Origin of the sequence: Alicyclobacillus sacchari (assembly GCF_004366795.1) — a bacterium.
In the GTDB taxonomy this organism is placed as follows: Bacteria; Bacillota; Bacilli; order Alicyclobacillales; family Alicyclobacillaceae; genus Alicyclobacillus; species Alicyclobacillus sacchari.
Genome location: NZ_SORF01000002.1, coordinates 257,229 through 314,899 on the forward strand (window position 1 = coordinate 257,229; position 57,671 = coordinate 314,899).

Consider the following 57,671-nt stretch of genomic DNA (forward strand, 5'->3'; position numbering starts at 1 on the left):
CGCTGCCAGACCGGTAGGTGGGACCGCGTCCACACGCGCCTTTCTGAGCCGTTTGCCAACCGCTTCGATGGCCGTCGACAACACGGCGAGCGGGCCGCCGATGGCTTGCCATAGCGGGCAAGTTGCCAAAAGATCGATTCGCCGATGCCAAGGGCCCTCAAGCAGCCGCAATAGCTCTTGTCCGATGCGCTCTTTGGCGACTGGGCGAATTGCATCGCATACCTGCCAGAGGGCAGTTTGGGTCGAAGGGGCGAGATCGAGGTCGTACGTGACCGCAAAGCGCAAAGCGCGCATCAGACGCAGTCCATCTTCGCGAAACCGCCGCTGCGGATCGCCGACGCAAGCCAAGCGGCCGCGCTGCAAGTCTCTGAGCCCGCCAAACGGATCGAGCAATTCGCCGTTCATGGTTAGCGCCATCGCGTTCATGGTAAAGTCACGTCGTGCCAAGTCGGATTCCAAGCATCCTTCGAACACGACGTATTGCGGGCGCCTGCCGTCGAGATACGGACCATCCGAACGAAACGTCGTCACTTCAATCCAGCCATCTTTGGTACCAACCGCCACTGTGCCGTGGCGGATGCCCGTGTCGATGGTGTGGTCAAAGAGGCGTTTGACCTCCTCCGGGCGGGCGCTTGTCGCGACGTCGAGATCGTGTGGGAGGCGCCCCAGCACAATATCGCGCACCGCCCCCCCTACCAGATAGCTGTCGTGTCCGGCAGCGGCGAGCGCCGCGAGAACTGGCTGTACGGCAGGGGGGACAGGCCATCGCGTGTCTGTCATGAACTGCATACCTCGCGGTAGAGATGTTCGTACTCTGCTACTTTGTCTGCGATATGAAAATGTTCGATGGCACGTCTTCGCGCCGCTTCGGCGAATTGTTGATACAGATTTCCATCCGTCAAGAGGTGGACGGCGTTTGCCGCCATCTCGTCCACGTCGCCAACGGCTGATAAAAATCCAGTCTGCCCGTGCAAGACGACTTCCGGGATACCGCCTGCAAACGTGCCAATGACCGGAATTTGACAAGCCATGGCTTCGAGTGCGACGAGGCCGAAGCTCTCCTTCGAGGACGGCAGCAAGAGTAAATCCGCAGCCGCGACGAGTGGAGCAACCTCGTCCTGCCTGCCGAGAAAGTCCACCTTATCTCCCAAGTTTAGCCGTTCGACTTGGCCGCGCGCCTCATTGGACTCCGGCCCTTCCCCGACCAGCACGAGCCGCGCGGGCACCTGTGCCTGCACGCGCGCGAAGACGTCGATCACGTCTTGGATTCGTTTGACGGGGCGAAAGTTTGAAATATGTAAGAGCACACGCTCACCCGGTCGCGCGAGCGATCTTCGGACCGACTGCCCGCACTTGGGTTGGAAGACCTCGGGATCGATAAAATTGTAGACGCAACGAATCGCCTTGGTGGTCTCAAACAGTTCGCGCGTCTGTCCAATCAAACTCTCACTGACGGCGGTCACCGCGTCGCTTCGCTCGATACCGAGCTTGATCACCTGTTTGAGGCTTGTGTCCTGAGCCAAAACAGTTACATCCGTGCCGTGTAGCGTCGTGACCACCTTGACCGGATGGTTGGCCATTTCCTGCGCCAGATGAGCACACACGGCAAACGGGAGCGCATAGTGGGCGTGAAGAACGTCCAATCGATATTCGTCGATCACCCTCGCCATCAATGCGGCCAAGGAGAAATCGTACGGCGGCGTGCGCAAAACAGGATACGTGACCGTATCCATCTGATGTATGTAGACATGCTCCACGAACGTGCCGAGTCGAAACGGTATATCCGTGACGATGAAATGGACCTCGTGTCCACGTTTGGCAAGAGCCTTGCCTAACTCCGTCGCAACCGCACCGGATCCACCCACCGTTGGGTAGCAACTGATTCCGATCCGCACAACGCTCCCCCCTTTTCTTCGACCGCGATGAGGTTCCTCCGTTGGACCTACCAAAGCAGGTGTTCCAGACCATAGAGAACCTGGTTAAGCTCGATCACCTTGCGACACGCGAGGATGACGCCAGGCATAAAGCTTTCGCGACTTAACGAGTCGTGGCGAATCGTCAACGTTTCACCGACGCCCCCGAATATCACTTCCTGGTGCGCAACGAGTCCAGGCAGGCGCACACTATGGATCGGCACGTCGTAGTCGACGCCCATCGCGTCTCGTGTGCGCAACGAAGTCCCAGATGGCATGTCCAGTTTTTGCGCGTGGTGAAGTTCAATGATTTCCGCACGCTCCATCCAGTGTGCGGCCTCTTTTGCAAACCGCATCATCAACAGTGCGCCAATCGCGAAGTTCGGGCAAATCAGCCCGCCAAGTGACGACTTAGATGCCGTTGCTTGCCAACGCACAATATCAGCGTCACTGTAGCCAGTCGCACCGACCACTGGCCGGACGTTCGATGCGATGGCGAGATCGACATGCTGCACAACAGCGCTTGGCGTCGTCAAATCCAGCCAGACGTCTGGTTGTTCCGTATCAATGAGCGTTTGCGGGTCGCTATAAACTTGCCCGAACCTCTCCAATTGCGCTTGTACATCGTCACTCGCGCGATGTACAAGCAAACCGGCGATGGCAAGACCATCCGCTGCTGTTATGGCCTGCACCGCCGTACTACCCATGCGTCCCGTCGCACCGGCGATGGCGACGCGTATTGGATGCCCTGTCACAGCTTCTTTCCTCGCTCTCTGAATGACTGATTGGAGCATGTCTTGCATCAGCCCCAACCGTGGCGAGCAACTGGCTCGCTTCTGGATTGAGCGGATCGAGCACGGCTGCGTGGGCGAGTAAGCGAGTGGCCCAAGCGTGACGTCCCCGCACGATGGCGCGGCGGGCGACGGCAACGAGCCGCGACGCATGCACAGATTGCCAGTGCTCAGCGTAGAATCGGTTGCCTGCGGCAATCTGGGCGGCCTTTCTAGCCCAATGGTCAGCCAAACGCAATCGATCGTTGCGACGTGCCGTGATCGATCCGCGATAATACAGTTCCGGGTTTCCTGGGTTCGCCAAAATGGCGCGTGCGAACGCATCGAGCGCTGCGTCATATAATCCTAGATAAACGTACGCATACGCCGATTGAACAAACCGCTTCTCGTCCATGGAAATCACCTCCGTCCATCGTACGGAGGCATGCCGGACAAGGTGTGTACCACTGCCTAAAACCGCTGGTTAAAGCTGTTTCGGATCCTCAATGCGCGTCCAGCGATCTTTATCGCGCGTTTCAAACTTCTCCATGACCGCCATAAACGCCTTCTCCATGTCGATCTCCAGCCTATTGGCAAGACAGGTAAGGACGAACAACAGATCTCCCAATTCAAGTGCGATATCGCCTTCCGGTTCGTCTTGCTTCTTTGGCTTCTCGCCATAGTGATGGTTGATCTCCCGTGCCAGCTCGCCCAACTCCTCGGCCAACCGAACAACCAGCGTCATCGGCTGAAAGTAACCTTCGCGAAATTGACGGATGTACTCGTCCACGCGGGTCTGTACTTCCTGCAGTTGCATCGTCCCTCCCCCCTTGACTCTTCATTATAACGGACAAGCCTGCCCAAACATAAAAGTGCCTGCTTGTCATAAGCATGTAAGGACGATTTTGGACCAGCCCGGCATGCCGACTGGTTGCCAAGAAGGAGTGAATCGTTTGGTCAAAGAAAAAAAGGGGCGAGTTTTCACGGTCATCCTGGCGACCATGGCTGTCATCTTTACGCTCGCCCTCGTCGTCTATCCGAAAGCAGGCTATGAAGCGGGTATGGAAGGATTGAAAGTCTGTTGGGAGATTATCATCCCGTCGCTACTCCCGTTTTTCATCGTCTCCGAGTTGTTGTTGGGCTTGGGCGTGGTAAGAGGCTTTGGCGTGTTACTCGAACCTCTCATGCGTCCGTTGTTCAGCGTTCCTGGCGTTGGCGCGTTCGCCCTGTCCATGGGATTAGCCGCGGGTTACCCGATGGACGCCGTGATCACCGCCCGCTTCCGTGAGACGAACCAATGCACAAGAATTGAAGGGGAGCGGTTGCTTGCCTTCACGAACACGGCCGATCCGCTGTTTATGTTTGGCGCGGTCGCGGTCGGTATGTTCAAGTCGCCAGCCCTGGGCGGTCTGCTCGCTCTGGCACACTATATTTCATCTTTTCTCGTGGGCGTGGCATTTAAGTTTTGGGGCCGCAAGGATCCCACGCATCTGAAAGAGGTGCAGGAGCGTGGGGAGATCCGCGCCAAAGGCAACATCCTGGTGCGTGCGTTCCACGAAATGTTGGCGGCGCGCGAACAGGATGGTCGTCCTTTTGGCAAACTGCTGGGCAATGCCGTGAGTGAGTCGGTCCAGACCATTCTCATGATCTCCGGGTTTATTGTGTTTTTCGCGGTGCTCATCGAAATCCTTCACATCAGCGGCATCATGGCCGTGATCGGATGGCCGGTCGCTCTGATTTACCACGTATTCCACATCCACGGCGGGCTCGTAGGACCGACCCTGGCTGGAGCGCTCGAACTGGACATCGGCAGTGCCCAAGCCGCAGCCGTCCATGCGCCGCTGTTGCAGCGCCTCGCCCTTGTCAGCGGCATTATCGCCTGGAGTGGCCTGAGCGTACATGCGCAGGTAGCAAGCGTATTAACCAACACCGACATTCGCATGAAACCGTATTTTATCGCGCGTTTTCTACACGCATTTCTTGCCGCGCTCATCACGGTTGTTCTCTATCTGTCTGGCATGGGTCGCGAAGCCGCACGCGCCATGGCCCCTCTGACAGAGCGCACGGCCGTCATGACGGCGGAAGGAACGCACTCGTTTTGGCAAATTGCATCGTCTGGCCTATCTCTGTGGTTGATAGGATTGGTCGTCTTGCTTGCGTGCTCGTTTGTCTTCGCAATGGCAAAGCGCCTGCGCATCATCCGCTTTTACGCACGCATCAAGTAATCTGCCAAGCGCACCAAACAACACGTCCAACGCGTTGCACTGAAACAGCATCCGCATACGAAACCGGCGCTCAGGTGACGAGTCGCCGGTTTTCGCATGGCTATTCAAGCGTAAAAAGCGGAACACTTGGACGTAAAGCCACACGCTCAGGATCCGCGTGCGCCAGCGCACCATCGCGCAGCGAAAGGCGAACCTAGGGAGATTTTCCCCAGGTTCGCCTGCCTGGCCACGGATGCCGTGTATACTTAGTGCAAAAGCGGCGGAAACCAGCGGTGACCGACCAACTGATCGTATAGAATGAAAGCCGCAATGGCGAACGTGTACACGGCGAACACGCGCATTTTGCAACGCGCCACCAACCACGTCGTCCAGCGAACGGAAAAATACCCTGCGACCGCCGCCGCCAGTGCGCCCAAAAGCATTTCCCCCCACGGCAAGTTCAACGCCTGCGCAGGTGCCTCGACAATATCATCCAGCTTGACCAGTGTGCCACCGAGAATCGCCGGGATCGACAACAAGAAGGAAAAACGTGTCGCTGCCATGCGGTCCATTCCGCGCCACAATCCGCCGGCGATGGTCAACCCGGAACGGGATAGTGCTGGCAAAATCGCGATGCCCTGCAGTGTGCCGATCCAAAGGCTGTCGGCCAGTGACATCGACGACTCCGTCTTTGGCCCGGCCTGAATGGAGTCGATCCACCACAAGATGATGCCCGTGACCACGAATTCGAGACCAATCGTCACGCCCGACTCAAACAGGTTGTCAAACCATTCTTCACACAGTGCTCCAATCACGGCAGTTGGCAGCAACGCCACCAGCACCATCCACGTCACGCGAGACCTCGGATGCTTCCACAACCAAATGACCTCTTTGCGCATTGCGTATGCCACTGCCGCCAACGTTCCGATGTGCAGAAGCAGGATGAACAAGGTATCCTGTTCCACTTGCACGTGCATCAGTTTTTCAAACAAGACAATATGGCCGGAACTGCTGATGGGCAAAAATTCCGTGATCCCTTGCACAATTCCCATGATCACTGCTTGAAGTGCGGTCATCCCAACATCCTCCTTGCGCGCCGCCGCAGCGCGAATGTACGGTCTATTCGGTCCAACCCGCCCAGGCTTGGACACGCAGTAGATGTATATTGGCGGCCCGCTTGGAACATGTCCACGAGGTCATGATTCTGCGAGTGTGTCCATATACATGCAGAAGGATTTGGGAGGGATGGACAATGCGATCGCGATGGCTGACCTTGCAGGTTGCATGCGTATACATTGGCACGGTCGTAGGTGCGGGCTTTGCTTCGGGGCGGGAAATCTACCAATTTTTCGCGCAGTACGGCATTGTCGCCTACGCATCCATCGGGCTTGTCACCCTCCTGTTCGCTTGGCTGGGTTATCGTTTGATGGCCTTGGGCGCAAAACTCGGCGCCCAATCATTTCGCGATCTGACCACCTACGTGTTCCCGCCGCGGCTTGCACAGGCGATGGACGGCGTGGTTTTGATGATGTTGTTTGGCACAACCGTGGCCATGCTCGCAGGCACAGGAGAACTGTTTCGCGAACGCCTTGGCCTGCCGTTTTCGTTCGGCGTGGCAGTTGGCATCGTGGTCACGATGTGGACGATGATGTTTGGCATGAATGGGTTGCTGAAAGTCAATAGCTTTATCGTACCGTCGCTGACGGCGTTTGTCCTGTTTGTCACGCTACACACTGCCATGTACGGAGACGGCTTTGCACATGCGTTGCACCCACCGGGAATCGCGAACCAATTCGGGCTGCCGGTATGGGTAAACGCACTGCTGTACGCCGCGTTGAACATCGGTTTGTCCATTGGAGTACTCGTTCCGTTAGGGGGCCAAATCCGCTCCCGCAAAGTGCTCTCGCAAGGAGCCCTGCTTGGGGCACTTGGATTAGGCGGTCTACTTGCCTGTGTCGCCTTCTGCCTGTTCGCCTACATGCCCGGGATTCGTGCATACGCCATTCCGATGGGCTATATTGCCGCGCAGTTTCCGACATGGCTGACAGCCCTGTTCATCGCCGTCCTCTTTGGGGAAATATACTCGACTCTCGTCGGCAACATCTACAGCATGGCGGCCACCATCGCGCGATCGCGCCGTCAAGTATTGCTGGCAAGTCTTGTCACGCTTGTCGTGGCAGGACTGTTGAGCCACTTCGGCTTCCGCGCCATCGTTGCATATGCGTATACCGCATTCGGCTGGATCTCGCTCTGGTTCTTGACCATGCTGATCATTGCGCGTGTGCGATTGCGGTAAATTGCCCCAAACCCGTATAATACCATGGAACTCGGGTGACATTGTCTCGGTGACGAGCGATGTATCAAAGGAGTCCAGAGGATGGTTCAAAAATCGATCCAATGGTTCATGATTGTCCTTGGCGCATTCATTTATTCCCTAGGTCTTAATGGCTTTCTTGTCGCCAACCACCTCGCGGAAGGCGGCTTCGTCGGTGTCTCGTTGCTGCTCTTGTACAAGTTGCATATTCAGGTTGGCGTGTCGTTCTTCATCTTGAACATTCCGTTGCTCATCGTCGCGTGGCGCTTGTTCGGGCATGAATTCGTCCTCAAAACGGCACTCGGGGTCATTGGTGTGTCGGTATTTAGTGAAGCGACGAGGCGTCTCCAAGTGCCGACACACGACCCACTACTCGCCGCGCTCTACGCCGGCGTGATTACAGGAATTGGCCTTGGCCTCATCTTTCGCACGGGCGGAACGACCGGCGGTTCCGACATCATCGCGCGCATCCTTCGCCATTACCGAGGGCTGGGCATGGGCAAAACGCTCTTTGCCATCGACTTTATCGTCATTCTGCTTGTCATGGTGATCATCGGCAAGGAAGTCGCGATGTACTCATTGGTCGCGTTGTTTGTGTCAAGCCGCGTGATCGATTTCGTTATTGAAGGGGCTTCGAGTGGACGGGCGGTCATGATTGTGTCGGACAAACACGAGGAAATTGCCGACGAAATTCACAAACAGTTGGATCGCGGTACAACGTTACTGCAGGCGCGCGGCGGCTACACGGGCACTGCCCGACAGGTCATCTATTGTGTCGTGTCGCGCGAAGAAGTGATGCGCGTACAACGAATTATCTCCATGATCGATCCAACTGCGTTCGTGACCGTGAACCCTGTGCACGAAGTGCTCGGAGAAGGCTTTACATACGACAGCGAACCCTCGTCGATCTCGCGCCGCCGCCGCAAATTGTTTTAACAAGTAGCTGTAGCGTCAGCCGTTCGCAGCAAGTGCCGGATGATCACGAAAAAGGTGTCCAGCTGCCGCCGGACACCTGCATGGCACGGATGTCGTTTTATCACAATACGTTAAAAAGATGTAGCGGCTGTCAGCTCGCCTTGGTCAAAAGCGATGAGGCGCTGGCTTGCGATGAGAAACGCCGCCCGGTCGCCAGAGTCCAGCGCGTCGTCGACTGCGCGCATTAATTCCTCCCGGCGGTGTGCGCGCAAGGCCTGGTCAATGACCCACTCGGCCTGCAAGGACAGCATTTCGCGAATCGCCGGGTCCATGTCGGTGCGCACAGGTTCTTCGAGAACCGACGCAAACTCAGGGCAGGATGAACGGTCTTTGAAGAATAGTCCTACATAGATGTCTTCATCTGGGTGCTGATACAGATCCATAAACGCCTGTTCTACGTCGGTTGTCACCGGCTTATTGCGGCGATAGTAGCGGAAAGGAGCGACATGCACACACGTTGTCGAGACGACGATGACGCGCGAAAAGTGACGGAAGTTATCGACGAAATGAACGCGTTGCAACACGTTTTCACGCGTCATCATATAGCGCAGCAGCATTTCCGCCTCACGACTTTGCAAATCGTAATTGGCCAGAAACCAGCGCAGAAAATGTTTCTTTTCAGCAACGGTCACGATGGTTCCCATAGCCATTCTCCTCCCTGCTTCACGAAGTCTCCGAAGCGTCCAGCGAGCAGCACCAGCAAACTTAAGAATTGTTTGTTCATTCTATTCGGTGGCTTTGCCTTCTTTTCCTGCACTCGTCGCTTTTTCACGAGTTTGCAAAAGTGCCGTGGCCATTTACGAGCCGATCCCGGCCGCATGGATACCTCCTCGTCCCCCCCACTCCGCGAGCATGCGGTCGACGTTGGCAGGTATCGGTGCCATCCCACGCGTGGCCAACAACGCACGCCACGCCTCGAAATCTCGCCCAAGCGACAAGCCTCGTTCGACCGTCCTGTCGAGGATGCGATAAACGCGCAGTGCCCCGCTGCTCTTCAACTCCGCAAATTCGGCAATTTGAGCCTCCATGCGGGCATCTGGCAGCATCACGACGATCTCAAAGTTAGGCTGCACAACCAGAGCCGCTTGCTGGTAAGTTAGCTCGTCTGGCAAATCGGCTTCGTCCTGTGTTAGTAATTCTTGACCGAGTTTCGTGATTTGAAACCATCGCTCCCCCGATTCGTCATCATATCCAAGTCTCGCCACGCCCAGGTGGATTAACATCTTCACGATTCGCTTATCCCACACGTCCTTCGGTTCGTCGTAATAGAAGGCTTTCACCTGCGGTGCACAAACCGCGTACAGGGAGGCGCTTGAAGTCCAGTCGTCCGCCAGCAGCAAGATGGTCGCGATGATATCGTAGAGGCGCGGGATGGGACGCCGATACGTCCGCATATAAAACTGCAACAGCCTTCGCAATTGTGCCTTGCGTCCCAGCGAGAGAAAATCGGACAGGCGAGCGGGATCGACGGTCAACCGTTCATCTTGGCGCTCGACGACCATCCCTTCGTCATAGGCGAAGTCGTACAGCAGCGCGAGGCGATCCGGGTAATCGTACGTGCGGCGCCCATAGCCAAACCGCCATTGTGGCAGCTCGGTGGGCTCCTCGACCTCAAAGAGTTCCATCAACTGTAGCACGTGCCGTTTATACATGGCTCCGCTCGCCGTCAATCGCACGTCGCGCTGTTGCACGTACTGTAACAAGGTGTGCAGATCGTTGAGCGCCGCCATTCCTTCATCCACTTGCACGAGCGGATCGTCCCCACGTACCTGAATCTCACCGCGCCAGTGGCGATGGAAATGTTCCCGCAAAGCGATTTGCATATCCTTGGGGACGATGTAACTGTGCCGACGCGGAGAGTCGTTTTGCAAAAACAACCAGCCTTGCGATAAAGCCCGCTTGAGACAGTGGGATGTATCGTCGCCAGCAAACGCCAGGAGATATTCCATTTCCTCCTTGGCAAACGTGTTGCGTCTATGCAAGGCGATCCGCCTGAGCGAAACGCCCCATTCTTCGTGCCACCTGTCGAATTGTTCGGCCAGACATAGAGGATTTCGCAGCGACTCCAAAATCGACTGCACGAGATCGAGCTTCGAGTACATCGTGCACGATAGCTGCAAGCTCCGGGCAATGGCTTGCAACGTTGAAATGGAAGCATGATTTAGGCACTCACTCAGTCGCATAGGCTCCAGCCTCCCTTGTACAGTTCATCGATCGCGAGAATTTCATAGCTGTATCCTTGTTCAACTAGGTAACTCTGACGGTGAAAAGCGCGTTTGACCTCCACCGTGTCATCGCTCACAAGAGAGTAGAACACCGCCCGCTTGCCGTTCGGACGGAGAATCCGTCCAAGCCGTTGCGCCTCTTCCTGACGAGAACCAAATAAGCCCGATATTTGTACAGCGACCGTCGCCGCTGGCAGGTCGATGGCCACATTCGCCACCCTTGAGACGATCAGGACAGGCATACGACCCGCGCGAAATTCGCCATAAAGGCGCAGGCGTTCGGCAGCGGGGGTGCGTCCATCAATGATGGGGGCGCACAGTCGCTTCGCAAGATCGTGCAGCGGGGACGTGTAATACCCCATCACCAAGGTGCGCTCTCCACGATGCCGCGCACAGATCTGCTCGACGGCTTCCAACTTGCACGCATTTTGTGCCGCAATTCGATGCTTGTCCGCCGCACTGCCTCGTTCATAGTCCTGCCTTTCGCGCCCCGCAAGTGGCACCCGGACTTCGAAGCAACGGACTGGCGCCAGATGTCCTGCCTCGGTCAGATCGCGCGCTTGCATCTGAAACACAACAGGTCCAACGAGTGAGAGCACATCCCCGGCGCGGCCGTCTTCCCGAACGAGCGTCGCACTCAGCCCAAGCTTGCGCGTGCCAGCAAGTTCGGCTGTCAAGCGGAACCATCTGGCTGGCAGCGCGTGCACTTCGTCGTAAATCACCAATCCGAAACTCCGTTGCCGATAGCTGTCCAAGCGACGCATCTGTCCTCGCCGATCGCGCGCGACCAGGCGTGCATACGTGGCGATCGCGACGGGTTTGTTTGGCTCATCGGCGTGCACGTCGAGATCGCGCTCGGAGAGCGTTGTCCACGCAAGCAGGTGTTGCTTCCACTGCGCACATGCGGCTTCATTCGGCGCTAGAATCAACGCTGGCATGCGCAAGGCCGCGAGAATCGCCGTGCCAACCACCGTCTTACCAGCGCCACAGGGCATTGCGATCACGCCGTTTGCCGGGCCGCTGCAAAATGCCTCAACGGCCCGCTGCTGGTATGCACGCAGTTGTTTGTCCTGGCGCAAAGCGATCGCGACATCGCCCGGAGATGCCGTCATCGCAGCGGTGAGTGCAGGCGCTGCGACCGATCCCGCCGCCATTTCCGCGATAATGGTGCGTTGCACCTGAATCGGTACGGGGGCCTGGGCAATCTGGCGCAGGTACCGCAGTACTTCGACGGCGGATCGGCCGCTGCGAGCCAGTTCTCGCAACCGCAAAGGAGAAAGTTGGTAGACGGTTACATCGTCGAACACCTGAATGGGTTGGGCAAAATCGTCCATCGCGATGGGCAAAACGTCAACCTCCAATCGGCCTGCAGGATCAGCCGAACGGGAGACGTACAATCGACCATCCGCCTGCGGATAGACAACCATGTCATCCTCCTGGTCATATTTGGACTGTATACAAGCTTAGGATTTTGCAAACAAGAAGATGTATGCATCCGTGGGGACAAAAAAAAGGGGGAATCCGCTTTCACGGATTCCCAAACAGGAGATTCTGCTAGGAGTGGAGAGAAATCAGAACATAACACCCTTCGGCTATAAGAATACACCCGTCTGTAAACGCTGTCAATACCACATTTACAGCGTTTTTTCAGTTAATCGCTAGTTTCTGTTGCAGCCTTGTGGCGAGCCCTCGCGCCCTCCACACCCTCGCGCGATCCGCGCGCTTGATCCAGCAAATCGCGCAACAACTCCTCATCCGCCGCCTGCAGTGCGCGAACAAACCGCTGAATCTCGACCTGTAGGCCCCCTAAGTATTCCAACACAAAATCGCGGTTATCCAAGAGCGTATCGATCCAAAACCCGCTCGGGGAAGCTGCGAGCCGCGTGATATCCCAAAACGCTGGTCCCGCGATCCTGGCAGCCACATCAATCTCCACTCCGGTTGCCGCCTGCATCGCGGACAGAGAAGTCAGATGGATACCGTGGCTGAGATAGGCTAGGTTGCGGTCGTGATCGTCGGCGGAGTGAACATAGGTTGGAACGGCACCCAGTTCTGCCACCATCTGCTCCAATTGCAGCGGTGCTGGATGGGTCTCCAGAAACAGCCACGGGCGCCCCCTGAAAAGATCGGCTTCGGCGGCGCCGGGACCTCCTTTTGCTTTTCCTGCCATCGGATGCGTCGGCACGCAGCGCCTGCCCTTTGCCGCGATCCGCGAAAAGACTTCGACGATGGGCCGCTTGATGCTGCAGACATCCATTGTCCATTCCGCCACTTCGCTGACCGAGTCCGCCAGGCTGCAGGCCGCTCGCGCCGGAATCGCCAAGACGGCAAGCTCATAGTCCTGTTGTACAGCCGTGATATCCGGCCATACGCTGTCGAAGACCCCTACTCGTTGCGCCTCGCGGCGGTATCCATCCTGCCCTTCGACGGCATCTATCAAAATATTTCCGCTGGCACGGCGAAGGGCGAGGGCCATGGATGTTCCAATCAGCCCCGCCCCAATCACCAACACGCGTCTAAATTGATTGTTCACTCAGCTCCGGCTCGCTTCCAGTTGATATTCGCGAACCAAACGGTGCGTATCTCGAACCTGCTTTGCCAAGCGATCAAACTCTTCGAGCGTGATGGTTTGGTTGCCGTCCGACCATGCTTCTTCCGGTTTCTTGTGGACCTCGACGATCACGCCTGCCGCACCAGCAGCCACACCAGCACGGGCCATGGCTGTCACATAGCGCGAATGGCCAATGCCATGGCTCGGATCGACAAGCACAGGCAGATGCGAAAGGTGCTGTACGACAGGAATGGCGTTTAAGTCTAACGTATTGCGGGTGTAGGTTTCAAATGTGCGAATGCCTCGTTCACACAAAATGACGTTCGGATTGCCTTCAGACAAAATGTACTCTGCCGACATCAGCCACTCTTCGATGGTGTTGGAAAAACCACGTTTGAGCAGGACCGGGCGATCCGTCTTGCCGACTGCCTTCAACAATGCGTAATTTTGCATGTTGCGGGCCCCAATTTGCAACACGTCGACGTAGTCGGCGACGAGATCGACCAAGCCCGGCTCCATGACCTCGGATACTACCGCCAACCCTGTCGCCTCGCGCGCGGCGGCCAGATATTTCAGACCTTCCTCGCCAAGCCCTTGAAAAGAATACGGAGACGACCGCGGCTTAAATGCGCCGCCGCGCAACATGTGGGCACCGCTGGCCTTGATTTCTTGCGCAATCTCAATCAGGCCTTCCTTGGACTCGACGGAACAGGGACCGGCAATGATTGTCGGCTCATCCCCCCCCACGACATGGCCCAATATTTCAATTGTCGTGTTATCTGGATGGAACGGCCGGCTGGCCAGTTTGAACGGATAGCTCACTGAGACGACCTTTTCGACACCTGGCAAACCCTCGACGCCCAGTTCCCGCACCTTTTCCTTTTGCCCGATGACACCAATCACCGTCATTTCCGCACCCTCCGAAAGGTGCGCCCCGAGACCCTTACTCTGTAACAGTTGCATGACGCGCTCGATTTCAGACTTCGACGCGCCTTCCTTCATCACGATAATCATGGTTCTCTCTCCCTCGCAATCGCGCGCCTTCAGCACAACTGCATACATAATTGTTTGAAAAGTCTATCATACGTTTCGCGAGATGGACAATGGTTAACCGCACGGATCAGGCACGGCACGCATCCTTCAAGCTCTCCGTGAAGCGAGTCACCATCTCGACGGCATCCCCGTCGCCGCTTGCGGCGTCTCCTATCCGACGAACGTACGCGCTCCCGACGATCACGCCGTCCGCATAACCGGCGATTTCACGCACGTGGTCTGGCGTACTGACGCCAAAGCCGACACAGGCAGGTAAGCTCGTATGGCGCTTGACGGCCTGCACCAACGACTCCACTTGGGTGGAAATGGAGCTGCGTTCGCCGGTAACACCAAGCGACGACACGCAATAGACAAAGCCACGTGCCTGTTGCGCGATCGCCTGAATGCGCTCTTCTCCTGACGTCGGGGCAACGAGGGGTATCCATGCAATCCCCTGATCCGCCGCAACTCTTGCAAGTTCAGGGGCCTCCTCAAGCGGTACGTCCGGCACGATCACGCCATCTCCCCCTGCCTGCGCAAGTTCAGCGAAAAACCGCGTTGCGCCGTACTGCATCAGGGGATTGACGTAGGTAAACGCGATGAGCGGCTTGTTTGTCTCGCTGCGCAGATCCCGCACCAGTCGGAAACAGTCTGGGAGCTGACACCCACGATTCAAACTACGCAGGGCAGCAGCCTGGATGACCGGGCCATCGGCCAACGGATCGGAATACGGAAAACCAATTTCGAGCATGTCTGCACCCGATGCCAAAATAGCCCTGGCAATCGCAAATGACTGATCATAATCGGGATCGCCAGCAACGATAAACGGAATTAACGCCTTGTTTGAGCCAAGGGCTGCAAACGCATCACGAATTCGCTCCATTGGCGAGCCCTCCTTCCATTTGCGCTACCTGCTCGACATCTTTGTCGCCGCGTCCCGAGAGACAAATGACAACAATGTCGTCCTTTTGCATACGTTGCGCCTCACGAACCACGTACGCGATGGCATGCGCGCTCTCAAGCGCCGGGATGATGCCTTCCAACTTGGATAATAGGTAGAACGCCGCCAAGGCTTCTTCGTCGGTCACCGGAACGTAGACAGCCCGCCCACTCTGCGCAAAATGCGCGTGCTCAGGGCCGATACCTGGATAGTCCAGTCCGGCCGAGATCGAGTGCGCAGGGGTCACCTGACCGTACTCGTCCTGGAGAAGCATGGTCTTCGCGCCGTGCAGGACGCCTGGACGCCCTTTGTTGATGCTCGCCGCGTGGTGTTCCGTATGGATGCCATGTCCGGCCGCCTCTGTGCCAATCAGTTGCACTTGTGTGTCCTCGACGAATGGGAAAAACATGCCCATCGCGTTGCTACCGCCACCGACACAGGCGACGACGGTATCGGGCAACCGTCCTTCTTGCTCGAGGATTTGCTCTTTGGTCTCATCGCCGATCACGCGTTGAAAGTCACGGACAATCTGCGGATAAGGGTGTGGCCCCACAACTGAGCCGATGACGTAATGCGTGTCATCGACGTGCGAAACCCAATGCCGAATCGCTTCGTTCGTCGCATCCTTCAGCGTGCGCGTACCGCTCATCGCCGGGACGACTTCTGCACCCAGCATACGCATACGAAATACGTTGAGGGCCTGGCGCCTCATGTCTTCTTCGCCCATGAACACCGTACACTCGAGGCCAAATCGCGCCGCGATGGTCGCGGACGCAACCCCGTGCTGCCCAGCTCCCGTCTCTGCGATGATTCGCCGCTTGCCGGTGCGCAATGCAAGCAACCCTTGGCCGATGGCGTTGTTGATCTTGTGTGCTCCGGTATGGTTCAAATCCTCTCGCTTTAAATAGATCTTCGGACCACCCAGGTATTCGGTCAGCCGCTCGGCAAAGTACAAGGGTGTGGGACGCCCTGCGTACTGTTTTAGGTAATATGCCAATTCCGTTTGAAACGACGCATCGGCGCGCAAACGCAAGTAGTCCTGCTCCAATTGCAATAAAGCCGACATCAGCGTCTCCGGCACATACCGCCCGCCAAACTGCCCATAGCGGCCGTTGGGGTCGGGAAATGCGTAGTTATTTTGCATACTCAATGCTCGCCACCGCCTTTATCAATTGCGCAATCCGCTTCACGTCTTTACGCCCATCCGTCTCGACCCCGGACGACAGATCAATCCCATACGGTCTACAGGAACGAAACAATGCGTGGACATTCTCCGGTGCAATGCCACCTGCCACCCACAATGGAAAGCCGTCAAGAGCCGCACATACATCGGCCAGGATGGTCCAATCAAAGGCGACACCGTTCCCTCCCGTCAAACCGCTCACGCCGTCCCGTGGCGGTTTGGCGTCGAGCAAGATTGCATCGACAACCGGCATATATCGTTCACAAGCTTCCAGTATAGCTGTGCGATCCGGTTGTACCAGTGGTACAGGGACGGACTTCCAAACCTTGCATCCTGCGCTTTTCAAGCTGTTGCACAGTTCAACCGACTCACTTCCGTGTAATTGCGCAACATCAAGATGCGCAGCGCGGACGGCCGCCAAAGCCGAATCGAAATCCGCATCCGAAAACACGCCCACCGTCTGCACCTGGTTCCGAACCTGTTCCACCATGACTGCAGCGGCCTCCGCCGACACGAAACGCCGGGAGGCTGGTACCATCACAAAACCCACGTGTGTAATCACAGGATCGCTCGCAAACGTCACATCATCCCCAGGAAGCAAACCACAGATTTTGACACAGGGTCGTGTACTCATCTGGCGTTCCCCAGGCGGTCATATGACACCTGCAACTCCGACAAGCACGCCGCAACGTCCTCAAGGTTGGCATGCCGCATAAGCAACTCGCCGACAAGAATGCCACGAGCGCCGGCTGCTGCCATGCGACTTGCGTCGGCAAGGCCAAAAACTCCGCTCTCGGCGATGGCGACGACATCTGTCGGCAGTTCCCGCAAAATGGCTTCCGATACACCCAAGTCGACTTCAAACGTGCGCAAATCGCGATTGTTAATGCCAAGTATGCTTGGCTTTGCCGCCAGCGCCGCCTCTACCTCGGCCGGATCGTGAACCTCCAACAACACCTCGAGACCTTGCGCCTGGGCATATGCGGAGAGTTCTGACAGCCTCGCCGGGGGCATTGCCGCCGCAATTAACAAGACGACGTCGGCTCCAGCTCCTACCGCCTCGTCGATCTGCAATTCATCGATGATAAAATCCTTGCGCAGCACGGGAACGGAAATACATTCGCGGACCGCCCGCAAATCGTCGATCGTGCCCTGAAAGTATTCTCGATCCGTCAGCACCGAAATGGCGGCCGCTCCAGCCCGCTCGTACACTCGTGCGCGCGCAATCGGATCGACCTGTGTTTGAATGGTGCCCTTAGACGGGCTTTTTCGTTTGATTTCGGCAATAACACCCAAATTTTCGCGTTCGACGAGCCGCTGCCGCAGGGAACGATACGGTGCCGTTCGCGTGCGCACGAGCGCGCCCGTACTGGCCGCGATCCGCAACTGCGCAATTTCCCGCCGCTTGGTCTCCAAAATTCTGTCCAAGATAGTCGCCATGTTAGTGCACCTCTCCCGCTTGCACAGATTGCGCAAGAGCCTGCGTGCCCGCCACAAACTGATCCAGTTTCGCAAGAGCGTCGCCACCATCGACAAGCCGTGCCGCCAGGTCGACGCCTTCCTTGATACTCGCCGCCTTGCCACCCACGTATAAAGCCGCACCCGCATTCAGCAGCACGACGTCGCGCTTGGGTCCCTTCATCCCCTGCAGTATCTTGCGAATGATGTCAGCGTTCTCGGCGGGAGTCCCCCCCGTAATGGAAGACACTGGGGCACTTTCAAGTCCAACGTCTTCAGGCGTGACGGTGTACACTTCGATCCGCCCGTCCCTGACCTCAGCCACTTGTGTCGGTCCTGCGAGCGACAACTCGTCCAAACCGCCGTGGCCGTGCACGACCAAAGCGTGTTCGGCTCCTAGTTCTAACAGCGCATCCGCTACGGTCGGCACAAGGCTTGGTTTAAATACACCGAGAACCTGGCGTCGAGCGTTTGCAGGGTTGGTCAATGGACCTAAGATATTAAAAATCGTTCGAAACCCAAGTTCCCGACGAACTTGAGCAGCATATTTCATCGCGGGGTGAAAGATTTGAGCAAAGAGGAAGCAGATGTTCGTCTCGGCGAGCAGGCGCTCACAAGCCTCGATAGACAACTCGATCTCGGCACCCAAGGCCTGCAACACGTCGGCGCTGCCACTGCGGCTCGAAGCAGCTCGATTGCCATGTTTGGCGACAGGAACACCTGCTGCCGCGGCAATCAATGCAACTGTGGTCGAAATATTAAACGTGTCACGACCATCACCGCCGGTTCCACACGTATCAATGGCATTGGCAGGGGCCGTGATGTGCAACGCGTGCCGACGCATGGCCCGCGCAAATCCTGCGATTTCGGAAGGTTGTTCACCACGAGCCGCCATGACACTGACCAAGGCAGCAGCTTGCGCCTGTGTCACGCGGCCATGCATCCATTCATTCATGAACGCGTCCGCCGCCGTCACGTCGAGCGTCTGGCCCGCAATGACGGTGCGTAACGCAGTTTGCACTGCATCATTCACTTTCCATATCTCCTCTCAACTCGGACACCGGCAACCTGCGTCACCGACGCCTACTCATCTCAACTCACTCTACTCGACTGCCCAACGGCCAATCGATCTGTTATAGACATGGTAGCGACCGAACCGCCCTCCGTCAACCGGCAAACGCCTGGCACAAGAAGGCTGGTCCCACTTACTTGGTTGCGAGATCGGGACGCAGTTGTACAGCTTCTCCGAGATAGACGTGAATCAGTTCGTCTTGCGCTTTATCCGTGTTCAGATGCACCAAGACGCGAATGCTGCGAGGTAGTGCCCCCGGCACTTCGATCTCGCGGGCACACATCAGCGGAACCCACTGCCACCCTGGCAATTGCCGAACCGCAAGCGCGGGAAATGCCGCATTCAAATCGGAGGTCATCGTCAGGACGACGCTCGCCACATCGTCGACATCGATATCGTTCAGGCGGACGATTTCTTCCATCAGTTCCTTCGTGGCTCGCCAAATCTCTTCGCGGTCATTGTGTTTGACCGTGGTCGCTCCGCGCAAACCCCGTACCTTCATGCATTCTCCCCCTCGAACGCGCGTTCGTAGACGCGGCGCACCTCGTCTTCTTCGATATCTGTCACGACTTCCACGCGGCCAATGGCCTGCGGCAACGCGAACGTCCAACCGCGGCGACCGTGCTTCTTATCCACCTGGATCCGCTTCGCAATCTCTGCAAAGTCCCGTTCTTGTGGGCGGATCGGCAAGCCATGTGCACGCAGTAACTGCACCAGTCGATCCCGCGCTTCCATCGTCAACATGCCCCGCATCACGGCGAGATCCGCTTCCAGCACAAGGCCGATGGCAATCGCTTCGCCATGCCCCAATTCGTAATGGGAACATTGTTCAATGGCGTGGCCAATCGTGTGACCGACATTTAACACTTGACGCAGTCCTGCTTCGTGCTCATCCGCATTGACGACGTTGACCTTCACCTGCATCGCATCCGCCAAAATCGGCTCAAGGAACGTCGGATCTGGACACTCGCGCAGAGGCTGCGCCTCCAGAGCCGCAAACAGGTTGGCATCGCCAATGAGCGCATGTTTAATGACTTCCGCCATGCCGTTTACCCATTGCCGCTCTGGCAGAGACAACAGTGCCCTTGTGTCAAACACGACCGTTTTCGGCGGATAAAACGCGCCAACGAGGTTTTTCCCCTGAGGCAAGTTGACGCCAACCTTACCGCCAAGCGCACTGTCGTGAGCGAGCAAGGTGGTCGGCACTTGGATGAACGGTACGCCTCGCATATACGTCGCCGCGACAAAACCAGCGAGATCGCCAACAACACCGCCGCCAAGCGCCACGATCACGTCACCCCGGCGAAAGCCCATCGTCAAGAGTTCGCCATACACGTAGACAGCCGTATCCAGTGACTTGTGGGCATCACCCGCTGGTATCACGACAAACGAGTAGTCGTACGAACTTTGCTCCAAGACGTGGGCCAATTCCTGCGCGATGGGCTGTTGGCGCACCGTGTCATCTGTAATCACTGCGATCCGGCGCTCATCCAGGCCCGCCTCGGAAAGCGCCCAAGGCAACTGTGACAAGGCACCGGCGCCGACGAGGACGGGATACGTGTGCCGCTCGCTGACAATCGTAAGTGTCCTCATCGCCGGCTCACGCGCGCTTGGTATTGCGCCCAATTGTCTTTCATTTGTTCGAGTGAATCGCCGCCCAATTTCTCGATGAGCGCATCCGCAATCACCCATGCGACGACATTTTCACCGACAACAGACGCCGCGGGCAGCGCGCAATAGTCGGAACGCTCGATGGCGGCCAGTTCTGCCTCTTTCGTCTTCATATTGACGCTGGGCAGCGGCTTATACAACGTGGAGATAGGTTTCATGGCGACGCGCACAACGATGTCTTGACCATTGGTGACCCCGCCCTCAAGACCGCCAGCTCCGTTGGACGACCGCAGATAGCGCTGCCCGTCGTGCAGAATCGGATCGTGAACCTGCGAACCCATCCTGCGTGCCGCCTCGAATCCAAGCCCAATCTCCACACCTTTGATCGCCTGAATGCTCATCAAGGCACCAGCCAATCTGCCGTCAAGCTTCCGATCCGGCATGGCATAACTGCCAAGTCCAATCGGACAACCGCGGACGATGACTTCAAAGATACCCCCAACTGTATCCCCGTTTGCCTTCGCTTCGTCGATCTTTTGGATCATCCGTTGTGAAGCGTCCGGATCCGCACAGCGCACCTCCGAGCTGTCTGCTGCGTTCATGAGCGCCTCAAGGCTGTCCGGCAGCTGTGTGGCTTTCACATCGCACAACTCGACCACGTGCGCGGTAACAAGAATGCCGAATTGTTCCAAGAGCTGCTTCGCCAATGCGCCAGCCGCGACAATCGTTGCGGTATTGCGCGCGCTCGCCCGTTCCAAGACGTTGCGAATATCCTCGTGATCATACTTAATCGCCCCAGCCAAGTCGGCATGGCCTGGCCGCGGACGGTAGATTTCTTTCAAGTCTTCCGGCTTCTCGCCAAACGGTGCCATGCGATCCGTCCAATTTTTAAAATCGCGGTTGGCGACGACCATGGTAATCGGCGTGCCGAGCGTATTGCCAAAGCGGATGCCGCTGGTGACTTCCACCGTGTCTGTCTCAATTTGCTGTCGAAATCCGCGCCCATACCCCATTTGGCGTCGTCGCAATTGTTCGTCAATTTTCTCCTTGGACACGGGTACATTGCTCGGAAAACCATCGACAACAATCGTCAATTCAGGGCCGTGTGATTCTCCGGCCGACAAATAACGTAGCAAAGGCTGCCCCTCCACTTCCAGCGCTCTCCCATACGCGCCTGTCTCTGCGAATTAGAGGTAGTATACCATACATGCCTTGGCACAGGCGGAACTTTCGCATATGCCAAGGCCCAGTTTTACTGGCCAAACGTTTGAACGGCTGCGACGAGCAGCCGCAAGGTCGCTTCCACATCCGCGAGATCGACCAATGCTTCTGCCGCTCCGGCGGTGTGAACCGGATACGAAATGCCGGCTGCAAGGATGCCTTCGCGCGTCAATTGAATCGCGCCTGTATCGCTTCGCCCGCCCGGCCAGACTTCGTATTGCAATGTGAGGCCAAGCGCATCCGCAGCGTCCTCGATCAGCTGTTTTACGGAAAGCGGAGCCACGGTACCCGCGTCCATCACCTTGAAGGCCGGCCCGGCACCAAGCTTTAGCGCGGTCCGCTTGCCACCAGGAACATCGGAGGCAGGGACGCCGTCGACGACAATCGCCAAATCGGGCTCAAGGGCGAACGCAGCTGCTTGTGCCGCACGCGCGCCTGGAGCATTTTGTGCCGTAAAGACGACTGAGACGTACCGACCGAGTTGTGCCAATTCACGAAACGCGTGCAAGGCGATGGCACAACCGACCCGATTGTCCAGAGCCCGGCCGAGTAACCGGCCGTTGCCAATGTCGGCGACACCTGTGCCTAGCACGCCGCCGAGTCCGATAAAGGCGCGGGATTCTGCCTCTTGACGATGTTTTGCGCCAATATCGACAAACAATTGTTCAAACTGTTCCGGGCGCTTTTCACCATCTTCCAAGCAGACGAGGCCGACTGTGCCATTTGTAAACGCCACCTGCCGAAATGCCGCCTCCGAAGCCGTCAATCCCCCCGTCGGAATGACGCGCAAAAACCCGTCATCATCGATATCAATGACCATCACGCCCGGCTCATCCATGTGTGCCGCAATCATCACGTGCGGACCCTCGCCTCGCTTCGTGGCAATGGCGTTGCCAAGTGCATCCATATGGGTTTCATCGGCAATGTCCTGCACAGCGTCAAGCAGCACGGACGTGATCCGCCCTTCGCTGCCAGAAGGAGCTATTTCCGCCGCCAACCGAACGATCCATTCCTTCACAAGGTAAAACTCCCTTCCGCGATCTCTTGAAGTACCGCCCGCAACAACCGCCCTGCGTTTTCCACGTCGTCGAGCGAAACCACCTGCGTCGGCGCGTGGATGTAGCGCACAGGCACCGAGATCGATCCACCGACAATGCCCTTGCCGACGCGATGAATGGCGCCAAAGTCGTTCGACCCGCCCTTCACACGCCGCCACTGCACGGGAATGCCGTGCCGCTTGGCCGTCTCCCACATGAATTCCGCAAACCTGCGGTCCGCAATCGTCTGCGCATCCTGCACCGTCAGCGCCGGACCTTTGCCAAACACGGTCGATTGACCGTGGGACGGCGCGCCGACGACGTCGAAACAGACGGTACCTTCGAGCGCGATCGCGATATCGGGCTGTATCTGGTACGCAGCCGCCCTTGCCCCGCGTAAGCCAATCTCTTCCTGCACAGTGAAGGCTCCATAGAGCGGATACGGAACCTCCGTTTGCATGGCTTCCACCAGCAACGCACAACCGACGCGATCGTCAAACGACTTGCCCTTGGCCGCACGATCGCCAAACTCCGCGTAACGCGTCGCAAACACTGCCGCATCGCCCGGTTTGACAACCGCTTTTGCGTCCGCCGCGTCCTTGGCGCCAATATCGATGTACAGCTTATCCATAGGAATGGGCTTCTGCCGCTCTTCGGGCGCCTGCAGGTGTACAGGCTTTGCACCTATGACCCCCGGAATTCTGTCAGGTCCAATCAACACCGGTTTGGAGACAAGCACGCGCGGGTCGATGCCGCCAAGCGCCCGAAATTTGAGTAAGCCAGATTCTGCGCCACCATCGCAGATTTGCACAATCATCAGGCCAACTTCGTCCATGTGAGCATCGAGCATCACCTTTGGCCCAGGCTTTTTCGCTCCTTTGACGGCGATCAGGTTGCCAAGCACGTCCGTGTTCATCTCGTCGACGCGGCCGTCCAATTCGCCGCGAATCACGTTTCTCACGTCATCCTCAAATCCAGTCGGGCCGAACGCCTCCGACAGCGTTTTTAATAGCATGACAAGTCCTCCACTTGCGCCATGTCCAATTCGGCAATATAGTGTGCCAAAAGACGTGCACACTGTTCGATGTCGGCATATGAGCCTGTCTCGACCGACGTGTGCATGTAGCGAATCGGAATGCCGACCAGAGCCGCGGCAAGGCCCGGGCCGGCGACTTGGAACGCGTTTGCATCCGCTCCAACTGGCGTTTGTGACAGCTCGATTTGGTACGGAATGCGGTGGCGCTCCGCGACGTCCACCAGCCGTTGAAACACCTTCCGATGCAGATTAGGGCCAAACGAAATGGCAGGCCCGGCGTCCAGTGCGAACGACTCGTCCGCGGCCTGTCCCGGAAACGCGCCAAACGTGACATCGATGGCAATGGCGACGTCCGGTTGCACGGCAAAACCAACCGTCTGCGCCCCCCGCAACCCAACCTCTTCCTGAACAGTTGCGACCGCATATACGTCTGCCTGGTGTATCAACTGCTGCAACCGATGTAGCGTTTCAAGTAAAATGGCGATACTTGCACGATTATCAAGCGACTTGCCTGCCAATCGCCGATTGCGCAACAAGTACACGTCCCGCGACAATGTCACGCGATCGCCAATGCGCACCCGTTCGCGAACCGCGCTCTCCGGCATCGCCAAATCGAGATACAAATCGGACAAAGGAGCCGCTTTCCCTCGCTCCTCAGGGGCCGTTAGATGCGGCGGCTTCGAGCCGACGACTGCGAGCAGGTCGCCCCCGCGCGCATGCACCACCACTTCTTGTCCGACCAGCGTCCGCGGATCAAAGCCACCGGTCTGCACCACCCGCAAAAAGCCGCCCGCTTCAATTCGAGCGACAACCAAAGCGATCTCGTCCATGTGTGCGGCAAGCAGTACGCGGGGCCTGCGCCCCTCGCCACAGCCTGCTACCTGGGCCACCACATTGCCCATGACGTCGACCTGGACCGCTTGTGCGTAGCTGCGCAAGTGAGGCACGATGACGTCGCGCACCGCGCCTTCAAAACCGGGCCCCGCATGCGTGGTCATCAGTTGTTCTAGCAATGGCTGATGGTTTTCCATAGGCGTATAACCACCTCTCTAAGCAAAGCGCAAGAACTCACTCCGTATCCAGTGTAACACGGCTGTCATTCGCCGGGTTGGCCGCAGCGGCCCGTGCACACCATTCCTGCAAAGTGCCCGTTCCGCCCGAAAGGGACCACAACGTTTCCATAGCGTCGGGAACGCGTGCAGAGGCTGTCTTTGGCACGCCGTTCTCACCCAATTGCCACGATAGTTGATAGGCATGCAAGGCCTGATGTGGAAAGACGCGCTCGAAGTAGCCCGCCCGGCCAGCAGGATCTGGTATTCGAGCAATGCTGTACGAATAATCGCGATCCCCGACAAGCGGCATGCCGCGCACCGCGATCTGGAGTCGAATCTGATGCGTCCGGCCGGTCTCCAATTCGAATGCAAATAGCACCATATGTCCCGTACGCGCCAGGGGAAGCGCGTGCGTCACAGCACGCTCGCCATCACCTGGCGCAACCACCATGCGCCGCGACGGTTTCTCGGGATTCATTGCGAGATCGTCGACGAGGTGCAGCCAATCGCCACACGTTATTTCATTTGGCACATAAGCCAAGGCTATGTACTTGCGATGGACGAATCCACGGCGGAGGGCTCTGTCCAACTGATGGTGCGCGTGTGCATGTTTTGCGAACAGGATAGCACCGGAGGTGTACTTATCCAAGCGATGGACGGCATGAGGGGTTTGTTCTGCACCAAGCAAATGGTAAGCAACCCCAGCCAAAAGCGAACCTGTGCGTTCGCGCGCCGACGGATGTGTCAAAATGCCAGCCGGCTTATTGACCACCACGACGTCTTCGTCCTCGTAACAAATGTCCAGCGGCATCGGCTCCGGCGCGATGGACGGCGACTCGTTTGGCCTTCGCCAAGAGATCAGATCTCCTCTTCGAACAATCGCCGACAAGCGCACCGGTTCACCGTTCACATAGAATCCATCTTCGCGGATGATGCGTCGCAACAAACGACGCGACATGCCCAAGGTACTCGTGAGGATCGTCGATAGCCGTCTTCCCTCCAGGTCCGCAGGCACCTGATATTGCTCCATGCCAACACCCCATTGCGCCCTTGGGTCTGTCAACCAAGGCGCCGGATCGCGAAATACAAATAGATGATACCAATTGTCAGCAAGCCACCCAACACGGCGATGTACAACATCTTATCGATGGTCTTCATAGCACTCACCTCGGTTTAGGTTCCGCACCCAAGCACCGACATATACAACAGGTCCGTTTGTATGCATGAAGATTGGTCTATAACGAATGTGGACAGACATTTTGTCGTACAGGTGACTGACCACAGAAGGAGGGCTATGGCGTTGGTCGTACCATTTACATTTCGCGTCGTTGGGAAAGAATCTGCGCGCTTGCCCCAACGTTTGTGCGATCACGGCTGTGACTACCTCATTCAAGTGGTTGGTCCAGATGACGACGTCCAGTTTGAAATGTGCCCGCTTTGGGCTGAGCATTTTGCCGGGGAACTGTTGATCGCAATCGAATTGAGCCATTTGTCAAATTAACGTGTCATACTTGTCCAACCCGCCACATACATCTCTCTTTACCAGACGTTCGCCTGTCGAACGGCCGAGTTCACAATGGAGAGGGAGATGTGTGTGATTCGTCGCCGGGGATATCCCAGCTTCATCGTCAGCCTTGCATTCATTCTCGCGTGCACACTGCTGGCTCTATGCGCCAATCCCACGCCTGCTGTCAGCCAACCGTTGTCCGTTCGGGAACCAAATGGACGAGCCTCGCACGCAAAGGTCGAAGCCTCATCGCTCGCGTACCAGACAACACGGCAAGGACGACCCGATCCGTTACCGCAGAAACCGGTACAGCCGATCAATGCCGCAGCCTTCGTGCGAGAAGTTCGTTTCATTCCACATGCAAGTCCGGCTTCGCATGCGCGTGAGACTATTGCTGTCCATTCGGCACCTCCGTATCCAACTGCTGGACAAACGACCGTGTGGCGTGTAAAACCTGGCGACTGTCTCTGGAAAATTGCACTCGCCAAGCACACAACCGTATCTGCCATCGTGCAAGAGAACCGTCTGACGTCGACGGTCTTGCAAATTGGACAAGTCCTGCACATCATCGACGGCTTTGCCAGCCGACGTGCACATGATCCGAAATCGTCCAAGGCGAATTCCTCGCCGACAAAGTCGTGGCATCCCATGACCTATGTCGTTCAACCGGGAGATTCGCTTTGGAAGATCTCGCACGAATTCGGCGTTTCCATTCGAGCCATCATCAACGACAACGCCTTGTTAGGTGACGATATCCAGCCTGGGCAACACCTTGTCATCGGTCCTATGGACGCCGGTTACCACCCTACCGCGGCCAGCCGCGCCTTGATCGCCAGTGCACCAAAATGGCTCATTCCCATCTACCAAGCGGCGGGTCGCAAATATGACATTCCGTGGACTGTCCTTGCCGCCATTCACAAAGAGGAGACAGACTTCGATACCACCGGCAACGACGTATCGTCCGCTGGAGCCCTCGGACCGATGCAGTTTATGCCATCCACCTTCGCGATCTTCGGCGTCCCTGCCCCCGGACACAAAACGCCCAGTATCTACAACGTCGAGGATGCCATCTACTCTGCGGCAAACATGCTCCATCAGGAAGGATTTAGCCAAGATCCATACTACGCGGTGTACGCATACAATCACTCGACGGTATACGTCCACGCCATTTTGCATATGTCGGCAACCTGATGGAAGACCACTTGCTATTCGCCTTGGCTCAGATGACGAAGCGCGTGAGCCAAGGCCTTCTCCATGGCCTGCCCGATCTCGTCGACGTCGCGCACAACGACCGTTGCTCGTCCATATAAATGGCGGATGGCCGAAAGAAACTCTGGTTCCTCAGGATCGGCAATACACAGGTGTACCACGTGAATCCCGCGCGATCTCGCCCATAATATCGCCCGTTTCGTGTCTGTGACCGCGTCGCGATAATCTTCAGCTGCCGGCTGCCCATCACTGACGACAAACAGCCACTTCTGCCGCTCGCGCCGCTTGCACAGCTTGTTTGCAGCCAAGCGAATCGCCACCCCGTCACGATTGTCCAACTGCGGTTCAAGGTCGGCCAAAGCAAGCGCCGCCTCAGATGATTGCGAGCGTGCAAATGGAATGACATCCCATAAAAGTGTAGCTGTCTCCCCTTCGCCAGACACCGAAAGATCGACGCTGTCTTCCCAGAAGGCGCATACGTTGTACGGGATGTGCAGAGCACGCAAGGTGTCCGCCAATAAACAAAGGGCTGGTTTACAAGCGTCGAGGTATGGTTCCATCGAACCAGAGCAATCGACGAGTACCTGTACCACCGCGTCAAAGCGCATTCCCTTCTGTTGCCTGTGCTCAAACAGGCGCGGCAACCGCTCTGTCGCTACCCGTTCCAGGCGCCTGCCGAGCCGACCGTACTGAAATCCCCCAGACGAAGCGTCTTGTTCGCGCCAAAACGAATGATAGAACGCCCTCAATAAACGGCGCTTTGTACCTTGCGTACGATCCCGCCACAACCGCACGACACTCGTCGCCTGTGGTGAAGGTGGACGCCAACCCAGTTCTATGACTCGCGGAGTTTTGGCTGCGCCATCAGAGATAGCCGCCTTCTCGGTCGCCGCTTCGACCGCAACCTCCGAGGCATCCTCGCCACCGTCGCCGACGATCCGCCCTCTTTGTGACGGGCCTTCGTAATGCTCCAGTGTTCCTAGACGCCCGTTCCACCCGCCGCCCACTTCCATCGCACCCTCGGCGTGATCCATGTGCAATCCAGCCGCGCGATTGCTATCCTGACGCTGGGACCAGGATGGCATCATTTGGTTTTTATGGCTGTGCTCATCATTTGGCACAGATGCTGCATTTTGATCGGCGCGATCGCGACCGCTATCGTCCATACGCGCCACTGGTGCCGGCTGTATGGCCGCATCCACACGGTAATCGAACCACTGCCCGTTCAGATCGTTGACTGCACCGAAGCTGTCCAGCTTCTCTTGCACGAGCTGCATGGCCAATGTGGCTGCCGCATCGCTCGTTTCACAGGCCGCAGCCCGTGCGTAGCCATCGCGGGCGAGATCGGTCACAGAATCGTACAACTCGGCAAAACACACATTTCCCAACCGCCCATCCCGCGCCCAGGCCTGTTTCTGTCGAGCGAACAGGTTCTTGTAAAACGCGGTGCGGCATGCAAAATACGGCGCAGTCCCGGGGCGCTGGCGGATAACCCGCGCCGCCAGTCGGACATCCTCGACGACGCACACAAACTGCCAGACAAGCATAGGCACATCTGTCGCGTTTGCCGCAGCCTTTGCGCGAACCATGGCCATCTGATCGGTGAACCACTTGCTTCCGGCAGCTCGCAGGTACAAATCGGCCATCAAGCACTTCATCCGCTCCTCGCCCATCAGGCCTTGATAAGCCGTTGTGATGTACAGAACGCTGTCTTCCGCGCAGAAGAGCGAAACAGGGCCAAACTCGCATTGTACGTGTTCATCGCGACTGAGGACGACGGCGAGATCGGTCAGCCAAACTCGTTCAAGCACATCGTCCAGTTCACTGGTAAAGCGAAAAGCGCTGCGCATGCGTCTTCATCTCCGCTCTAAGCCGAAATAGCCAGCGGCAAGCTCCATCACCAAATCTTGTTCCCGCTTATCGTCGAGTTTTGCCGCAATGGCGCGTCGTACAGCCCGTATCGGCGGGATGTGGGCGGCGAGATCGCAAGCATCGAGAAGGGCGCGAACGGACGCCGCTTCCTCACTGACTTCGCCAGCCTCTGCGGCGGCGACCAAATCGCTCGAGAGATCGGTAAAAAGGCGAATTTGCTCGGCATCTCGCAGGTCAGATTGACGCTCGATCAGCGCGGCCAAGCTCTCACCTTGGATGTAAGGCACGTCGAGCACGACGAAGCGGTTCTTTAACGCCTCGTTCATGGGCGCGGTGCCGACGTATCCCTCGTTGATGGCCGCAATCACGCGAAATTGATGGTGGGCTGTGATCGTTTCGGCCGTGAACGGATTGCTCAGTTGTCTGCGGTAATCGAGAACGCCATTTAATATCGGCAAGGCCTCAGGTCTGGCCATATTGATCTCGTCGATATAGAGCAGATGGCCGCGGCGCATGGCACGCACGACGGGGCCTTCGACATAGCGAATGACGCTTTGCCCATCCTCCAACGCGAGCGTCTTGAAACCGAGAAGCGCTTCGGCATCGAGATCGACCGAACAGTTAATGGACTCCATCGGCAGCCGCAGGCGCGCGGCCAGCGATTCCGCCAGTCGGGTCTTGCCGCTGCCCGTGGGACCACGCAGAAGCAGGTTTTTGCCAAGTGCAACCGCGGTCAGCGCGTCCTCGAGAAGCGCAGGATCTGCACTATAATAGCGATCCTCAGCACCCTCCACGCGATAAGCCTGTTCGAGTCCACGTTCCAAAACCATGTCGATATCGTCAAACGTCCACGAACGCTTCATGGACAATCCCTCCCACTTGACGGGTCAACCTGTATCACTGTCCGTCATCGACCGCCTTGTGTCAAGTTGCACTCGCTCGTGGTACAACACGAGGTTTCATCGTGCGGGCGTCTGTCTGAGCCACGCGGGGTGCAACAGACGTACGATACTGCAGAAATTCGAAGAGGGGGTGTCATCATGTACGGCGTATTTGGCGGATACACGCAATGGGCTGTCGTGTTCCTCATCATCTTCGTACTGTTCTTCCTGTTGGTCCCGGGCTACGGTGCCGCCGCAGCCTACTAAGTGCCAGGGCCGCCGCCCGCTGGGGCGCGCGGCCCGCTTTCATAAGGAGCATAGAAAGGAGGTACAAGCTATGTGCACGCGTGCACAATGTGAGCGTGCCGTCGGCCAATGGGTGCGCTTTCAAACTCCCTGGGGAACGCATCGCGGCGTAGTCGAGCAGGTTACAGGCAATGGTGTACTGGTGCGTGTTCCACGTTCCTACGCGCCCGTCGGCCTGGCTTCAGGATCGGACGAAGACCGGTTAGATGTGACCCTTGCGCAATGGGGCTACGGTTACCCGTATGCTCGTCCGTACGGACGATGGGGCTACCCGGGTTACGGTTACTGGTACGGCGGCTGGTGGTGGTGGTGGCTCGCGTTCGCCTGGATTTTCTGGCTTGCATTCCTTTGGTAGGAGTTCTCGAACACGGCAGGGCGCCAGCGGGCGTCCTGCTGTAATTCCAGCCGCTCCCTAGGTACATATCATGGACATCCACTCCACTTGTACATAAGATGTCGTACAACGTATCCACCACAATCGTTGAGGAGGGGGAAGTTCATGTTTACATTGGCAGGCGCAGATTTGGCACGGTTTTTGCTGGCCACGGTGATTCTGCTCGCCGCCGCTCACCTGCTCGGCTATCTTGCCGAGAAACTGGCGATCCCGCGCGTGATTGGCGAAGTAGCCGGGGGCGTGCTGCTTGGGCCAACATGTATTGGAACGCTGTTCCCTGGTTTCTTTCACTGGTTGTTCCTCGGCTTTTCTTCGGAAGGCAATCTGTTCGGTCTCGTGTATTACATCGGTGAGCTCTTGCTTCTTTACACAGCAGGGCTCAAGTTCCAGGCTCGATTTGCGCGATCGGACGTGAAAACAGGTATTGCGATCATCATTGGCTCGACGGTCATCCCATTTCTCGTTGGTTGGTTCGCCACGCGCCTATTCAATCCGGCACAGTTTCTCGGCCCTGACCACAATCTGCTCGCCTTGAAAATCGTCGTCGCCATCTCTATCGCCGTCACGTCGATTCCGGTCATTTCAAAAATCTTCTCCGATCTCGGAATTATGCACTCCCGATTTGCAAAAATCGTCGTCACAATTGCTGGCGTTCACGACATCATTCTTTGGGTCGCTCTCGCCATCGCGGCCGGTTTGGTGTCCGGGCACGGCACGAGTATTAACGGATGGGTCGTATCAAAGAGTCTCATTGTGACATTCGCTTTCCTAGCCGTCTGTATCGGCGTCATGCCATGGCTGCTGCGGAAAGTGACGTCAAACCGGGCGAACATGCTGTTTCGCGCTTCTTTCCTCGGCTACTTCTTGATTATCTTGTTCGCACTCTCAGATATCGCAGGCTATCTTGGCGTCGATGTTATGTATGGAGCACTCTTGGCAGGAGTGGCAACAAAATTCAGTTTACCGGACCGTTGGTTTGCCCGTCTGGAAGAAGGAGTGCAAGGCATCTCGTTTTCTCTGTTCATTCCACTTTATTTTGCCATTGTGGGTCTACAGCTTAATCTTGTGAAAGACTTTAATCTTGAATTTTTCGTGCTGTACCTGCTGTTTGCAACCGTTGTGCAAAGTGTCGTGGTGTACCTAACGTGTCGCGCCATCCGCAGTGATCGGCTGACCAGCATCAATTTTGCCGCTGCCATGAACGCCCGCGGCGGTCCTGGCATCGTGCTCTCGTCCACTGCATTTTCGCTGGGGATTATCAACCAGACCTTTTACGCAATTTTGGTCATGCTGGCGCTTATCACATCGTGGATGGCTGGAACGTGGTTGCGGATCATCCTAATTCGCGGAAAAAGGCTGATGCCTGGAGACGAACACCTTGTCATCCAAAGGGTGCAACAAGACGTCTGGCTCAGTGAGCACGCGGAAACCCCCTCATCGTCGCAACTCTGACCAGAACAGTCCTCCTTGCCTGGGGCGCTAAGATGGCGCCCCGTGGTATTGAAAGTGCCCCGGCTACACACGTTAAGGCGTGATCGCCAAGACGTCAAAGGGGGCCTCTACCTTGGTTTTTACGATTTGGATCATCACCATCTTCTGTGCCGCTGCAGCCATCATCCTCATTACGCGGGGACGCCGCCGCAGCAAATGACTTCAGGGTTCCTCTTCGATTCGACACAAAATGGTGTCCATCGTTGCATACTGACCTGCTTCGATGACAATCTCGCGGAGTGTTCCGCTGACCTCAGACGGCACTTCCACCGTGACTTTGTCTGTGGTCACTTCGAGTAACGGTTCATCGCGTTCCACGCGATCACCGACAGATTTGAGCCACGTAGTAACCAATGCCTTTGTCACCGAATCGCCAAGTTGCGGCAGTCGAACGTCTATCATGGGATGGGCCTCCTCGTTACAAATGCCGCAGCCGGATAGGCTCGGCAAAAATACGCATTGCCTGTGCTTCAGTAAGCTGGCGATCGTCTACCATATTTTCAAGGACGATCCGCTGGCGTTCGCGCGCGAGTGTCAAGTTTGTGAACGGATCATACGCCGAAGGGGCGTTTGGGAGCCCTGCAAGCATTGTCAGCTCGCCTTCATTGCACTCGCCTGGCGTCCGGCCAAAGTACGTTTCACAGGCATTATACAACCCGTAGGCGCCATGTCCAAAATAAATGACATTGCTGTACAGTGAAAACACTTCGTGTTTCGACATGGTATCGTATAGCCCGATGGCGTAGAGTGCCTGTAAAAGCTTTCGCCGCAGCGTCTTCTGTTTGGTCAGAATCGTATTATCGACAAGCTGCTGTGTAATCGTTGAGCCGCCTTCCACGTAGCCGTCCCGCTCAATGTCAACCAGCAAACTACGGACAATGCCGATTGGGTCAATCCCTGGATCTGTGGCAAACCGCCTGTCTTCCGTGGCGATCACAGCGTCGCGAAAAGCAACGGGAATTTGCTCGTATGTCAGGACATGCACACCGTGTGCTTGCACCCGCAAGGTCGCCGCGGCGCGAACGCGATCGGCCACACGAAAGCCGTAATGAAAGTACAAATTCGCCCCGCCACAACACGCGGCGATGGCCAAAAGAATACGAACCACCCACCGTCTCAAGACCCCACCGCCATGGACGCCCTATGGGCGCCGCAAGTTTTTTCGGATGATGCCGTTCAAGTAGGCGAGGATTCCGTGTCGCGTCAGCAACCCAACAAACCGCTCATCATCGTCCTCCACACAGAGGAACGGGGCATCGATGCTCATTTGGAGAGCCCGCAAAAACGTGTCGTCATGATGAATTCTATGGAAATCTGTCCGCATGACATCGGCAACAGTAAACTGTGACAAAGCTTCAAATTCGATCCGTTCCAGTCCAAGGATCCGATCCAGGATCAGCGTCTTGCTGATAATGCCTACCACACGACCCGCGCTGTCGACCACCGGAATCGCCGAATATCCAGATTTAATCAGAACAAGCAAAGCATGCTCGGCACTGTGTGCAGGATGTACACACGCAACGTCTTCTGCATCGATGATCAAACGTGCAATTTCCTCGTGTTGTAGAGTGAACTCTTGCATAGACGCCATAGATGAACCTAATCTCCCTTCAGCCGCTCGCCCGCAGCCTCATGGTGTTCGGATTGTATTTTATCAGAAATCAGACGCCGCCGATATGGCGACGTCAGGCGCGAACGCTTATACGTCTGGTCCAATCCGACGGCGAGCGATAGCGGGAGGTGGCACTTCAACTTCATCCTGCGGCCGGTGCGCAATCTCCGGGGCAACACCACCATCTTGTTGCAGGCGATCAATACCGTCGAACACTGAATCCAAAAACAATTCGCTGCCATGCGCTTGATTTCCATCTGGCACGGGCGTGCCGTGCGCGCGGTTTGTTTCCGTCATCGCGACGTCTCGCCTCCTCCATTGCGATCCCGCTTGTTAGCGTGACCGGAGACGGCTTCCGTTATACGACGGACGCACCCTGCGCATCTAAAGTTCATACTGCGTGGTTCTTTTTCACGTACATAAACGGCCGAAGGGGTTCCAAGCCACTTAATGATAAACCGAGTAATTGCTCTGTGCTGCCGACAAACAAGACACCGCCTGGCCGTAGAGCAGCTGCAAAGCGACGAACCAAAAGTTGTTTCGTATCCTCCGTAAAATAAATCAGGACATTGCGGCATATGATTAAATCGAGATCGGCTGGATATGGATCGGACAACAGATTGTGTTGACGAAACTGCACCGCCTCTCGAATCTCGTCAGAGACTCGATAATTGCCGTCCTGTTGGTAAAAATAGCGGCTGCGCAAGCGATCGTCGACCTCGCGCAATTGCGCATGACCATATTCGCCACGGCGAGCCTTGTCCAAAACGCGAAGATCGATATCTGTGGCAAGAATGGATGATCGCACGTTCATTTCCGCAAGTAAAATCGCCAACGAGTAAGGCTCTTCGCCTGTCGAACAGGCTGCGCTCCATGCTTGAATCGGCTGTCCCATATCTTGGACAATGGCCCGTAAGTCCTTCCAACGGTCGGGATTTCGAAAAAATTCCGAAACGTTAATCGTCATTCGATCCAGGAGTTCATCAAGCAACTCAGGCTTCTCACGCATCGCTCGTACATAGCTCGGAAAGTCGGAATAGCCGCGCCGATCGCGCAAACTTGTCAACCGTCGTTCCATTTGTGGACGCTTGTAATGCGACAAATCGATCCCTGTTAACTCCCGAAACGAACTCACAAACCATTCGAATTCATCCATGAACGTCTTTCACTCCACATTGATTTGCGCGAGGTGGTTGGAAATGCCTGGGTCGAAGCCGTTTTTGGGCATAGCTCTAAGCGGGGGAACGCTCAAAGCCGCTGCCCATGCCGGGGTCCTTGCTGCACTCGAGCGAATTGGTGTGCAACCGGATGCCATTGCCGGCACGAGTGCTGGGTCCCTCGTCAGTGCTTTGTACGCCCACGGTTACCGCACAGAGGCATTTCATAAACTGCTTCTCGCGTTTCCTGGAATCAAACTGATTGACTACGGTTTTCCAGTTTGGTCGTCCCTCTGGACCATCGCCAAATCGCAGATCGGGCTCAAATCTCCGCTTCCCACCGTCCCTTCCGGGCTCATTCAAGGCAAGAAGTTTACAATGTATATTCAACGTTTACTTTCAGGGCGTCGGTTACAAATCCCTTTATACGTTGTTGCAACCGATTTGCTGTCTGGTCACCCCGTCGTCTTTTCGGCCTCAGACCAGCGTGCCGACACGTTCGCCAAGACGTCCGACTTGGCACGGGCCATCGCAGGAAGTTGCGCCCTCCCGGGCGTATTCTCCCCCGTCCCGCTCGATGGTTACCTGCTCGTCGACGGTGCCATGCGACACTACGTTCCGGTTTCGGTGCTCGAGCGGATCGGTTGCGACAAAATCATCGCAGTCAACCTGTACCGTCTGCCGAGCAGCTATGAGCCAAGGTCATTCATCGACGTACTCGCGCGATCGTTCGACATTCTGCTGCGCGAGTCTATCGACAATGACATGGCACCGAGTTCACGGTTATTCGTGGTGGAACCGGATATGAGCCGCGTTCGTTGGCGTACATTTCGGCAAATGTCGGAATGCGTAAGGCTCGGTGAACAAGCGGTCTATGAACAAGCAGATCAGATTCGAACTTTCCTGAAGGGCAGATAGTCCTCATGCCTCATGAAAAAAGCCCGCGGCAGGCGCGGGCTGAGTCACACCGATTTCGACGATTAGGCGAGCCACACGTCGACCGCTTTGTCGTACGCGACGGTTCCTTCACTGAACCAAAGTCCAATTTCACGAGCTGCGCTTTCCGGCGAATCAGAACCGTGGACAATATTCATACCAATCGTCAGGCCGAAATCGCCACGAATCGTGCCGGGAGCCGACTCGGCGGGGTTCGTCTTCCCCATTAAGGTACGGGCCACTGAAATCGCACTCTCACCTTCTAAAACCATGGCGAAAACGGGAGACGAAGTGATAAACGACACCAACTCTCCAAAGAACGGACGTTCCCGGTGCTCTGCATAGTGCTGTTCAGCGAGCGACTTTGGTACATTCATGAGCTTTGCTGCGACCACCTTCAAGCCTTTTTGCTCAAAGCGACGCAGTACCTCTCCAATCAAGCCGCGTTGAACGCCGTCGGGCTTGACCATGACAAACGTCTTTTCTACTGCCATGCGGACAACTCCTCATCTGCGCTGCGAAAATCGAGTTCGCCGAATGCTTCGGCGGCTATGTAGACGGCGTTATTGTACGGAAATCGAACTCAAAGTTCAAGTGACTCTTAAAAAGTCCGATCCGCCAAGAACAGTGTCAAGGTTGTCAGTTGTTGGCGCACCGATCGTCGCGAGACAGCTTGTAAAATCGACAAAGCCTTAGCAATGTACCAATCTGCCACTCGTCTCGCCTCATCAAGCGCACCCGATCCGACAATCAAGTCAATGGCCTCCGTTGCGTCGGTCACCGACATCCCAGGATGCACCAACTCTTGCAAGCGTCGGGCCAAAACCGGGTTGCGCAAAGCCAAGAGCGCCGGCAACGTAATATTGCCTTGGCGCAAATCGCCACCTACCGGCTTGCCAACCACCTCCGCAGATCCGGTAAAGTCCAGGACGTCATCGATCACTTGAAACGCCATCCCTGTGTAGTAGCCAAAACGCCGCAGAGCGTGCACCTCGTGTTCCCGGCCGCCGCCGACAAGCGCCCCAAGCCCGCAGCTCAGTGCAATCAACAACGCTGTCTTGCGCTGAATGCGTCGTAGATACGTCTTATAACCTTGAGACCAATTGTAGAAATCCTGAATCTGTTCAATTTCGCCCTGGCACATTTTCACAATACCATGAGCCATGGCCTGATGGACCTCTTTGTTATCCACTTCGGCCAGTAATTGAATCGCTCTGGCAAACAAATAGTCTCCCGTATACATGGCCGCAAGATTGCCAAACGCACTGCGCACAGTGGGGCGACCACGCCGTAACGCCGCTTGATCGATCACGTCGTCGTGAACAAGCGTCGCCATATGTGTCATTTCGAGCGCCGCGGCGATTTTGGCCACATCATCCGAAGCGTTGTCGCCAACCATCCCGCAGATGAGCGCAAACAGCGGACGGATCCGTTTGCCTCCCGCTTCCAAAAGCTGCTCACCCGCAGATGTCAATTCCGCCTGATTTGATCTCGCGCGTTCCTTTAGAATCTCTTCAACCTGCTCCAACCGCGGACGGTACTCTTCGTAAATCTGTTGAAAATCCACGTATTCGTCTCTCATTTCCAGCCGATATGGAGTGCGGCAATGCCCAATGTCAAAGGGTAGCTCCGCACATGAGACAAGCCAACGCTGTGAAATATATCCTCCAGTTGGTGCCTATTAGGGAAATCTATCAACGACTCAGGTAACCATGCGTACGGTGCCTTATCTCCGACTACCAATTGACCGATACGCGGCAGGATATTGTAAAAATAGAAATAGTAAAGTTTCTGGAACCAGACAAGATCCGGCTTCGACAATTCAAGCGAGACGACGACACCCCCAGGCTTAACCACCCTCATCATCTCGCGCAAGCATCCCTCGACACTCGGGACATTGCGCAATGCAAACCCAATGGTCGCAATGTCAAACGCATCGTCTTCAAAAGGCAAGTCCATGGCGTTGCCGTGTATGAATTGAATCTTGTCCTTGTCAGGCGAGGTGGCCAAGCGCTCCCGTGCGACATCCAACATCGCCTCTGTGAAGTCCAACCCGACGACACGCCCTTCAGGTCCAAGTCGTCGGGCCATGGCGAACGTCCATGCCCCTGTTCCTGCAGCAACATCGAGAATACGCGAGTTCGGCTGAATAGGAAGCTGGCGCATAGCAAAATTCCGCCACAGACGATGCTGTTGGAAGCTGAGCACTGAATTCATCACATCGTACTGTCGCGCAATCTTCGAAAAGACATCGTGCACATATGTGGCCTTATCGCCCTCCATGTCAACCTTTCCCTTCCGCCAACTGCAAATCCCGAACCGTCTCCCGAATCGGCCCAAAATACTCAACAAGGAAGCTGTACAAAGGGTTGGTCACGGCACCTCCCGCAGCCATCTCCAACTGCTCAAGCGAATGAGAGAGCCATTCTGAAGCCTGTCGGGTCGTCAAGCGCTTCGAGAACCGATGTGCGCGTAACTCATCCTGCACGATGTGCGCCTGCACCAGCGATTCAATATGTAACATCCATTGCCCGTCTTCACCCAGATAGTGACGTGCGAGCGCTTTGAGCAACTGCCCTTCCACCACTTTCATTAACCGCATGTATTCAGTCGTGGACAGTGGTGCATGGCTCAGTAAAAGGGTCATCTTCGCCTCGTTGATCTGCACAACCGCTTCGCACAGGCTGAACATCAATGAGCTGTCGCCGAGACCGGCCAAAATGTAATAATATTTACTACTGTCAAAATCGCCGGCCAACACAATAAGACCTTGATCGGACGATTGGCAGCGATCGACGTCGTCATGAATCGACAGTCCTTGTTCAAGCAGAAGCAATGCGGTTAGTACCTGTTCGATCTCGTCATCCTTCACGGCAGCGGCGGATAGTATCGCGTAACCGGCGTCGAAGTGAAATCGACTAACCGCTTGGCGGACTTTTCGGGTTGTCAAATAGTCGTGGTGCATATGCGTTAAGGCCTTCCGCTCAACGCGTCTGAACATCGCTTCCTTACTGTCCGTCAAGCCGATTTCATCTCCTTAGCACCCAGACCAGGCCGCCCATTGTATACTGCGGTTAGTATACCACAAAGTCGTGGCACTCACGTTTCGTCCTCGCCGTCGGTGCGAATTTGGCCATAGCTGGTGTACAGCACTGCTTTCCCGCGTATTTTCATGGCGGATGTATGCTCTGTAAATTGTGCGATCATCACTTCATTTTTATCCAGTTTTTCGGAATGGTGAAAGCGAGTTTGAGCACCGCGCGTCATACCGATGACCTGAACACCATTTTCTAAAGCGCGTATGACAAAATAATCTCCTGATACAGGCGAGTCTGACACAAGGACAGCCTCCTTTACCAAAACAAGCTGCTAAAATAACGAAAACCAGCGTATATCACGCTGGTTTGTGGTCGGAATGACGGGATTCGAACCCGTGACCTCTACCTCCCCAAGGTAGCGCGCTACCAGGCTGCGCCACATCCCGCTGTGGACATCGTTATATATTGCACGGCTCAGTTCCCTTAAGCCTTGACTATTGTAGCATGTTCTCATGCCAAGCGCAAGGTTGCGAAAAAGCCTGGGGTGAAAACACCCCAGGCCTTCATCATAGAATGATAGCTATTAAACCGCCGCTGCCTTCATTGATAATTCGCTGTAATGTCTCCTTCAACTTAAACTGTGCATTTTCCGGCATCAGTGAAAGTTTTGCGGAGATTCCCTCGCGAACAATGGCGGCCAATGATTTGCCAAAGATATCACTTTCCCAAATCTTCAGCGGATCTTTTTCAAAGTCCTGCATTAAATAACGAACCAATTCTTCAGACTGTTTCTCCGTGCCGACGATCGGGGCGAATTCACTCTCGACATCGACACGAATCATATGAATGGACGGCGCTGTCGCCTTCAGACGAACGCCAAAACGCGAACCTTGTTTGATCAGCTCTGGTTCGTCGAGTGTCATTTCCTCAAGAGCCGGCGGTGCAATGCCATACCCTGTGAGGCGAACCATGCGGAGGGCATCGGCAACTTTGTCATACTCTTTCTTGGCGTAGGTAAACTCCTTCATCATCCGCAACAGTTGATCGCGCCCTGTGATTTGGACACCTACGACTTCGGTGAGCACTTGATCGTACAGTTCATCTGGTGCGTCAAGTTCGATCACGGCTATACCTTGCCCCATGTCCATATGCGACAGTCCCGCCGCTGACACGAAGTTATACTGCCCAAACTGCGCAACGACCCGGTCTATATCGCGGATGCGGCGGATGTCCTGGATGGTTTCGCGCACAGAGTCATGGAACTGCCGCCGCAACCAGTGTTCCTCGTCGAGAACCATGACCCAGTTAGGAAGATTCACGTTAACTTCCTTAACCGGGAACTCATACAAGGCCTCGCGCAAGACATAGTGAATTTCGTGCGTCGTCAGCGTCGCGCAAGAAAGTGCGATCACAGGGACGTCGTATTTCGCAGCCAATTCGTCTCGCAGGTCTTGTGCACGTGGATGATCCGGGTTCACTGAGTTGACCAGAATCACGAAAGGCTTACCGAGTTCTTTCAGTTCCGCGACGACTCGCTCTTCGGCTTCCACGTAACCTTCGCGAGGAATTTCGGCGACAGAACCATCCGTGGTCACCACGATACCAATTGTGGAGTGGTCCGCTATGACCTTACGCGTGCCAATCTCTGCAGCCTCTTGAAAAGCGACTGGCTCATCAAACCACGGCGTTGTCACCATTCTAGGCCCGTTTTCATCCTCGTAGCCACGCGCACCGTCGACGGCATACCCAACGCAGTCGACAATGCGTATATTCACATCCAAACCTTCTGCTACACTGACTTCGACCGCTTGGTTCGGTATAAATTTAGGCTCGGTCGTCATAATGGTTCGACCCGCCGCACTCTGCGGGAGCTCATCGGTCGCGCGAACGCGTTCGCTTTCGTCCTTGATATTTGGAATGACGATGAGCTCCATAAACTTTTTGATAAAGGTCGACTTGCCAGTGCGCACGGGGCCGACCACGCCGAGGTAGATATCTCCCCCCGTTCGCTCAGCAATGTCCTTAAAGACGTCGAATTTTTCCACGCTTCTCCCTCCTCAAGATGACCGGCGTAGACTGCATCAAACGCATGCCTTGCCCCGGCCCACTGACAATCCCCCGTAGACTGTCCCGGTGTCGGTGGACAGTAGAGAATATATGCGTCGCACTACAGGGTATGCTTCGCCATACGCAAAACCTCGTCCCTGACGCAACTATGTATACGGATGAAAGACACGAAGTAGAACGCGGACGCCGGAAAAACAAAGAGCCGCGGCGAGGAGCGCACTCCTCACCGCAGCTCATTGGCTCTACATACTTCAGGATTGAATATGCTTCGCATACGCATCTGCCGACAGCAGAGCGTCCAGTTCTGCTTTGTCGCTCATCTCGACGACAATCATCCATGCCTCATCATACGGTGATTCATTGACTTTTTCCGGCGCATCCGCAAGCGCCTGGTTGACCTCGATAACCCGACCGCTCACAGGCGCATACAAGTCGGAAACCGTCTTTACCGACTCGACGGTTCCAAATGTTTCGCCGGCTGTAACCGTCGTCCCAACTTCCGGCAACTCGACGTACACAATATCGCCAAGCTCATCCTGCGCGAAATGTGTAATTCCGATATAGGCACGATTGCCCTCCACGCGGACCCATTCATGCTCGCGGGAGTATTGTAACTGCTCGGGCACATTGCTCATCAAGGTACCTCCTGTTCACCCGCTGGTGTGATCGCGATTGTAGTGTAACAAAAGTGCTAGGCCAAGGCCACCGCGTATGAACTTCTATACTATGGGCGCACCCATAACGCTGTGAGTGGCTGCCCGCCGATATCCTCCATCTCGTGATTCTTGCCGCGCCGCATGAGGAGCCCGACGCCGTCCGCTGGCGACAATTCCCCAAGCAAAACTTTTTCGATCGCCCGTGTGATTGGCATCTCGATCCCGTGCGTTCGCGCAAGTTCTGATGCCGCAAAAGTTGCGCCGACCCCTTCAACCGCCATGCCGATCCGCTGTAGTGTGGCATCCAACGACAACCCTTGTGCCAGCAAACACCCAGCTCGATGGTTGCGGCTATGTTCACTTGTGCACGTGACAATCAGATCGCCCACTCCGGCCAATCCTGAGAACGTCAGCGGGGATGCGCCCAACGCGACCCCCAGCCGCGTCATCTCCGCCAGTCCCCGCGTCATCAATGCAGCTTTCGTGTTGTCGCCAAGCGCAAGCCCATCGACCAAGCCCACGCCGAGCGCGATGATATTTTTGAGCGCGCCGCCCAATTCCACTCCGATCACGTCCGCTTGTGTATACACGCGAAACCGATCATTCATAAAAGCATCTTGGACGAACTCAGCGATTACACGACTTTCGCTGGCGACAACCACCGTCGTCGGAAGTTGGCGAACCACTTCCTCCGCATGGGACGGACCTGAAATCACAGCAAGCCGATCCGCCACTGTCGGCACGCGCTCTCGTATGTATGATGTAATTCGTACATTTTGCGGTCGAACAAAGCCTTTCACAGCGTGCACCACAACTGCTTCGTCAGCCACTCCTCGTAGCGTTTCAACGCCGTCCGCCAATGCCGCCGACGGAAGTGCCACAACGACGAGCTTCGCTTTACATAGAGCCTCTTCGACCCGCGTCACTGCTTGGATGCCAGCAGGCAGAGTCACGCCCGGAAGGTAGCGTTCGTTGACATGACGTGAATTGATCTCATCAGCCAGTTGCCGATTTCGTGCCCATACCACCGTCTCCAAACCATTGTTTGCAAGCACCGCCGCGAGTGCGCTTCCCCAACTACCCGCTCCCAAAACCGCCACTTTCGTCATAGACTCTCGCTCGACTTATCAAAAATTCTGCGTTCCTGACCGCGAATCAATCGAGATATGTTGGAACGGTGCCGATAGATCGACAACAATGCCAAAATGATACTCGCGACAAGAACGGCCGGTTGCATAAACCAAATCGCCATGATCACGGGAACAAGCACCGTAAGAATCAGCGATCCAAGCGAAACATAGCGCGTTAATGCGATTGCAATCAGGCAAATCACGCCAGCGATCACGGTCGGAATAGGCGCCAGCCACAGCAAGACGCCGATGGTGGTCGCAATCCCTTTGCCGCCACGAAAGCCGAAGAAAACCGGCCAATTGTGTCCGATAACCACTGCGATGGCGGCCACAGCAGCGGCAACGACGGAACCTTTGGTCAACGCGAAGGCTATCCAAAGGGCGACCATGCCCTTCAACGCGTCAGCCAGCAACACGATCACGCCCCATTTGGTACCGATGGTACGCATCGTGTTGGTGGCGCCGGCGTTGCCGCTGCCCTCCTCGCGGATATCACGCCCGGACACCAGTTTGACCACCAAGGTACTCGTTGAAATGGACCCAATGATATAGGCGATGATCGCACTTAAACAACCCATCCAGAACGACATGTCGATTCTCTCCCAGAGTTGTATTGGCCGCTGTCAGTCATCCGCGTCCTGCCCGCGTGTACGCATACGGATGCGAATTGGTGTGCCCTGAAAGCCAAACGCTTCCCGAAGTTGATTCTCCAAATAGCGCTCGTACGAGAAGTGCGACAGTTCCTGGTCATTGACAAAGATGATAAACGTAGGCGGACGCACTGAAGCCTGCGTCGCATAATACAGCTTTAACTTGCGTCCCTTGCTCGAGGGAGGCGATACCGAGATTTGGGCGTCGGCAAGTACCCGGTTGAGGGCAGACGTCTGCACCCGCATCGCATGCTGTTCCGCGATGTCGCGAGCGAGATCAAGAGCCCGGGTCACCCGTTGTCCCGTCAATGCCGACACGAACAATATGGGAGCCCAACGCATAAACGGAAAGTGGCTGCGAATCTCCTCTTCGAATCGGTGCGCCGTTTTGTCGTCTTTCTCGATAGCGTCCCACTTGTTGACCAGGAACGCAATCGCGCAACCGGCGTCGAGAGCGTATCCCGCGACGCGCTTGTCTTGCTCGGCAATCCCTCGTTCAGCATCGAGAACGATAAACGCGACATCGGTCCGTTCGATAGCTCGAAGCGCCCTGAGCACACTATACTTTTCGATGTTTTCGTACACTTTTCCTCTTCGACGAACGCCTGCCGTGTCGACCAACACATACTTCTGGCCGTCGTGCACGAGCGGCGTATCGATGGCATCGCGCGTTGTACCGGCAATGTCACTGACCATCACACGCTGTTCGCCAAGCAATCGATTGACGAGACTCGATTTGCCGACATTCGGGCGGCCGATGAACGCGACACGGATGGCTTCTTCGTCAACAGGATCATCCTCCGCTTTCGGCAAAGCATCCACCACGGCATCCAACAAATCCCCCGTGCCGGTGCCATGTTCGGCGGACAGAGGAATAGGTTCGCCAAAGCCGAGTTGGTAGAACTCATAGCTCGAAGCGTGATGACTGACGTGATCAAGCTTGTTGACGCCGAGGACGACTGGCTTCTTCGATCGACGCAAAAATTCCGCGACGTATTCATCCTGTACCGACAAACCAGTACGACCGTCGACGAGAAAGATGATCGCATCCGCTTCATCAATCGCAAGCTGTGCCTGAATACGAATCAGGTTGCCCATTTCATCTTCTTCGTCCATTTCGATACCGCCAGTGTCTATCAGGTGAAACGAAACGCCGTTCCACTCCGCCTTCGCATAAATACGATCGCGCGTGACCCCTGGCACATCCTCGACAATCGAGAGTCGCTCCCCAATCAGGCGATTAAACAGCGTCGATTTTCCGACATTTGCTCGTCCGACAATTGCAACGACAGGTAGTGGCATGGATACAATCCTTTCAGCAGGCAAAAGTTCTCAGTCAAGCCCCACGGCACTGCGCAAAGTGGCCTCGTAACGACGACGTGGCGGCAAGGCCTGTGTATAACCGAGCGCTCCGTACAATAGTCCCATCCCGGTGGCCGGAACCACAGTGATTTTGACGTTGAGCACCCGCTCGATGTCTTGCACGCGGTAGTCGTCGAGGCAGATATCCTCGTCGTCCTTCAGCATAATGTCAGGTAGCAAGAGCGTATCGAGATGGGCAACCTTACCTGCCAATTGCTGTGTGATATCTGTGCCGGTCAATAGACCTGCGACCGAGACGTTGTTTCCGTAAAAGTGATTGACCACAGGAAACACTTCGTAATACAAGCTTCGAATGTCATCGAGGTTTTGCAGAGACGAACGGATCGTGCGCTCTGCCGAGACACTCGTAATAATCCCCACTTTTCGCCGTTGCCCGTGGATGGTCTTGTTCGGCAAACGCACCTTGGCCTCCGCGACTTCATCCAAAAACGTCCGGATGACCCCAACCCCATTCTCAATCTGCGAAAAGTCATCATAGTATTCACTTGGCGGAACCTCGAGGTTGGCCATCACGTAAAATTCATCGGCCGCTTGGACAAACGACGTACCTAGCCGCGGCCGTAAAAACTCGTGCCAACGAGCAACCTGTTCGACGACCTTGGCTGCTTCCTCCGATGTGCATCCACGCAACTTATGCAGTCCCCGACGATGCTTCGTAAGCCCGACCGGAACCACGGAGAGCGTTCGCACTGCCGGGTAGAACGGATAGAGATCGCGAATCGTCCGGTCCAACTCTTCCCCATCATTCCACTCGGGACACAAGACGATCTGTGTGTTCATTTCGATGCCATGCTCGGCCAGATAACGAATCTGGTTCATGATCTCGCCCGACTTCTTGTTGGCCAACATGCGTACGCGCAGTTGGGGATTCGTCGTGTGAACCGAAATGTTCAAGGGCGACATCTTCAGCCGGACGATCCGCTCCAACTCGCCCTCTTTCAAATTCGTAAGCGTGACAAAATTCCCATGCAAAAACGACAGACGATAGTCGTCATCCCGCACGTTCAGCGTCTTGCGCATCTGGCCCGGGATTTGGTCGACAAAACAGAATACACATTTATTGTGGCAGAGATGAACCCGGTCGACCGTAGGGTGTTCCCACTCGACGCCAAGTCCCTCATCGTAATCCTTCTCGACTTCAAGTTCCCAAAGTTCACCGTTTTTGCGGCGCACTTCGATCTCGATGAGTTCATCCGCGAGCGCGAATTGAAGATCTACAATATCCGTAATCTGCGTATCATTGATCCGCAGAATTTCGTCTCCAGGTTCGAGCTCGAGTTCCTCTGCCAACGATCCAGGTTTGACTTCTTTAATAATTGGCATGATTCCCCTCCTAAGCTCGTTCACATACGATAGTTCATTATGCAATATGGTCATGAAGGCGTCAATTCATCCGCCACTGTTGAATTTTTGTGCCCGATTCGCAAAGACTTGCCGCCGGATGACGATACATCCCTGAAGACCTGCTTCGACAGCCCAGAACGTGAAGATCAGATTAGGTCCTTCACCGAATGCCAGACAAAGCAGATTCATGGCCACAAAAGCAACCGACCAAGTCCATATTGCCTCGTCCATATCTGCCAGAAATCCCACGAAAAGAGCTGTGCAAATGGCAGCAAAGCAGCTGTCAGATAAACCGAACGGCCTTGCAAACGGCACAAACCGCTGCCATTCCCATGCCAAGCTCCCAGCAATGACGCCAAGAACGACACCATACCAAGAAACGTGTTGCTGTTCTTTCATTTCCTGGATACCACGAATGATGACGAGGGCCAACACGACTACGTACACGCTCAATTCAGGAATGCAGCCGCGAAGTATCGTGACTTGTGCCAATGTTGCAAACGCGACGATTCGATATAACAGGCGCATCATACCTGGCGCTATGGGTGGCCAAAGGCCTAAGGCCGCAACGAGAGGAGCGAGATCGTACAAGGACACCTGCATTGACCAGGGGGCTCCTTTCAGGGTTCTCGCCTCTCAGTATGCTTCGTTTCTCCAAATGCCTATTCGCAAAAAAAACCGCCCCAGCATGTGAGGCGGTCGAACGTGCTATTTCATCTCATCATTTGAACAAGTCACCAAACAAATCGCCGAGTGTCGCACCCGTACCTGAGTCGTCTTGGCGCTCCACTGGACGGCGCTCACGACGGCGATTGGACCCTGTGTTCTCGCTCCGGCTTGGTCCCGGCTCGCGCATGGAGAGCGAGATGCGGCGCCGCTCTGGATCCACACTGAGAACGCGAACCGTAACTTCCTGACCGGGCTGCAGAACGTCGGAAGCATGTGCGACGTGTTCGTTCGAGATTTGCGAGACGTGAACAAGACCTTCAAGGCCTGGTTGCAACTCCACAAACGCACCAAAGTCGACGACGCGCTTCACTACGCCTTGCACGACATCGCCCGGTTGATAATCGTTCGCATGTTCTTCCCAAGGCTCAGGCAATGCAGCCTTGATGGACAGCGAAATGCGACCTGCTTCGGGATCCACTCGTAGTACGCGAACTTTCACGCGGTCGCCCTCATGAACAACTTCGGAAGGATGATTCACGTGTGAAAAGGATAGTTCGGAAATATGGACGAGTCCATCGGCTCCTCCGATATCGACGAAAGCACCAAAGTCGGTCAAACGTTGGACCGTACCCTCGATGACGTCACCAGGCTTCAACTCTTGCATCAAGGACTTCGCCTTGGCTTCGCCCTCTTCCTCAAGCAATGCACGACGAGACAAAATCAACTTGTTCTTCTCAGGATCAACTTCGACAACCTTGGCACGAAGTGTCTTCCCCTTGAACTCGTCGAGATTTTCGACGAATCGACGATCCACCAACGAAGCCGGAATAAACGCACGGACACCGACGTCTGCCACCAGGCCGCCTTTGACCACGTCGCGAATTTCCACTTCAATCGGCTCACCACTTGCAAGCAACTCCTGCATCCGCTGCCATGCCGTTGCCTGCTCAGCCCGGCGCTTTGACAAGGTCACGTGGCCGGACTCCATATCGACCTTAACAACCACAGCCGTGATTTGGCTGCCTACTGAGGTCACCTCAGACGGATTGGTACCAGGTACGGCAGACAACTCTTGAGGGGTAATATGCCCTTCAAAACCGTGCGACAGAGCGACAGTTACCCCATTTTCATCGACGGCGGTTACCTCTCCGGTTACGACATCTCCCTCGCGAACCGCAGCGTCGGTTAACATTTCACGCAAATCCTCTGACATCTGATTGGCCTCCTGTTCCATGGTCAGTTGTATAGTGGCAACGCGCGACAGGAGTCGGCGTTCATTCCGTTCTGCCATGGCGGCGGACCTATCGGCCCGTCCATTTGATCATACCCTTAGAATACCAAAATGAACAAACCGCAAACCGTCAATTTCGCGACCACATACACGACGAACCAACAACATTACTTTAACATAGACATGCGCCACTTGGAAAACCATCCATCGAAACTCGCACTCAACGCCTTCCCGTGTGCTTAGCTGCAAGCAACCGCTCGAGTTCCGACGACAGGTGGGATACCAAGACATTCGAGGGAAGCTCGGATGCCACAAACGGTTCTCCGAAGCGAATGGTCACCCTTCCAAACAACCGGTATGGCCCAACAATCCCCGTCGGAACGACCGTAGCGTTGGACTTTTTCGCGATGCTTGCGATCCCTGGCATCAACGGCCCAAGCTCGCCTGTTTTCGAGCGATGCCCCTCCGGAAACATCACCAGGCAGCCGCCTTCTTGCACAATAGAAATGGCGGTGCGAATTCCCTGCTTATCAATGCGTCCGCGTTGAATGGGAAAGCCGCCGAGAGCCGAAAACAAAGCCCTTAGCACGGAAATCTGAAATAATTCAGCCTTGCCCATGAACCGTATGTATCGTGGAATCGTGACGCCTAACAACGGCGGATCCAAGTTGCTCAAATGATTGCTGGCGATAATCACACCGCCGGATGGAGGCACATGTTCCAGTCCCTCTACGCGTATCCTGTAGCAGAGTCGAAAGAATGTGGTCACAACGGTGCGTGCCAGCCTATACAAGAACGTCCGCGGCAGATCTGTCGCGTTATCGGACATGTGCATTCTCCACCAATTGCACAATCTCGTTCACGACGTGCTCTATTGGCTTATCGGTCGAGTCGATGCGCACGGCGTCTTCTGCTTCCCGCAACGGCGCAAGTGCGCGTTCAGAGTCCTTTTTATCCCGCTCGATCACGCTCTTGACAATATCCTCAAACGATACCTCATAGCCCATTTGGCAATACTCCTGTTGCCTGCGGCGTGCTCTTTCTTCCGGTGCAGCCGTCAGGAATACCTTAACCGTCGCGTTTGGCAGGACAACTGTACCAATGTCACGCCCATCCATGACCACCGAATGGTGTGCCGCGAAATCGCGCTGCCAATCCGTCAATCGGCTGCGAACGGCTGGATGAGCCGCCACAGTTGAAACCAACGCGTTCACTTCCGGATCGCGCAACCTCGCAGTCACTTCGAGGCCGTCGACAAACACGCGCAAACCGTTGTCTGCCCCCTGTTCAAAGGTGATTTTGTGCGCATCGAGAAGTTCGCGAACGGCTCGCTCGACCCGGCCATCCACGCCGTCTTTGACGCAAAGATACGCGACAGCGCGATACATGGCACCCGTATCGACGTACATTAGATTCAGTCGCTTGGCAACGAGTCTGGCAACGGTACTCTTGCCTGCCCCGGCCGGTCCGTCGATCGCGATGCTGACGGGAACCATAGAGCCGCCCTCCCTTCTTTGGATCGCAGTTTGTCCCACGTTCGCCTAGCACACCGCGGCGCAAATGGGCAATGATGCCCGGCGCAGGACACCTGGTTGGCTTGATGGTATCATACGATCCGATTTGCATTCAACGGAGCATATCATCATCACATAAACGAGACCTGATCCAAATCCGCCGTCGCCGTTCCTGCTCCAAGTTCGGCAGTTTCACCCGTCGCTGGCAACAGGAGGTTAGGCGCCTGGGCCGTTACATAAATAAAGACCTGTGGTCCGTTCGGCATCTCATCGCGAAACGTGATGCGATCCCCTTCATGCACCAATATCGCCATTTGATTCGTGGTGAACGTGCCTAAAGACACCCCATTGCGAAACACAACGACGTGCGATGCGACCGCGGCGGAACTCGCCGTCAACAAGATGGACCCTGAAGCGGATCGCACAGAAGCTGGTTCTGTGACAGTCGCAGAGACAAAGCGCCCTTCCATCCGATCCATCGCCTGGCGAACGGAAGGTGCCATACCCACGACCTGAACAAGTACAAGTACAGACAGCACACCCATTGTTACCGGTATTAACAAGTCATCAAACCACTGCATAAATGGTCGTTTACTCGCCATGGACATCCCTCCATGGCTAACGTATGCACATTCACACGACGTATGCACGGGTGGGCTCAGCGACGCAATGCCCGCTGGCGCATGAATGTGTAGCGTATCACTTGATCGCGCTCACGTTCGGAAATATCGACAAATCGCATTGACAAAGTCGTGATGCCGTTTGCTTCCGTTTGCACACGAACCACCTGACAAGACGTCTTCAGGTTATAGTCGATATATGGGAGGATCAAGGAAATCCGAACCACATCGTTCATCCTGATGTCTATCGCAGACTTCGTCATGACCGCAATGCCGCCGCCGCTGATGTCGATGGATTGCAAAATAAACTCCTTACTCATCCGTTCACACATAACTGTCACGGGCACGTCAAGTGAGATGCGAAAGAACTCGCGCCTTTGGATTCGTTCGAGATCCGTTGCGTGAGCTGGATGCTCCACCCGGATGGCTGGTGTTGGAATATATGATAACCCTTGGATATGTGCGGTGTACCGATATACCTCGGTCTCCGATACCGTATACTCAACAACCACCGATTCGTCGACATGGATTTCAAACTCTTTTCCTGTGACTGGATCGACCGGTACATCGACATACAGGCATTGTTCATCGACATCGGCGACACGTGATTTATAGTATTTTGAATCCTGGTTGTTGACTCGGATACGGACGCTGCCGCCTATACTTGGTGAGATCGCCATTGCAAATCCCCCTCTATTATCTCTGCCTTATTATACACAGCAGAGGTAACTTTGAGGGGATAATTCTGTTTTTGCAAAACAGGTTAACTTAGTCGATCCACCCGTAACTCATGCCCTGTCTGGAGATCTATGATCACGCGATACGGCTCGTCTCCCAAGACACCTTCATATGCCATGGCCTGGACCCAGTCACCACTTGGGTTCTCCACAATTACTTTCCGCTCCGATTGAATGTGGAACTTGGGACCAACCTTGGCACGTAATGCATTTGCGGGTATGACTTTTGTCGCTTTCGGCAAGCTTGTAGGCGGTAACTTGCCTTGTTCGTAAAAACCCACAACTTGTCCATTGTCGAGTGCGACGACAACATTGAACGATGAGTCGAGCACAGGTAAACCACCGACCAACGGTTGGTAAGCAAAGCGAGCAATACCATCGGAATTCCCAGCGTCCGCGCGAATGACCTGATGATATCCTTGGCGCGCAAGCCATGCCTGTGCATCCGTTGCAGCCTGTGCAAAGTCGTATTTTTTGGTCCCTATCGGCCGCGAAAGATGATAACTTATTAAACGGCCCGTTGCAGCCGATACTTCGGCACGCACAGAACCACGTGTCGTATCGCCAACCACAAGGTAGTACGGTGCATTCTCACCAGCCGTGTGCAGTTGCGCCTTCCATTTTGTCGTGTTCGTCACACCCGCCACGCTCGCGACGCGTTTGACAGCTTCCGTTGATTGTAACGCGATTGGCGCAGCAGGTTTGGACTTTGTGCCTGTCTTGGGTTGCTGCCCTGTGCCATCTGCAGCCATCGTACCAAGCGATTGTTCCAAACGAGCTAATCCATCGCGAGCCGCTGGAGCTAGTTGCCGGCCATCCATCCAGTACGATGTTGTCGATCGCGGTGCGTTGACAATTCGCTCAAGTCCGTTGATAACATTACCTGCACGGGTGTAGTAGGATGCCAGCGATTGTTGAACAGACGCCGCACTCGGACTCTGATTCGCAATGATCCAATGCTCAGCCTGGCTGTTCACCGTATGCAGAAATTCATTTATGTTGTGGTCCGCAGAAACGTTGCTGGGCAACCGACTTAAATCGTTTTCCCCGGCATATGCGAATTTCTCGACATCGCTTAAGTGCCGATCAAAGGATTCTGGATCGGCAACCAACATGGCACTTGCCAAAGCGCCGCGAAGAGATTCCATGTCTGCTAACGCATTGTGCAGCGCTCCATCATATTGGGCATTGACCATGGCCGCCATGGCCTGGCCGTTTAGTTGCTGCTGGCGCCCCCAGGCATAGGCGGAACCACCCACAACGACGACTGCAAGCGCTGTCGTCATCCACCAAATCGATCTTCTCACACGTATTCCCCCAATCATTCAATCCGTAAATATGTGGTGTCCAATTGTCATGATTTCAGGACGAGCCCACATCCAAGCATTACTTGTTTTTGCTGGGTTGAAATAAAACAACGCCCCATGCGTTGGATCCCACCCCGCGACGGCGTCGGCCACAGCTCGTCTGGCTTCCGCGTTTGGCTGAAGGTTGATTTGACCATCATTCACACAGTCAAACGCTCCAGGCGCATAAACAATGGCAGGAATTGTTTTAGGGAACTTCGGATCGTGTAATCGATTTAAAATCACGGCTGCAATGGCCACTTGTCCTTCAAATGGTTCACCCCGCGCTTCCCCATATACGACATGGGCCATAAGGTTCAAGTCGCTCGCACTTAACCCTGACGAACCATGAGAGAACCCATCTCCGGCCACAACAGTCGCGGGAGATAACCCGTTTGTTCCCCCATTTGTCCCCTCTTGATTCGCTACCGTATTCGTTCCACCATTTGAATCCATGTGATAATTCCAATTTGGCGTCGCTTTGACGAGTGCCTGCTTGGTTGCCATATCTACATCCCCGGTGACAGGCAACCCAAAGTTGTACTGGAAGGTGCGAACGGCCCAGTACGTCTTCCAGCCGAATATTCCGTCGTTTTTACCCCAATAGTACCCCAGCAGATGCAGTCGTCCTTGTAACTCGTTTACGTCGTAGCCCTCACTTCCATAAATTAAGTTACGAGCAGTAAACGCCTTAACCTGCGAAGGCAGGGATGTCATGGTCAAGGCACACGTCAGGATTGTGAAGACAATCCATTTACCCAGTTGGAGAGAGCGAAATCCGCTTCGCACCAGACGTTCCCCTTTCTTATCGAGAATCCAAATGCACGTCTAGTGTCCCATTGCCTGAAAAAAATATGCCCGGGCTGGCAGCCCGGGCACAAACTGAGGACAACTTGTACTTACGCCAATGGCTCGATATCAAAGTCGCGATCGTTATCACAAAGACAACGTTTGAACCCTGTCTCAATGTGACCTTTTCCGTCGCGAACCCCACGTAAAATAAATGTTTCACCACACACGCGGCAACGAATGTGTACTTTTATCCGATGAATGGCCGGTGCCACAGGCTCCGGAATCGCCATAAATGTTTCAGATCGCATCGTAGTTCCTCCTCGACAAACAACAGTCTATCTGGTCGCGATTAGGAAATCCAACCACGCCAGCGACTGGCCTCTGCAAGTCGTTGCACTCCGACAATGTAAGCAGCCAGCCGCATGTTGACCTGATATTTCACCGCAGTTTGATATACACGATGAAAACTGGTTCGCACACGCGAATCGAGCCTCGAATGGACTTCTGATTCCTCCCAGTAGTAACCTTGACTGTTCTGGACCCACTCGAAGTACGAAACGATAACATCACCCGAAAATGAAACAACATCCGGGACAACGAGGATTTCGCGCTCGGTCAGGATGTTGAGCGCATCATTCGTTGTCGGTGCATTCGTCGCCTCGACAATCATGGAAGCTCGAATTTGATTCGCATTCTCCTCGGTAATTTGACTGCCGGTAGCTGCCGGAATTAACACGTCACAAGGCATTTCCAAGAGTTCTCTGTTCGATAGTACATTGCGATATAACCGCGTGACCGTACCAAAGGAATCCCTGCGCTCCAAGAGTTCGTCGATATCAAGCCCATCTTCGCGATACAGAGCCCCATACGCATCGGCAACTCCTACTACCTTCGCACCACGGTCGTGCAAATATTTGGCTATATAACTCCCAATGCCGCCAAACCCCTGGACAATCACACGCGCATCTTCCAGCCGGACATCTCGATGCTTAGCCGCTTCCTCGATGGTGATGGCGACACCTCGTGCCGCAGCCCCGTCGCGACCGCGCGTGCCTCCCAATATCACTGGCTTACCCGTAATGAACCCCGGGCTGTCAGACTCCCGCAGGTGAGAGTATTCATCGAACATCCACGCTATGTTTTGGGAATTACTGAACACATCAGGTGCCGGTATGTCCTTGGCCGGACCGACGATTTGGCTTATAGCTCGTACATATGCGCGACTCACGCGCTCGATCTCGGCGAACGACATGTCACGGGGATCGCAGACAATACCACCCTTACCGCCGCCGAAAGGTAAGTCCGCAATGCCACAACGAATGGACATCCATATCGCTGAAGCTTCAATTTCCGCCTGAGAGAGATCTGGGTGCAGTCGAATACCGCCCTTGGTAGGTCCAACGGAATCGTTGTGTTGGGCTCGATATCCAGTAAAGACTTTTACTGTCCCATCGTCCATCTTAACCGGGAACCGCACCGTCAAAACACGCAGCGGTAATTTGAGTAGATCATACACCTCGCGGCCATACCCCAGAACCTGGAGAGCCTGTTCGACGATACTTTGCGTATCGTCAAGTATATATGTACCGTTGGTGCGCTTGTCCTCAAACGAAGCGGATTCTGACTGTGTCACAAACACTAACCACCTTTGCGGAAAATCGATACGTAAGGACAGCCCTAGTATACACCCGTGCCCACGATCATAAAAGAACTGGGTCTAACACAAAAACAGAGTAACTAGACAAAGGTCTAGTTACTCTTACACGTCATTTAGAGTGAAAAACGTTGAACAATTGCTTCAACGGCATGTTCCCGAATCACAGTCTTACCGTATTCTTTCAACATGGCTTCCGTTGAGTTGCTTACGCTTCCATACTCGGAAAGAATGGAAGCTATAAGCTGCCAGCGTTCCGAATCCAATGCGTCGGCAATCAAAAGCTCATAGCGATTCTTATAGTAAAACAACGATGCATTGATCTGGTATGGTATTAAAGCATGGCATACGGAAACGAGATCGTCAAAATCGCTGAACGAAAAGACCATATATGAATCCGCGCGGGTCTGAAACCCTGAATCGCGGCTAAATAAAGTCGTACTTTCATCGTCCTCGATATCACTTTCATCCGAAGTTGCCCCGGGTATACTCGGGATACGAGTGACAATGACCACCACGCCCTCGGTTGGCATCGTGAACGCCTCAACGGAAATGGGGCCGGCAATTTCAAAGCCGACTTCCATGTATGCCGTCTCCATCATATCCCAAAACAGATCTTGGACCTTCTTGCCATTGTGCCAGATCTCGTCGCGATCAATACCGCGCTCCTCAAGGTCATCATAACTGATGAAGATACGTACCTTATCCCGGGCAATCCGTTCCACTCTCATTCGGCGTTCCCTCCTTTGTCGCCATGGTGGTTTCGGGGTAACGACGTGTACTCTATATTATAACGCATTTGCGAGCCGTGTCATGGCTTCTGCATAGATTTCAATCGATCTGAGAAAGTCATCGATCTCCCAATACTCATCAGCCCGATGTGCCAGACTGGGTTTACCCGGAAAGCGTGCACCGAAAGCCACCGCATTCGGAATTGCTCGAGCGTATGTCACTCCCCCTGTCGTCAGTGGAGGAATGTCCTCTTGAAAGAACTGCTTGTATACATCCATTAATGTATGCACGACCACAGCATTTGGATCGATCCGTAGCGGATCCATGTGTTCAACCAGTGCTATGCGCCACCGGTCAGGCAGATAATTGGTCATCGTCTTCAACAATTCATCCACCGTTTGATTGGCAGGATAACGAATGTTGAGATGGAATCGATACGTGCCATCTCGTAGCTCACCAGTTCCGACGTTCATGGTCAGAGGGCCCGTTTCCCCATCGTCGTGATCGATACCCAACGTTCTTCCGAAGCAATCCCACGATCCAATGCTTCTCCACATCGAACAGTTGGAAACCGTCGCCGTCCCCAACACCTGCGCCAATTGAACGATTGCATTGATACCGGCTTCGGGCCTAGAGGCGTGAGCAGCCCTTCCCTCGACGGTCAAGTCCACATAACAGCCGCGTACTTCCGAATGCAATGAGACCTGTAAATCCTTCGCAGCTTTCCGGAACTTTACAACGAGTTCACGCGCCGCAGTCTCCGAGTGGCAATCGACTGTTGCACGCGCGACTTCAGGGACTATGTTGAACCGTGTTCCTCCTGAAAACATTTGGACTTGGGCCGCTAGCGATTCCGCTTCGGCTGGAACTTCGATGCGTAAAGTTGCCATCCCTTTTTCGGCGTATATTAAAGGAAACTGAGCATCTGGCGCGAACCCGCCAATTGGTTTTGGCTCATAACGAAAATAGTGGTCAAGGCATTGCCAATCCGATTCCTCATCCAAGCCAAAAATGAGGCGTATCTTGCGTTTCGGCACAATCCCCGCTTCCTGCATCGCAAATAATGCCCATAACACACTCATTGCAGGCCCTTTATCATCGATGGCGCCACGCCCGTAAATACGTCCCTGTTCAATGACACCGCCGAAAGGAGGGTATGTCCAACCTTCTCCGGCAGGAACCACGTCAAGGTGCGCTAAAACAGCTATGTATTGATCTCCGGTACCATATTCAACATGTCCCGCGTACCCGTTGATGTTCTTTGTACTCAAGTGCCGACTTTCAGCCAGTTGCAGTACATAGGATAATGCCTGAGCAGGCCCCGCCCCAAAAGGGCCACCGGGGACCGGATGGGACTTGACACTTTCAATCGCCAACAGCCGCTGAAACGATGCGATGATCTCCGGTTCGTGCTGTGTCACAAAGTTGCCGATCACAAGATCATTCCCTCAATCGAATTCATACCAGATCCCGCAACGGCCCCGCTTTAGGTCGAAGCGCGTTCAACGATGTTGTGCAACAAGGTCACCGTATAATTATCAACAGGCTCATCCTGTAACAGTTTGGTGAGCAGACGCATCGAGACGGCACCAAAATCGTACATGGGCTGTGCGATCACTGTCATTTCCGGACGTACCATGACAGCCAACCTCGTGTTATCGAAAGCGATGACCTTCACGTCTTCGGGTACACGGCGACCCATATCCTGCACAGCGTGAATTGTCGCAAGCCCCAACTCATCCGAAGCGGCAACGACACCGTCCAAGTCATGTGCTTCAAAATACGAGCGAATCACTGGCAACGCAACCTCGTACCGGCCTTTTCCGGTACGTATCACGTGCAATTCCTGATCGCGCATGCGATTCTCTGCGCCTTGCAAACGGCGATCAGCTACTACCGAAACACCTTCATCGGTCGTGATGAATCCGATTTTCTTGCAACCCTTCTCAAGCAAAAAATGAACGGCATCTCGTCCCGACCTGTAGTTGTCAATGTTGACAGATGGAATGCGACGCTCCGGGTCTTCTGTCGCACATAGAACAACTGGGATTTGAGCCTCTTCAAAAGCATCAATTTCGCGGGAACTTAACACATTTGTCATATAGATAATGCCGTCGACTTGCTTTTCCCACATCGTCCCGATCAAACT

Annotated in this window: 62 protein-coding genes and 1 tRNA gene (2 of these 63 cut by a window edge); 8 read left to right on the forward strand and 55 right to left on the reverse strand. The window is 55.2% G+C overall.

All coding sequences use genetic code 11. The annotated features are described in order from the left end of the window. From C7445_RS03395 to C7445_RS03415, 5 genes are all read right to left on the reverse strand, one after another. On the reverse strand, positions 1-780 hold the 5' portion of the coding sequence (locus C7445_RS03395) for a CCA tRNA nucleotidyltransferase (protein ID WP_134158627.1). Its footprint begins 483 nt before the window's first position; 780 of the gene's 1,263 nt are visible here — the first part of the coding sequence; its start codon is at positions 778-780; its stop codon lies beyond the left edge, outside the window. Beyond that, positions 777-1,895: an N-acetyl-alpha-D-glucosaminyl L-malate synthase BshA gene (bshA, locus tag C7445_RS03400; RefSeq protein ID WP_134158628.1), complete on the reverse strand. Its 1,119-nt coding sequence runs from the start codon at positions 1,893-1,895 to the stop codon at positions 777-779. Before bshA ends, C7445_RS03395 begins: the two co-directional genes overlap by 4 nt. Before the next feature lie 47 nt (positions 1,896-1,942). Continuing rightward, positions 1,943-2,620 (reverse strand): 4-hydroxy-tetrahydrodipicolinate reductase, encoded by a 678-nt coding sequence (gene dapB, locus C7445_RS03405; RefSeq protein WP_243834919.1) that lies wholly within the window; start codon positions 2,618-2,620, stop codon positions 1,943-1,945. Further along, positions 2,613-3,098, reverse strand: coding sequence for a hypothetical protein (locus C7445_RS03410; protein WP_134158630.1), 486 nt, complete (start codon positions 3,096-3,098; stop codon positions 2,613-2,615). Before C7445_RS03410 ends, dapB begins: the two co-directional genes overlap by 8 nt. Before the next feature lie 69 nt (positions 3,099-3,167). Further along, positions 3,168-3,500 carry a nucleotide pyrophosphohydrolase gene (locus C7445_RS03415; protein ID WP_134158631.1) on the reverse strand — a complete coding sequence of 111 codons (333 nt, stop codon included), beginning with the start codon at positions 3,498-3,500 and terminating at the stop codon, positions 3,168-3,170. A gap of 127 nt (positions 3,501-3,627) precedes the next feature. Here C7445_RS03415 and ylbJ point away from each other — a divergent pair, with 127 nt between their 5' ends. Continuing rightward, positions 3,628-4,908, forward strand: a complete 1,281-nt coding sequence (ylbJ, locus tag C7445_RS03420; protein ID WP_243834920.1) for a sporulation integral membrane protein YlbJ — start codon at positions 3,628-3,630, stop codon at positions 4,906-4,908. A gap of 245 nt (positions 4,909-5,153) precedes the next feature. Here ylbJ and C7445_RS03425 read toward each other — a convergent pair whose 3' ends face one another. Continuing rightward, the gene (locus C7445_RS03425; RefSeq protein ID WP_134158633.1) at positions 5,154-5,963 is read right to left on the reverse strand and encodes an undecaprenyl-diphosphate phosphatase; all 810 of its coding nucleotides are present in this window, start codon (positions 5,961-5,963) and stop codon (positions 5,154-5,156) included. A 176-nt stretch (positions 5,964-6,139) separates the two neighbouring features. Here C7445_RS03425 and C7445_RS03430 point away from each other — a divergent pair, with 176 nt between their 5' ends. Together C7445_RS03430 and C7445_RS03435 are read left to right on the forward strand one after the other, a co-directional pair. After that, positions 6,140-7,183 (forward strand): YkvI family membrane protein, encoded by a 1,044-nt coding sequence (locus tag C7445_RS03430; protein WP_134158634.1) that lies wholly within the window; start codon positions 6,140-6,142, stop codon positions 7,181-7,183. An 81-nt stretch (positions 7,184-7,264) separates the two neighbouring features. Further along, entirely contained in the window at positions 7,265-8,137 is an 873-nt protein-coding gene (locus C7445_RS03435) for a YitT family protein (protein WP_134158635.1), read from the forward strand. A gap of 110 nt (positions 8,138-8,247) precedes the next feature. On the opposite strand, the gene C7445_RS03440 is transcribed toward C7445_RS03435, so the two are convergent. The 17 genes from C7445_RS03440 to C7445_RS03520 all read right to left on the reverse strand — a co-directional run bounded on the left by C7445_RS03440 (position 8,248) and on the right by C7445_RS03520 (position 25,624). Then, on the reverse strand, positions 8,248-8,820 hold the full coding sequence (locus tag C7445_RS03440; RefSeq protein ID WP_134158636.1) for a YpiB family protein: 573 nt from the start codon (positions 8,818-8,820) through the stop codon (positions 8,248-8,250). A gap of 153 nt (positions 8,821-8,973) precedes the next feature. Then, a complete protein-coding gene (locus C7445_RS03445) occupies positions 8,974-10,359 on the reverse strand; it encodes a helicase-associated domain-containing protein (protein ID WP_134158637.1) in 1,386 nt (461 codons plus the stop codon). Continuing rightward, complete coding sequence (locus C7445_RS03450) at positions 10,350-11,828, reverse strand: DEAD/DEAH box helicase family protein (RefSeq protein ID WP_134158638.1); 1,479 nt, start codon at positions 11,826-11,828, stop codon at positions 10,350-10,352. The genes C7445_RS03445 and C7445_RS03450 overlap by 10 nt, the downstream gene beginning before the upstream one ends. Positions 11,829-12,052: 224 nt before the next feature. Continuing rightward, complete coding sequence (locus C7445_RS03455; RefSeq protein WP_243834911.1) at positions 12,053-12,934, reverse strand: prephenate dehydrogenase; 882 nt, start codon at positions 12,932-12,934, stop codon at positions 12,053-12,055. Then, positions 12,935-13,966 (reverse strand): 3-deoxy-7-phosphoheptulonate synthase, encoded by a 1,032-nt coding sequence (gene aroF / locus C7445_RS03460; protein WP_134158639.1) that lies wholly within the window; start codon positions 13,964-13,966, stop codon positions 12,935-12,937. A 106-nt stretch (positions 13,967-14,072) separates the two neighbouring features. Then, positions 14,073-14,867: a tryptophan synthase subunit alpha gene (trpA, locus tag C7445_RS03465; protein WP_134158640.1), complete on the reverse strand. Its 795-nt coding sequence runs from the start codon at positions 14,865-14,867 to the stop codon at positions 14,073-14,075. Then, the gene (gene trpB, locus C7445_RS03470) at positions 14,851-16,068 is read right to left on the reverse strand and encodes a tryptophan synthase subunit beta (protein ID WP_134158710.1); all 1,218 of its coding nucleotides are present in this window, start codon (positions 16,066-16,068) and stop codon (positions 14,851-14,853) included. The genes trpA and trpB overlap by 17 nt, the downstream gene beginning before the upstream one ends. After that, a complete protein-coding gene (locus C7445_RS03475; protein ID WP_134158641.1) occupies positions 16,058-16,741 on the reverse strand; it encodes a phosphoribosylanthranilate isomerase in 684 nt (227 codons plus the stop codon). The genes trpB and C7445_RS03475 overlap by 11 nt, the downstream gene beginning before the upstream one ends. Continuing rightward, a complete protein-coding gene (trpC, locus tag C7445_RS03480; RefSeq protein WP_134158642.1) occupies positions 16,738-17,547 on the reverse strand; it encodes an indole-3-glycerol phosphate synthase TrpC in 810 nt (269 codons plus the stop codon). The genes C7445_RS03475 and trpC overlap by 4 nt, the downstream gene beginning before the upstream one ends. A 1-nt stretch (position 17,548) precedes the next feature. Further along, on the reverse strand, positions 17,549-18,598 hold the full coding sequence (trpD, locus tag C7445_RS03485; RefSeq protein WP_134158643.1) for an anthranilate phosphoribosyltransferase: 1,050 nt from the start codon (positions 18,596-18,598) through the stop codon (positions 17,549-17,551). 172 nt (positions 18,599-18,770) lie between these two features. Beyond that, positions 18,771-19,139 (reverse strand): chorismate mutase, encoded by a 369-nt coding sequence (gene aroH / locus C7445_RS03490; protein WP_134158644.1) that lies wholly within the window; start codon positions 19,137-19,139, stop codon positions 18,771-18,773. Beyond that, a complete protein-coding gene (aroB, locus tag C7445_RS03495) occupies positions 19,136-20,230 on the reverse strand; it encodes a 3-dehydroquinate synthase (protein ID WP_134158645.1) in 1,095 nt (364 codons plus the stop codon). Before aroB ends, aroH begins: the two co-directional genes overlap by 4 nt. Beyond that, positions 20,227-21,384 (reverse strand): chorismate synthase, encoded by a 1,158-nt coding sequence (gene aroC, locus C7445_RS03500; protein ID WP_166668969.1) that lies wholly within the window; start codon positions 21,382-21,384, stop codon positions 20,227-20,229. The genes aroB and aroC overlap by 4 nt, the downstream gene beginning before the upstream one ends. Positions 21,385-21,500: 116 nt before the next feature. After that, a complete protein-coding gene (locus tag C7445_RS03505) occupies positions 21,501-22,487 on the reverse strand; it encodes a zinc-binding metallopeptidase family protein (protein ID WP_134158647.1) in 987 nt (328 codons plus the stop codon). After that, entirely contained in the window at positions 22,484-23,521 is a 1,038-nt protein-coding gene (locus C7445_RS03510; RefSeq protein ID WP_134158648.1) for a M42 family metallopeptidase, read from the reverse strand. Before C7445_RS03510 ends, C7445_RS03505 begins: the two co-directional genes overlap by 4 nt. Beyond that, positions 23,512-24,573: a M42 family metallopeptidase gene (locus C7445_RS03515; RefSeq protein ID WP_134158649.1), complete on the reverse strand. Its 1,062-nt coding sequence runs from the start codon at positions 24,571-24,573 to the stop codon at positions 23,512-23,514. Before C7445_RS03515 ends, C7445_RS03510 begins: the two co-directional genes overlap by 10 nt. A 37-nt stretch (positions 24,574-24,610) precedes the next feature. Next, positions 24,611-25,624, reverse strand: coding sequence for an RluA family pseudouridine synthase (locus C7445_RS03520; protein ID WP_134158650.1), 1,014 nt, complete (start codon positions 25,622-25,624; stop codon positions 24,611-24,613). Between the two features lie 264 nt (positions 25,625-25,888). Here C7445_RS03520 and C7445_RS03525 point away from each other — a divergent pair, with 264 nt between their 5' ends. Continuing rightward, complete coding sequence (locus tag C7445_RS03525; RefSeq protein ID WP_134158651.1) at positions 25,889-26,095, forward strand: hypothetical protein; 207 nt, start codon at positions 25,889-25,891, stop codon at positions 26,093-26,095. Positions 26,096-26,182: 87 nt separating this feature from the next. After that, the gene (locus tag C7445_RS03530) at positions 26,183-27,292 is read left to right on the forward strand and encodes a lytic transglycosylase domain-containing protein (RefSeq protein ID WP_243834912.1); all 1,110 of its coding nucleotides are present in this window, start codon (positions 26,183-26,185) and stop codon (positions 27,290-27,292) included. A 14-nt stretch (positions 27,293-27,306) separates the two neighbouring features. Here the strand turns inward: C7445_RS03530 and C7445_RS03535 are convergent, their stop codons facing one another. Both C7445_RS03535 and C7445_RS03540 read right to left on the reverse strand, forming a co-directional pair. Beyond that, positions 27,307-29,160, reverse strand: coding sequence for a cobaltochelatase CobT-related protein (locus C7445_RS03535; protein WP_134158653.1), 1,854 nt, complete (start codon positions 29,158-29,160; stop codon positions 27,307-27,309). Between the two features lie 6 nt (positions 29,161-29,166). Next, complete coding sequence (locus C7445_RS03540) at positions 29,167-30,012, reverse strand: ATP-binding protein (RefSeq protein ID WP_243834921.1); 846 nt, start codon at positions 30,010-30,012, stop codon at positions 29,167-29,169. 388 nt (positions 30,013-30,400) lie between these two features. On the opposite strand from C7445_RS03540, the gene C7445_RS03545 reads away from it, so the two are divergent. Then, complete coding sequence (locus tag C7445_RS03545) at positions 30,401-30,724, forward strand: hypothetical protein (protein WP_134158655.1); 324 nt, start codon at positions 30,401-30,403, stop codon at positions 30,722-30,724. 144 nt (positions 30,725-30,868) lie between these two features. Further along, positions 30,869-32,215 (forward strand): cation:proton antiporter, encoded by a 1,347-nt coding sequence (locus tag C7445_RS03550; RefSeq protein ID WP_134158656.1) that lies wholly within the window; start codon positions 30,869-30,871, stop codon positions 32,213-32,215. A gap of 201 nt (positions 32,216-32,416) precedes the next feature. On the opposite strand, the gene C7445_RS03555 is transcribed toward C7445_RS03550, so the two are convergent. From C7445_RS03555 to C7445_RS03575, 5 genes are all read right to left on the reverse strand, one after another. Continuing rightward, positions 32,417-32,656: a biotin/lipoyl-containing protein gene (locus C7445_RS03555; RefSeq protein ID WP_134158657.1), complete on the reverse strand. Its 240-nt coding sequence runs from the start codon at positions 32,654-32,656 to the stop codon at positions 32,417-32,419. Positions 32,657-32,672: 16 nt separating this feature from the next. Beyond that, the gene (locus tag C7445_RS03560; protein ID WP_166668970.1) at positions 32,673-33,374 is read right to left on the reverse strand and encodes a biosynthetic peptidoglycan transglycosylase; all 702 of its coding nucleotides are present in this window, start codon (positions 33,372-33,374) and stop codon (positions 32,673-32,675) included. A 21-nt stretch (positions 33,375-33,395) separates the two neighbouring features. Beyond that, positions 33,396-33,836: a cyclic-di-AMP-binding protein CbpB gene (cbpB, locus tag C7445_RS03565; RefSeq protein WP_134158712.1), complete on the reverse strand. Its 441-nt coding sequence runs from the start codon at positions 33,834-33,836 to the stop codon at positions 33,396-33,398. Between the two features lie 117 nt (positions 33,837-33,953). Beyond that, complete coding sequence (locus C7445_RS03570) at positions 33,954-34,163, reverse strand: hypothetical protein (protein WP_134158658.1); 210 nt, start codon at positions 34,161-34,163, stop codon at positions 33,954-33,956. 94 nt (positions 34,164-34,257) lie between these two features. Continuing rightward, on the reverse strand, positions 34,258-35,022 hold the full coding sequence (locus C7445_RS03575; protein ID WP_134158659.1) for a CheR family methyltransferase: 765 nt from the start codon (positions 35,020-35,022) through the stop codon (positions 34,258-34,260). Positions 35,023-35,065: 43 nt separating this feature from the next. On the opposite strand from C7445_RS03575, the gene C7445_RS03580 reads away from it, so the two are divergent. Further along, positions 35,066-35,941, forward strand: a complete 876-nt coding sequence (locus tag C7445_RS03580; protein ID WP_243834913.1) for a patatin-like phospholipase family protein — start codon at positions 35,066-35,068, stop codon at positions 35,939-35,941. Positions 35,942-36,003: 62 nt separating this feature from the next. Here C7445_RS03580 and ndk read toward each other — a convergent pair whose 3' ends face one another. The 25 genes from ndk to C7445_RS03705 all read right to left on the reverse strand — a co-directional run. Then, the gene (ndk, locus tag C7445_RS03585) at positions 36,004-36,453 is read right to left on the reverse strand and encodes a nucleoside-diphosphate kinase (protein ID WP_134158660.1); all 450 of its coding nucleotides are present in this window, start codon (positions 36,451-36,453) and stop codon (positions 36,004-36,006) included. Positions 36,454-36,560: 107 nt separating this feature from the next. Then, entirely contained in the window at positions 36,561-37,526 is a 966-nt protein-coding gene (locus C7445_RS03590; RefSeq protein WP_134158661.1) for a polyprenyl synthetase family protein, read from the reverse strand. Between the two features lie 11 nt (positions 37,527-37,537). After that, positions 37,538-38,242 (reverse strand): demethylmenaquinone methyltransferase, encoded by a 705-nt coding sequence (locus tag C7445_RS03595; RefSeq protein ID WP_134158662.1) that lies wholly within the window; start codon positions 38,240-38,242, stop codon positions 37,538-37,540. A 1-nt stretch (position 38,243) separates the two neighbouring features. After that, the gene (locus tag C7445_RS03600; protein ID WP_134158663.1) at positions 38,244-38,981 is read right to left on the reverse strand and encodes a heptaprenyl diphosphate synthase component 1; all 738 of its coding nucleotides are present in this window, start codon (positions 38,979-38,981) and stop codon (positions 38,244-38,246) included. Positions 38,982-39,058: 77 nt separating this feature from the next. Then, complete coding sequence (mtrB, locus tag C7445_RS03605) at positions 39,059-39,298, reverse strand: trp RNA-binding attenuation protein MtrB (protein WP_134158664.1); 240 nt, start codon at positions 39,296-39,298, stop codon at positions 39,059-39,061. Between the two features lie 68 nt (positions 39,299-39,366). After that, positions 39,367-39,443, reverse strand: a tRNA-Pro gene (locus C7445_RS03610). A 120-nt stretch (positions 39,444-39,563) separates the two neighbouring features. Then, a complete protein-coding gene (spoIVA, locus tag C7445_RS03615) occupies positions 39,564-41,042 on the reverse strand; it encodes a stage IV sporulation protein A (RefSeq protein ID WP_134158665.1) in 1,479 nt (492 codons plus the stop codon). 273 nt (positions 41,043-41,315) lie between these two features. Next, entirely contained in the window at positions 41,316-41,699 is a 384-nt protein-coding gene (gcvH, locus tag C7445_RS03620) for a glycine cleavage system protein GcvH (RefSeq protein WP_134158666.1), read from the reverse strand. 89 nt (positions 41,700-41,788) lie between these two features. Next, positions 41,789-42,829, reverse strand: coding sequence for an NAD(P)H-dependent glycerol-3-phosphate dehydrogenase (locus C7445_RS03625; protein WP_134158667.1), 1,041 nt, complete (start codon positions 42,827-42,829; stop codon positions 41,789-41,791). Beyond that, complete coding sequence (gene plsY / locus C7445_RS03630) at positions 42,826-43,440, reverse strand: glycerol-3-phosphate 1-O-acyltransferase PlsY (protein ID WP_134158668.1); 615 nt, start codon at positions 43,438-43,440, stop codon at positions 42,826-42,828. Before plsY ends, C7445_RS03625 begins: the two co-directional genes overlap by 4 nt. A 33-nt stretch (positions 43,441-43,473) precedes the next feature. Continuing rightward, entirely contained in the window at positions 43,474-44,802 is a 1,329-nt protein-coding gene (gene der / locus C7445_RS03635) for a ribosome biogenesis GTPase Der (protein ID WP_134158669.1), read from the reverse strand. A gap of 30 nt (positions 44,803-44,832) precedes the next feature. Then, positions 44,833-46,206: a DUF512 domain-containing protein gene (locus C7445_RS03640; RefSeq protein WP_166668971.1), complete on the reverse strand. Its 1,374-nt coding sequence runs from the start codon at positions 46,204-46,206 to the stop codon at positions 44,833-44,835. 66 nt (positions 46,207-46,272) lie between these two features. After that, positions 46,273-46,830, reverse strand: coding sequence for a hypothetical protein (locus tag C7445_RS03645; protein WP_134158670.1), 558 nt, complete (start codon positions 46,828-46,830; stop codon positions 46,273-46,275). A gap of 118 nt (positions 46,831-46,948) precedes the next feature. Beyond that, entirely contained in the window at positions 46,949-48,109 is a 1,161-nt protein-coding gene (gene rpsA / locus C7445_RS03650) for a 30S ribosomal protein S1 (RefSeq protein WP_134158671.1), read from the reverse strand. 238 nt (positions 48,110-48,347) lie between these two features. Beyond that, positions 48,348-48,956, reverse strand: a complete 609-nt coding sequence (locus C7445_RS03655) for a lysophospholipid acyltransferase family protein (RefSeq protein ID WP_166668972.1) — start codon at positions 48,954-48,956, stop codon at positions 48,348-48,350. Continuing rightward, positions 48,946-49,623, reverse strand: a complete 678-nt coding sequence (cmk, locus tag C7445_RS03660; protein ID WP_134158672.1) for a (d)CMP kinase — start codon at positions 49,621-49,623, stop codon at positions 48,946-48,948. Before cmk ends, C7445_RS03655 begins: the two co-directional genes overlap by 11 nt. Positions 49,624-49,772: 149 nt before the next feature. Next, a complete protein-coding gene (locus C7445_RS03665) occupies positions 49,773-50,243 on the reverse strand; it encodes a hypothetical protein (RefSeq protein WP_134158673.1) in 471 nt (156 codons plus the stop codon). Between the two features lie 56 nt (positions 50,244-50,299). Then, positions 50,300-50,941 (reverse strand): flagellar brake protein, encoded by a 642-nt coding sequence (locus C7445_RS03670; RefSeq protein ID WP_134158674.1) that lies wholly within the window; start codon positions 50,939-50,941, stop codon positions 50,300-50,302. Between the two features lie 83 nt (positions 50,942-51,024). Next, entirely contained in the window at positions 51,025-52,305 is a 1,281-nt protein-coding gene (locus C7445_RS03675) for a PepSY1/2 domain-containing protein (RefSeq protein ID WP_166668973.1), read from the reverse strand. Between the two features lie 18 nt (positions 52,306-52,323). Then, positions 52,324-53,133, reverse strand: coding sequence for a spore cortex-lytic enzyme (gene sleB, locus C7445_RS03680; RefSeq protein WP_134158676.1), 810 nt, complete (start codon positions 53,131-53,133; stop codon positions 52,324-52,326). Positions 53,134-53,243: 110 nt separating this feature from the next. Further along, a complete protein-coding gene (locus C7445_RS03685; RefSeq protein WP_134158677.1) occupies positions 53,244-53,444 on the reverse strand; it encodes a hypothetical protein in 201 nt (66 codons plus the stop codon). Between the two features lie 41 nt (positions 53,445-53,485). After that, complete coding sequence (locus C7445_RS03690) at positions 53,486-54,775, reverse strand: Glu/Leu/Phe/Val family dehydrogenase (RefSeq protein ID WP_134158678.1); 1,290 nt, start codon at positions 54,773-54,775, stop codon at positions 53,486-53,488. A gap of 131 nt (positions 54,776-54,906) precedes the next feature. Continuing rightward, a complete protein-coding gene (locus C7445_RS03695) occupies positions 54,907-55,521 on the reverse strand; it encodes an adaptor protein MecA (protein WP_134158679.1) in 615 nt (204 codons plus the stop codon). Positions 55,522-55,578: 57 nt separating this feature from the next. Continuing rightward, positions 55,579-56,958, reverse strand: coding sequence for a dipeptidase PepV (pepV, locus tag C7445_RS03700; protein WP_134158680.1), 1,380 nt, complete (start codon positions 56,956-56,958; stop codon positions 55,579-55,581). Between the two features lie 50 nt (positions 56,959-57,008). After that, a protein-coding gene (locus tag C7445_RS03705) for a substrate-binding domain-containing protein (RefSeq protein ID WP_134158681.1) crosses the window boundary here: on the reverse strand, positions 57,009-57,671 show its 3' portion. Its footprint extends 318 nt past the window's final position; the window shows 663 of its 981 coding nt (coding positions 319-981); the start codon falls outside the window, past its right edge — the gene reads right to left on this strand; its stop codon occupies positions 57,009-57,011.

Bases quoted from the DNA above. Each gene is read 5' to 3' on its own strand.
- dapB (WP_243834919.1), bottom strand. From the start codon at position 2,620: ATGGGTAGTACGGCGGTGCAGGCCATAACAGCAGCGGATGGTCTTGCC.
- C7445_RS03410 (WP_134158630.1), bottom strand. From the start codon at position 3,098: ATGGACGAGAAGCGGTTTGTTCAATCGGCGTATGCGTACGTTTATCTA.
- C7445_RS03415 (WP_134158631.1), bottom strand. From the start codon at position 3,500: ATGCAACTGCAGGAAGTACAGACCCGCGTGGACGAGTACATCCGTCAA.
- C7445_RS03425 (WP_134158633.1), bottom strand. From the start codon at position 5,963: ATGACCGCACTTCAAGCAGTGATCATGGGAATTGTGCAAGGGATCACG.
- C7445_RS03430 (WP_134158634.1), top strand. From the start codon at position 6,140: ATGCGATCGCGATGGCTGACCTTGCAGGTTGCATGCGTATACATTGGC.
- C7445_RS03435 (WP_134158635.1), top strand. From the start codon at position 7,265: ATGGTTCAAAAATCGATCCAATGGTTCATGATTGTCCTTGGCGCATTC.
- C7445_RS03440 (WP_134158636.1), bottom strand. From the start codon at position 8,820: ATGGGAACCATCGTGACCGTTGCTGAAAAGAAACATTTTCTGCGCTGG.
- C7445_RS03445 (WP_134158637.1), bottom strand. From the start codon at position 10,359: ATGCGACTGAGTGAGTGCCTAAATCATGCTTCCATTTCAACGTTGCAA.
- C7445_RS03450 (WP_134158638.1), bottom strand. From the start codon at position 11,828: ATGGTTGTCTATCCGCAGGCGGATGGTCGATTGTACGTCTCCCGTTCG.
- aroF (WP_134158639.1), bottom strand. From the start codon at position 13,966: ATGATTATCGTGATGAAGGAAGGCGCGTCGAAGTCTGAAATCGAGCGC.
- trpA (WP_134158640.1), bottom strand. From the start codon at position 14,867: ATGGAGCGAATTCGTGATGCGTTTGCAGCCCTTGGCTCAAACAAGGCG.
- trpB (WP_134158710.1), bottom strand. From the start codon at position 16,068: ATGCAAAATAACTACGCATTTCCCGACCCCAACGGCCGCTATGGGCAG.
- C7445_RS03475 (WP_134158641.1), bottom strand. From the start codon at position 16,741: ATGAGTACACGACCCTGTGTCAAAATCTGTGGTTTGCTTCCTGGGGAT.
- trpC (WP_134158642.1), bottom strand. From the start codon at position 17,547: ATGGCGACTATCTTGGACAGAATTTTGGAGACCAAGCGGCGGGAAATT.
- aroH (WP_134158644.1), bottom strand. From the start codon at position 19,139: ATGAAGGTACGGGGTTTGCGCGGAGCGACCACGGTCAAACACAATGAC.
- aroB (WP_134158645.1), bottom strand. From the start codon at position 20,230: ATGAGGACACTTACGATTGTCAGCGAGCGGCACACGTATCCCGTCCTC.
- C7445_RS03510 (WP_134158648.1), bottom strand. From the start codon at position 23,521: ATGCTATTAAAAACGCTGTCGGAGGCGTTCGGCCCGACTGGATTTGAG.
- C7445_RS03515 (WP_134158649.1), bottom strand. From the start codon at position 24,573: ATGGAAAACCATCAGCCATTGCTAGAACAACTGATGACCACGCATGCG.
- C7445_RS03520 (WP_134158650.1), bottom strand. From the start codon at position 25,624: ATGGAGCAATATCAGGTGCCTGCGGACCTGGAGGGAAGACGGCTATCG.
- C7445_RS03525 (WP_134158651.1), top strand. From the start codon at position 25,889: ATGGCGTTGGTCGTACCATTTACATTTCGCGTCGTTGGGAAAGAATCT.
- C7445_RS03530 (WP_243834912.1), top strand. From the start codon at position 26,183: ATGTGTGTGATTCGTCGCCGGGGATATCCCAGCTTCATCGTCAGCCTT.
- C7445_RS03535 (WP_134158653.1), bottom strand. From the start codon at position 29,160: ATGCGCAGCGCTTTTCGCTTTACCAGTGAACTGGACGATGTGCTTGAA.
- C7445_RS03540 (WP_243834921.1), bottom strand. From the start codon at position 30,012: ATGGTTTTGGAACGTGGACTCGAACAGGCTTATCGCGTGGAGGGTGCT.
- C7445_RS03545 (WP_134158655.1), top strand. From the start codon at position 30,401: ATGTGCACGCGTGCACAATGTGAGCGTGCCGTCGGCCAATGGGTGCGC.
- C7445_RS03550 (WP_134158656.1), top strand. From the start codon at position 30,869: ATGTTTACATTGGCAGGCGCAGATTTGGCACGGTTTTTGCTGGCCACG.
- C7445_RS03555 (WP_134158657.1), bottom strand. From the start codon at position 32,656: ATGATAGACGTTCGACTGCCGCAACTTGGCGATTCGGTGACAAAGGCA.
- cbpB (WP_134158712.1), bottom strand. From the start codon at position 33,836: ATGCAAGAGTTCACTCTACAACACGAGGAAATTGCACGTTTGATCATC.
- C7445_RS03570 (WP_134158658.1), bottom strand. From the start codon at position 34,163: ATGACGGAAACAAACCGCGCGCACGGCACGCCCGTGCCAGATGGAAAT.
- C7445_RS03575 (WP_134158659.1), bottom strand. From the start codon at position 35,022: ATGGATGAATTCGAATGGTTTGTGAGTTCGTTTCGGGAGTTAACAGGG.
- C7445_RS03580 (WP_243834913.1), top strand. From the start codon at position 35,066: ATGCCTGGGTCGAAGCCGTTTTTGGGCATAGCTCTAAGCGGGGGAACG.
- ndk (WP_134158660.1), bottom strand. From the start codon at position 36,453: ATGGCAGTAGAAAAGACGTTTGTCATGGTCAAGCCCGACGGCGTTCAA.
- C7445_RS03595 (WP_134158662.1), bottom strand. From the start codon at position 38,242: ATGGAGGGCGATAAGGCCACATATGTGCACGATGTCTTTTCGAAGATT.
- gcvH (WP_134158666.1), bottom strand. From the start codon at position 41,699: ATGAGCAATGTGCCCGAGCAGTTACAATACTCCCGCGAGCATGAATGG.
- C7445_RS03625 (WP_134158667.1), bottom strand. From the start codon at position 42,829: ATGACGAAAGTGGCGGTTTTGGGAGCGGGTAGTTGGGGAAGCGCACTC.
- plsY (WP_134158668.1), bottom strand. From the start codon at position 43,440: ATGTCGTTCTGGATGGGTTGTTTAAGTGCGATCATCGCCTATATCATT.
- der (WP_134158669.1), bottom strand. From the start codon at position 44,802: ATGCCACTACCTGTCGTTGCAATTGTCGGACGAGCAAATGTCGGAAAA.
- C7445_RS03640 (WP_166668971.1), bottom strand. From the start codon at position 46,206: ATGCCAATTATTAAAGAAGTCAAACCTGGATCGTTGGCAGAGGAACTC.
- C7445_RS03645 (WP_134158670.1), bottom strand. From the start codon at position 46,830: ATGCAGGTGTCCTTGTACGATCTCGCTCCTCTCGTTGCGGCCTTAGGC.
- rpsA (WP_134158671.1), bottom strand. From the start codon at position 48,109: ATGTCAGAGGATTTGCGTGAAATGTTAACCGACGCTGCGGTTCGCGAG.
- C7445_RS03655 (WP_166668972.1), bottom strand. From the start codon at position 48,956: ATGTCCGATAACGCGACAGATCTGCCGCGGACGTTCTTGTATAGGCTG.
- cmk (WP_134158672.1), bottom strand. From the start codon at position 49,623: ATGGTTCCCGTCAGCATCGCGATCGACGGACCGGCCGGGGCAGGCAAG.
- C7445_RS03665 (WP_134158673.1), bottom strand. From the start codon at position 50,243: ATGGCGAGTAAACGACCATTTATGCAGTGGTTTGATGACTTGTTAATA.
- C7445_RS03670 (WP_134158674.1), bottom strand. From the start codon at position 50,941: ATGGCGATCTCACCAAGTATAGGCGGCAGCGTCCGTATCCGAGTCAAC.
- C7445_RS03685 (WP_134158677.1), bottom strand. From the start codon at position 53,444: ATGCGATCTGAAACATTTATGGCGATTCCGGAGCCTGTGGCACCGGCC.
- C7445_RS03695 (WP_134158679.1), bottom strand. From the start codon at position 55,521: ATGAGAGTGGAACGGATTGCCCGGGATAAGGTACGTATCTTCATCAGT.